We start from the raw sequence: 50,965 nt of genomic DNA, 5'->3' as shown, positions 1-50,965 counted from the left end.
TTCGACTGCGCCGGAAGTGGGGCGAATTATAGACGTCCAGGATTTGCCGTCAAGCCTTGATTTGGTTTTTCTATCAATTAGTTGAAGTTGATTAAAAAACCACCAAACCCATCTGTATCAATGCCTCTATATAGAAGAAACGATTCAGATAACTCCCGCGTCTTTTAATGCAGCGACGTTCGCCTCCCCCAACCCGAGCACACTCCTTAGCACCTGAGCCGTATGCTCCCCCAATAAAGGAGGCGCACTTCGGTATTCCACAGGCGTCTTGGATAAACGAATCGGGCTGGCAACCTGAGGCACCATTCCCGCCAATGCATGGGGTAACTCCATCGCCAATCCACGCGCCTTGACCTGCGGGTCGGCAAACACCTGGGCCAGGTCATTGATCGGCCCACAAGGTACGCCCACCCGCTCCAACAACGACACCCACTCAGCCGTCGTCTTGAAGACCGTAGCCTGACGAATCAACGGAATCAGCTCCGCGCGATTGGCCACCCGTGACTTATTGGTACAGAACCGCGGGTCATCCGCCCACTGCGGCTGCCCAGCCACCTCAGCAAACTTACGAAACTGCCCGTCATTCCCGACCGTAAGGATAAAGTCGCCATCGGCCGTGGGAAAATCCTGATAAGGCACGATATTCGGATGAGCATTACCAAGACGCTGTGGCGACACCCCCGTCGTCAGGTAATTCATGGCCTGGTTAGCCAGGCAAGCGACCTGCACATCGAGCAACGCCATATCGATATGCTGCCCACCACCGTCATGATCCCGGTGCGCCAACGCTGCCAGGATCGCCACGGTCGAATAAAGCCCCGTGAGAATGTCAGTCAAGGCCACCCCGACCTTCACCGGCCCAGCCCCGTCGTCGCCCTCAGGTCGACCGGTAAGGCTCATAAGCCCACCCAGCCCCTGAATCATGAAGTCATAACCTGCGCGAGCCGCATAGGGCCCTGTCTGACCGAACCCGGTGATCGAGCAATAGATCAGCTCCGGGTTGATCTCTTTCAGCGACTCATAGTCCAACCCATACGCCGCCAGTCCGCCCACCTTGAAGTTCTCGATCAAGACGTCCGACTTGGCAGCCAGGTCGCGAACCAGCTTTTGCCCCTCAGGCCGCGTGAAGTCGATGGTCACCGACTCCTTATTGCGATTCGCAGAGAGGTAATACGCCGCCTCACTGGTGTTCTCGCCATAGGCATCCTTAAGGAAGGGCGGCCCCCAGGCACGGGTGTCGTCGCCATTACCCGGCCGCTCGACCTTGATCACCTCAGCCCCAAGGTCCGCGAGTATCTGCCCGGCCCAGGGGCCCGCGAGCACTCGCGATAAATCCAGTACCCGCAGATGCGAAAGCGCGCCCATGCCCATGCTCCTATTAATAGAAGGCCTGAAGACCGGTTTGCGCGCGCCCAAGGATCAAGGCGTGCACGTCGTGGGTACCTTCATAGGTATTCACCACCTCCAGGTTGACCAGATGACGCGCCACACCAAACTCATCGGAAATACCGTTGCCGCCCAACATGTCCCGCGCCATACGAGCGATGTCCAGGGACTTGCCGCACGAGTTGCGCTTCATGATCGAGGTGATCTCGACCGCCGCCGTACCCTCGTCCTTCATCCGCCCCAGGCGCAGGCAGCCCTGCAGGGCCAGGGTGATTTCAGTCTGCATGTCGGCCAGCTTCTTCTGGATCAACTGGGTAGCCGCCAACGGGCGACCGAACTGCTTGCGATCAAGGGTGTATTGGCGCGCGGTATGCCAGCAGGCCTCGGCAGCACCCAGCGCGCCCCAGGAGATGCCGTAGCGTGCCGAGTTGAGGCAGGTGAAAGGTCCCTTCAACCCGCGCACATCCGGGAAGATGTTTTCTTCCGGCACAAACACGTTGTCCATGACGATCTCGCCGGTGATGGAAGCGCGCAGACCGACCTTGCCGTGAATCGCCGGAGCGCTCAGGCCTTTCCAGCCCTTCTCCAGGACAAACCCACGGATATCGCCCGCGTCGTCCTTGCCCCACACCACAAAGACATCGGCGATCGGGCTGTTGGTGATCCACATCTTGGCGCCGGTCAGGCTGTAGCCGCCCTCGACCTTGCGTGCGCGCGTAATCATCGCGCCCGGGTCTGAGCCGTGGTCAGGCTCTGTAAGACCGAAGCAGCCGATCCACTCGCCAGAGGCCAGCTTCGGCAGGTACTTCTGCTTTTGCGCCTCCGTGCCGAATTCATTGATCGGGACCATGACCAGTGACGATTGCACACTCATCATCGAACGGTAGCCCGAGTCGACGCGCTCCACTTCGCGCGCGATCAACCCGTAGCTGACGTAGTTCAAACCGCTGCCACCGTACTGCTCGGGGATCATCGCACCCAGCAGCCCGGTTTCACCCATTTCGCGGAAGATCGCAGGGTCGGTCTTTTCATGGCGGAAGGCTTCCAGCACGCGCGGCGCCAGCTTGTCCTGGGCGAATTGCTCAGCACTGTCACGCACCATGCGCTCTTCTTCGGTGAGCTGTTGATCCAGCAGCAGCGGATCGATCCAGTTGAAGCTTGCCTTGCCAGCCATGAATAAGTCCTCGTTCAGAAAGCAGAAGTCGTGCATGGAGCCTAGGCCGGGCGAGCGCAGAGGGCAAACGAGGTTTCCGCATAAGGTTGTGCTAATTTCTCACTTCGAGAAGATCAAGAAGGGCGCAGACGCGCTTTATCAGTGAGCACACGGTACATGCGCAGAAAAATTCCCAGCACCACGGCCCTTATCAGTTTTGAGTCGGCAGCCCGCCACGAGAGCTTTACCAAGGCGGCACACGAACTTTCCATCACCCAGGGCGCCATCTGCCGACAAATCGCCAGCCTGGAGGAGTTTTTGAGTGTCGAGCTGTTTCGGCGCTCTCGTCGCGGGGTCAAGCTGACGGAAGCCGGGCTGTCGTACAGCCGTCGTGTGGCCACCCAATTGGACGCGGTGGAGCGTGACACGCTGTCGGTTATGGGGCAGCAGGGCACCAACGTCATCGAGTTGGCCGTGGTCCCGACGTTTGGTACTCAGTGGCTGATACCGCGCCTAAAGGACTTCCAACGCCAGCACCCTGAAGTCACGGTCAACCTTACCAATCGCACGCGCCCCTTTCTGTTTGCCGACACTGAGTTCGACGCTGCAATCTACTTCGGCGACGCCGACTGGTCCGGTACCGAATCCCACCGGCTGATGGGAGAAAATCCTGTACCCGTGTGCAGCCCGCGCCTGCTGGGCCAGCGTCATTCGTTCAACCCTCAGGAGATCGCAGATCTGCCATTGCTGCAGCAAACCACCCGGCCTTATGCCTGGCGCCAGTGGTTCAACGCTCAACAATTGAACGTACCACGCGACATGACAGGCCCCCGTTACGAGCTATTCTCGATGTTGTCCCAGGCTGCCATGCATGACATGGGAATTGCGCTGATCCCACCTTTCCTTATCCAGCGAGAGTTGGAAGAGAAGCATCTGGTGGTTGCAAGCCCCAAAGCGCTGGACAGCTCAAAGGCTTATTACTTGATGATTCCCGAGAGAAAGGTCGAATCCGCCTCATTGCATGCATTCAGAGATTGGCTGATCGACCAGTCGAAACGCTACAACCCAAGCAAATAGGTACCAAAAGCGCTTTATTGACCTTGTAGTCAGATAAATTATGAACCTACAGATATACGTATATGTCGCCTTTTAGCAGACTGTACCTATCGGGTAAAAATAAGGCTCAAGGCCATGATTCTTATGGCTTGTAGCGACAGTCACCGGCCAATGCACGACCATTCACACCGGCGATGGTCAAACACAATAAAACCGCTTGAAGCCCTTTAAATACCTGTATTTAAAGAGGTTATTTCCAAGCATTGCGACAATCAGTCACAGGGTGACTTGTAGTTAATTTTTCGTCACCCGTCATAATCCCTTGAAGGCCGTAAAGTTCGCCTGCAAAATGCCGCGCCCCGCTGTCATTTAGGCGGGATCGTGCTGATCGGCCGCCCCAGTTGCGCCACCCACGGTGCACTGGCCTTTTTACAAAAAGATCAAAAGCAAAAAGATCATGCAGGAGATTTGACGTGCACATTGGTGTTCCTCTCGAAACCCAGACCGGTGAAACGCGGGTGGCTGCCACCCCGGAAACCATCAAGAAGCTGATCGGCCAGGGCCATAAGGTCACTGTACAAAGCGGCGCAGGCATCAAGGCCAGCGTTGTCGACAGTGCCTATGAAACGGCAGGCGCAACCATTGGCAGCGCCAGCGATGCGTTTGGCGCCGAGCTGATTCTCAAGGTGGTGGCGCCCAGCGACAGCGAGCTTGCGCTGATCAAAAGCGGCACTGTGTTGGTGGGCATGCTCAACCCGTTCAGCAACGAAACCATTGCCAAGCTGGCCGAACGCGGCATCACCGCCTTTGCGCTGGAAGCCGCGCCACGCACCTCGCGCGCCCAGAGCCTCGATGTGCTGTCGTCCCAAGCCAACATTGCCGGTTACAAAGCCGTATTGCTTGCCGCCCATCACTACCCGCGCTTTATGCCGATGCTGATGACGGCCGCCGGCACGGTGAAAGCTGCGCGTGTGCTGATTCTCGGTGCCGGCGTCGCAGGCCTGCAGGCGATTGCCATGGCGAAACGTCTGGGTGCCGTGATCGAAGCGTCTGACGTACGCCCAGCGGTGAAAGAGCAGATCGAATCCCTCGGCGCCAAGTTCGTCGACGTGCCCTACGAGACCGATGAAGAACGCGAATGCGCCGTCGGTGTTGGCGGCTACGCGCGCCCCATGCCTACCAGCTGGATGCAGCGCCAGGCCCTGGCCGTGCACGAACGCGCCAAGCAGGCCGACATCGTGATCACCACCGCGCTGATCCCGGGCCGCAAGGCACCGACCCTGCTCAGCGCCGAAACCGTCGCGCAGATGAAGCCCGGCTCGGTGGTCATCGACCTCGCTGCAGCCCAAGGTGGCAACTGCCCGCTGACCGTGGCCGATGAAACCATCGTGGAAAACGGCGTGATCATCTGCGGCCCGACCAACCTCGCCGGCGCAGTCGCCGCCGACGCGTCAGCCTTGTACGCACGCAACCTGCTGGACTTCCTGAAGCTGGTCTTCAACAAGGAAGGGCAGTTTGAACTCAACCTCGAAGACGACATCGTCGCCGCGTGCCTGATGTGCCGCGACGGCCAAGTCATCCGCAAAAACGCCTAAGCAGGGATTCAGACGATGGAAGAGCTTATCTCCCCCGGTATCTACAACCTGATCATCTTTGTGCTGGCGATCTATGTCGGTTACCACGTGGTCTGGAACGTTACACCCGCGCTGCACACCCCATTGATGGCGGTGACCAACGCGATTTCGGCGATTGTGATCGTCGGCGCCATGCTCGCTGCGGCACTCACCGTGACGCCACTGGGCAAGACCATGGGCACGCTGGCCGTGGCCCTGGCGGCGGTCAACGTGTTCGGCGGTTTCCTGGTGACGCGCAGGATGCTGGAGATGTTCAAGAAGAAAGCCCCGAAAGTAAAAGAAGAGGCGCCGAAGTAATGAGCATGAATCTGGTCACGACGCTCTACCTGATCGCGTCGATCTGCTTTATCCAGGCCCTCAAAGGCCTTTCGCACCCCACCACGTCGCGACGCGGCAACCTGTTCGGCATGCTCGGCATGGCGCTGGCGGTGCTTACCACCGTGGGCCTCATCTATAAGCTTGGTGCTGAGTTGGCGACTGCCGGCATCGGCTACGTGATCGTCGGCCTGCTGGTCGGCGGCACCGCCGGTTCGATCATGGCCAAGCGCGTGGAAATGACCAAGATGCCGGAGCTGGTGGCGTTCATGCACAGCATGATCGGCCTGGCTGCGGTATTCATCGCCATCGCGGCCGTGGTTGAGCCGCAATCCCTGGGCATCGTCAAACACCTGGGCGACGCGATCCCTGCGGGCAACCGCCTGGAACTGTTTCTCGGTGCCGCCATCGGTGCCATCACCTTCTCCGGTTCGGTGATTGCGTTCGGCAAGCTGTCGGGCAAGTACAAGTTCCGCCTGTTCCAGGGCGCACCGGTACAGTTCGGCGGCCAGCACAAACTCAACCTGGTGCTCGGCTTGCTGACCCTCGGCCTGGGCCTGGCCTTCATGTTCACCGGCAACCTCACGGCATTTGCCCTGATGTTGGCTTTGGCCTTTGTGCTGGGCGTGCTGATCATCATCCCGATTGGCGGCGCCGATATGCCGGTAGTGGTGTCGATGCTCAACAGCTACTCCGGCTGGGCCGCAGCGGGTATCGGCTTCTCGCTGAACAACTCGATGCTGATCATCGCCGGTTCGCTCGTAGGCTCCAGCGGCGCGATCCTGTCGTACATCATGTGCAAGGCGATGAATCGCTCCTTCTTTAATGTACTGCTCGGCGGTTTCGGCAATGCGCCGGATGCCGGGGCGGCGGCAGGCTCTAAAGAAGCACGCCCGGTCAAATCCGGCTCGGCTGATGACGCGACCTTCCTGCTGACCAACGCCGACACCGTGATTATCGTTCCCGGCTACGGCTTGGCAGTAGCGCGCGCACAACACGCGCTGAAAGAGCTGACAGAGAAGCTGACCCATCGTGGCGTGACCGTGAAGTACGCGATCCACCCCGTGGCAGGTCGCATGCCCGGCCATATGAACGTCCTACTAGCCGAGGCGGAAGTGCCCTACGACCAGGTGTTCGAGATGGAAGACATCAACTCGGAATTCGGCCAGGCCGATGTGGTACTGGTGCTCGGCGCCAATGACGTGGTCAACCCGGCCGCCAAGAATGATCCAAACTCGCCGATTGCCGGCATGCCGATCCTCGAAGCGTTCAAGGCCAAGACCATCATCGTCAACAAGCGCTCGATGGCCAGTGGTTATGCCGGTTTGGATAACGAATTGTTCTACCTGGACAAGACCATGATGGTCTTTGGTGACGCCAAGAAAGTCATCGAAGACATGGTCAAAGCCGTCGAATAACACTGCTACAGCGCAATACCCATAACCCCGGCCTCGCGTAGGCTGGGGTTTTTTATTACCGCATGAAACCCGACCAAAGGCTCTAAATCGCTGCTCGGCATTCGACCATGGTAGCGGGCCGAAACTTTTTGAAATCACTACACTGCCCACCTTGCTTCCGTAGCCTGAGATAACAATTCATGTACCGTGATCGTATCCGCTTGCCTTCGTTGTTGAACAAGGTCATGAGCGCGGCAGACGCCGCCGCACTGATCGAGGACGGCATGACCGTCGGCATGAGCGGCTTCACCCGTGCCGGTGAAGCCAAGGCCGTCCCCCACGCCCTGGCCGAACGCGCCAAGACTTCGCCGCTGAAAATCACCCTGATGACCGGCGCCAGCCTGGGCAATGACCTGGACAAGCAACTGACCGAAGCCGGCGTGCTGTCCCGCCGCATGCCATTCCAGGTCGACAGCACCCTGCGCAAGGCCATCAACGCCGGCGAAGTGATGTTTATCGACCAGCACCTGTCGGAAACCGTCGAGCAGTTGCGTAACAACCAGCTCAAGCTGCCGGACATCGCCGTGATCGAAGCCGTCGCGATCACAGAGCTTGGGCATATCGTGCCGACCACCTCCGTGGGTAACTCGGCCAGCTTTGCGATTTTTGCCAAGCAGGTGATCGTCGAGATCAACCTGGCGCACAACCCGAACCTGGAAGGGTTGCACGACATCTATATCCCGACTTACCGGCCAACCCGCACGCCGATCCCGCTGGTGAAAGTCGACGACCGCATCGGCAGTACTGCGATCCCGATCCCGCCGGAAAAGATTGTCGCTATCGTGATCACCAACCAGGCCGACTCGGCTTCCACCGTGACGCCGCCGGACGCCGACACCCAAGGCATCGCCAACCACCTGATCAACTTCCTCAAGCAGGAAGTGGACGCCGGGCGCATGACCAACAAGCTCGGCCCGCTACAGGCCGGGATCGGCAACATCGCCAACGCGGTGATGTGCGGCCTGATCGAATCGCCGTTCGAAGACCTGACCATGTATTCCGAAGTGTTGCAGGACTCGACCTTCGACCTGATCGACGCCGGCAAGCTGAGCTTCGCCTCGGGCAGTTCAATCACCTTGTCCGAGCGGCGCAACGCTGACGTGTTCGGCAACCTGGAGCATTACAAGGACAAGCTGGTGCTGCGCCCGCAGGAAATCTCCAACCACCCGGAAGTGGTGCGGCGGTTGGGCATCATCGGCATCAACACTGCGCTGGAGTTCGATATCTACGGCAACGTCAACTCCACCCACGTCTGCGGCACGCGGATGATGAACGGTATTGGTGGCTCCGGGGATTTTGCGCGCAACGCGCACCTGGCGATCTTCGTCACCAAGTCGATTGCCAAGGGCGGCGCGATTTCCAGCGTGGTGCCGATGGTCAGCCATGTGGACCACACCGAGCATGACGTCGACATCCTCGTGACCGAAGTGGGCTTGGCCGACTTGCGTGGCCTCGCACCGCGCGAGCGGGCACGGGTGATCATCGACAACTGTGTGCACCCAGCGTACCGCGACGCGTTGAACCGCTACTTCAACGAGGCCTGCGCCATCGGTGGGCATACCCCGCACATCCTGCGTGAAGCACTGAGTTGGCACATTAACCTGGAAGAAACCGGGCATATGCTCAAGGCTTGATTGATACAGATCCGAGCTGATGCAAATACAGTTTCATCAGCTCGGCCTTCCAGCGCTCACTTCTGTAAAAAACTGTACTGCTGTACCGGTCATTTCCTACCGAAATATCCTACGCGCCAAGCCGAAATTGCTTATTTCGCACCGCTTAAGTGCAGACAGGTACAGTTGCCCCAATTTCGTACAGTACAGCCCCTTTAAACAGTTAACTGGCCCCTCACAATACAGGTGAACTGTATCTAGAGAGTCTTGCGTCGGAGGAGGATCATTGGCATCAGTTAAACCACTACCTAATCCCGCCACAAGCGGAAGGATGTCATCATGGAACGTACACTCAGTTCCGAACTGTTCTTCGAAGAAAAAGCTGTAAACACCCAGGCTTCCATGCCTTTGCGCGTTCTCGCCAACCTGATGTTGTGGCAGCGCCGCATCTCCAGCCGCCACCAACTGGCTCGTCTGGATTCGCGTCTGCTGGCTGACGCCGGTATCAGCGAAGCTCAACGCTACGAAGAGCTGAGCAAGCCGTTCTGGCGCTAATTGGCGCTCGCTGGCCCTGACCCACCGGGTCCACCGCCAGCACTGATTTGTCAAAACAAAGCCCGCCCCGGGTATCCGGAGGCGGGCTTTGTTGTTTCCGGAGTTCGGGTTTTCAGCGAGTGAACAGTCGCCCTTTGTATCAACAGGTACAGTTTAAAAAATATAACAGTTAAGCAGTACAATTTAACCTTGGTGTATCTGTAACGGTCAAACCCGCTCGCCCAACATGGTGTTCCCAGACCTCATGAAAGGCGCTCGCCATGGATACGCCACTTCTCAGCCGATTATTGCGCCGCACACTCTCCCTGCTGGCCAAATGGGCACGCCGCGCTTACGAAAGACGCCAGCTCGCGCAGTTGGATCCGCGCGAACTGTCCGACCTCGGCATCAGCCACGGCGACCGGATAACGGAGTTGGCCAAACCGTTCTGGCGTGACTAGGCAGTCAAGAGGCTATCCGAACGGATAAGCGGCGGCTTAATATCCGACCACCACGTGGCGAACCGCGTAGAGCAGGCGTCTGAACCTCAATGGCTGACCTGCGCCGCCTTATTCGTTCATCTACAGGAGTCACCCCATGTCCCGTCTTCGCCTGCTCAGTGCCGCCGCTCTGCTGGCCTTGGCTGCCAATGCCAACGCGACCAGCTTCATCGTGACCACCGACTCTATCGTCGGCGCGCTGAAAGCCACTTCCGACGCCACCTCCGATGCCACTTCGTCCCTGCGCGACAATAAAGTCGTGCGCGCTGCGCGTGACGACGCCGCCAGCTTTGTCGCCAGCGAAGGCGCCATCCGTGGCGTGAAGCTCGAAAGCGCCCTGGCGCAGATCCGCCAGCAGGCCCCACAACTGAACACCGCCACCGACGCACAATTGGCCCAGGCGATCCTGGCGATCTGACACAGAATGTATCAGGGAGCGCCACCCGCTCCCTGACACCTTCACTGGCTCTCGCCCGGGCATTGCGCTAGCCTTGGCGCTCGTTTTCAGTTGTCGAGTCCCATGGCTTTTTCATACCGTCTGTTACTAGCCCCTGTGATGTTTTTCGCGGTCGGGTCGCCAATGGCTTTTGCCTTTGACCTGACCACCCAAAGCACCGTCGCGAGCGCGTACGCCACCAGCAAGGTGACCTCCGCGCCCTTCGACCGGAAAGTCATCGTTGCCGCCCAGGATGACGCCGCCGCGTTCATCGCAACGGACGGTGAATGGCGGGGGGCACGGTTGGAATCGGCACTGGATTACCTGCGCCGCAGCCAACCAAAACTTAGCGCCAGCGACCTTGAACTGGCGCAGGCAATTCTCGTCCAATAATCATCTTTGTATTTCCATCTTTGTATCTGGAGTTATTCCATGCGTAGCCCGCTGATCGCCGCCACCCTGGGCCTGCTGTTGTTGGCCGACGTTGCACAGGCGCACACCCTGGTAGCCACCAGTAACATCATTGTTCGCGCCTCTGGCCGCACCATTGATTTCACCTCGGACACCACCACCTCCATCCGCGACTCCAAGGTCGTGCGCGAAGCCCACGATGACGCCGCCAGTTTCGTCGCCACCAACGGCGAGATCCGTGGCGCTCAACTTGAAGCCGCCTTCGATACCCTGCGCACCCGCCTGCCGGAAGCGCGCGACGCCAGTGACCAGACCCTCGCCGAAGCTATCCTCGCTCTGTGAGGCGCCTCGCTGCCTGGCTCCTGGCCGGGACTGTTCTGCTCTGTGCGAGCGCAGCCCAGGCCAGCCTGCAACTGCGGCTCAAGTCTGATGGCTTGAGCCCGGCCGAACAGCAGGCCAGCCAGGCATTGCTTGATGAAGCGCTGCGCTCGCTGCCGCCGCGCTTTATCGAACAGCTGGACCGAACCATCGACGTCGGCTGGACCGACAAGATGCCCGAGAACGCCTATGGCCAGGCCTCTCTGGTGTCGGCGCTGGACCTCAACCGCAACCTGCTCGCCAGCCTGACCGACGGCAGCGCCGCCACCCAGAAAACCAATCGCCCCCACGGCACCGTGCGCCGGGAAATGCTCGCCACCGTGCTGCATGAACTGACCCACATCTATGACCGTGCGCGCCTGTGGCCCAAGGACGAGCGCGCGCTGATCAACCGCTGCAGCCGCCAGAACAACATCACCGGCCTGATCGGCCTGCCCGACCAGTGCCGTGGCCAGAACGACCGGCGCTTCACCCTCAGCGATGACCCGCGCCTGCTCGACCTCGCCGGCTGGCCGCAATATGTCGGCCGCCGTGGCGAACGCGAACAGCACAACCGCCAGATCGCGCGCAGCCCGGACATCTACGAAACCACCAGCCCGCTGGAGTTCGTGGCGGTCAACATGGAGTACTTCCTCCTCGACCCAAGCTACGCCTGCCGGCGTCCCGCGCTGTTCCGCTATTACAAGGAGCACTTCGGCTGGGCCCCGCCGGAGCAGGACACTTGCGAAAAGACCTACGCATTCCTCAACGCCGGTAATGATTTCGCCAAAACACCGCTGGGCCACGTCGACCCGGAGCGCGTCTACGAGATCGACTACCTGCTGGCCGAAGCCAACCAGAACCTGGTGAGCCGCTGGGGGCACAGCATGTTGCGCCTGGTGATCTGCGCGCCGGGCCGCCCCCGTGGCCCGGATTGCCGACTGGACCTGGACCAGCACCTGGTGTTGTCCTACCGCGCCTTTGTCGGTGACGTACAGCTGTCGAGCTGGGATGGCCTGGTGGGCAAATACCCATCACGCTTGTTTGTCCTGCCGCTGGCCCAGGTAATCGACGAATACACCAAGACCGAACTGCGCGGCCTGGCGTCGGTGCCGCTGAAACTCACGCGCCAAGAGATCAACGACACCGTCGAGCACGCCGCAGAAATGCACTGGAGCTACGACGGCAGCTACTTCTTCCTGTCCAACAACTGCGCCGTCGAAAGCCTCAAGCTGTTGCGCAGCGGCAGTGCCAACCCGCAACTGACCGGGCTGGACAACATCACCCCCAATGGTCTGCTCGAAGTGCTGCAAGCCCGCGGCCTCGCGGATACCAGCGTACTCAATGACAAACGCGAGGCCCTGCGCCTGGGTTACCACTTCGACTCGTTCCGCGAACGCTACCAGGCGATGTTCGACGTGCTGCGCAAACACCTGCCGATCAAACAGACCCAGGTCGAAGACTGGCTGGCCCTCAGCGCCGCAGAGCGCCGCCAATGGTTCGACCAGGCGGATCTGCGCACCAGCGCCGCGCTGTTGCTGCTGGAGCAGGCGAGCTTTCGCAAACAGTTGATGCTGGCCCAGGACGAAGTGAAGCAGCGCTACCTCGGGGCCCGCGAACTTAAAAACGGCGGCATGGAGAAAGCCAACGCTACCTTGCAGCAGATCCTCGCCAACAGTGGCTTCCTCAGCCGCCCGGCAGAACTGCTCGGCAGCGGCGGCTACGGCCTGCCGCAACCGTCGGAGTCCGAGCGCCTGGAATCGGAAAGCGCCGAGCGCCAGAAGCAGCTGCAATCGCTGACCGGCGAGCTGGATAAAGAGGTGAGGGCGCTGCTGGAGCCATCCCGCGCTGCTGAAATTGCGGCCTGCGAAGCCAACCTCAAGCAAGTCGGCGAGCATCTGCGCAAACTGCACAAAGCCGCCGGCGGCCTCGAACTGCCCTGAAATCCCCAGATTAAACACAGTTCAAATGCCTGAAGACCGTGCGTCTGCCCGCCATAACTGATTGGCCACCGAAAGCTGGCTGAAAGCTTCCCCGTCTAGGATCGCCCCCACTGCCGGCAACAGACCGGCCGTTTACAACAACAATGGTGATCCTGATGTCCGCTCCTACCCGCCTGTTCGCCCCAACTCCGCCCGTACGCCTCGTGCCTTTCGTTCTGCGCTGACCCCACCCGGTTCGCCATTCCCTAGCCGCGCTACGCCTGGAGTATTCCTATGCTGACTTTCCTTGGCTTTGCCATGGTCATCACGTTCATGTACCTGATCATGACCAAGCGCCTGTCCGCGCTGATCGCCTTGATCATCGTGCCGATCCTGTTCGCCCTGTTTGGTGGCTTTGCACCCGAGATCGGCCCGATGATGCTCGCGGGCATCACCAAGCTTGCGCCGACCGGCGTGATGCTGATGTTCGCCATCCTCTACTTTGCCCTGATGATCGACTCGGGCCTGTTCGACCCGGCCGTGCGCAAGATCCTCAAGATGGTCAAGGGTGACCCGCTGAAAGTGTCGGTCGGTACCGCCGTACTGGCGCTGGTGGTGTCCCTCGACGGCGACGGCGCTACCACCTACATGATCTGCGTGGCCGCCATGCTGCCGCTGTACCAGCGCATCGGCATGAGCCCGCGGATCATGGCCGGCCTGATCATCCTCGCCGGTGGCGTGATGAACATGACCCCTTGGGGTGGCCCGACCGCCCGCGCCGCCAGTGCGCTGCATGTGGACCCGTCGGACATCTTCGTACCGATGATCCCGGCCATGGCCGCCGGTGTGGTGGCGATCCTGGTGATCGCCTACATGTACGGCAAGCGCGAACGTGCGCGCCTTGGCGAACTGCACCTGCAAGGTGATGACGTCGATCACAGCGAAATCAGCGTGTCGCAGTTCCCCGATGCTCGCCGTCCAAAACTGATCTGGTTCAACGGTGCCCTGACCTTCGCCCTGATGTGCGCCCTGATCGCTGGCCTGCTGCCACTGCCGGTGCTGTTCATGGTGGCGTTCAGTATCGCGATGATCGTCAACTACCCATGCCTGCAAATGCAGAAAGACCGCATCGCCGCCCACTCCGGCAGCGTGCTCGCGGTCACCGGCCTGATTTTCGCCGCCGGTATCTTCACCGGGATCCTGTCGGGCACCGGCATGGTCGATGCCATGTCCAAAAGCCTGCTGACCGTCATCCCTGACGCGCTGGGCCCTTACCTGGCCGTGATCACCGCGCTGGTGAGCATGCCGTTCACCTTCTTCATGTCCAACGATGCGTTCTACTACGGCGTATTGCCGGTACTCGCCGAAGCCGCCAGCCACTACGGCATCAGCGCCGTGGAAATGGCCCGCGCGTCCATCGTCGGCCAGCCCGTGCACTTGCTCAGCCCGCTGGTACCTTCGACCTACCTGCTGGTGGCCCTGGCCGGTATCGAATTTGGCGATCACCAGCGCTTCACCCTGAAGTGGGCAGTGCTGGTGTGCCTGTGCATAATGGTCGCCGCTTTGCTGATGGGGATTTTTCCGCTGTTCAGCACTCTATAATCGTACCGACTCACCCACCGCGCGGCGCTGCAGCTTGCGCGGTTTAACACTTGCTCAAAGGAATACACATGGAATGGCTGACCAATCCGGAAATCTGGATTGCCTTCTTCACCCTGACGGCGCTCGAGATCGTCCTGGGCATCGATAACATCATCATGATTTCGATCCTGGTCAGCCGCATGCCCAAGCATATGCAGGCGCGTACCCGGATCTTCGGCCTCGCGCTGGCCATGGTCACGCGAATCCTGTTGCTGCTGTCGATCACCTGGGTCATGCAACTGACCGCCGACCTGTTCGTGGTCTTCGGCCAGGGCATTTCCGGTCGCGACCTGATCCTGTTTTTCGGTGGTCTGTTCCTACTGTGGAAAAGCTCCCAGGAGATGTACCACGCCCTCGAAGGTGAAGACGAAACCCACGACGAGCCAGGCGGCAAGGGCGGCAAGTTCATCTACACCATCATCCAGATCGCGATTATCGACATCGTGTTCTCGCTGGACTCGGTGATCACCGCCGTCGGCATGGTTTCGCATGTACCGGTCATGGTCGCCGCGATCGTCGTCGCCGTACTGGTGATGATGCTGGCAGCCGGCACCATCAGCGAATTCATCGACAAGCACCCGTCGCTGAAAATGCTGGCGCTGTCGTTCCTGCTGGTGGTCGGTACGGTACTGATCGCCGAATCGTTCGATGTGCACGTGCCAAAAGGCTACGTCTACTTCGCCATGGCGTTCTCGCTGGCGGTGGAAGCAGTGAACATCAAGATGCGTACTGCCATCGCGAAAAAGAAGAAACAGCAGGATCCTGTGAAACTGCGTAAAGACATTCCGGGTCAATAAGCCCGAGCCAGACAAAAAGGGGCTTTTATAAGCCCCTTTATTTCATCCATAAAAAGCTGATTTCATGACAGTTTTGTTTCAATCCCGACTTTAGCTATGCGATGCTGGCGCGGAGCCCATTCGCCAACTACAGCTTAACTACAAGACGTAGAACGGCACGCGGTAACTTTCCTACGCTCCTGCTGGAGCGCACCCACACGGGGGGCCGAGCATGCTGACCTTGCTCAATCTGCTTTCCGCCGTGACCCTGCTTATCTGGGGCACGCACATCGTCCGTACCGGCATCTTGCGGGTCTACGGCTCCAACTTGCGCCACGTCATCGGGCAGAACATGTCCAAGCGCTGGCTGGCGTTTGTCGCCGGCATCCTGGTGACCGCCATGGTGCAGAGCAGCAACGCGACGGCGATGCTGGTGACCTCATTCGTCGGCCAGGGCCTGATGGGCCTGATGCCCGCCCTGGCGACCATGCTCGGCGCCGACGTCGGTACTGCGCTGATGGCGCGGGTGCTGACTTTCGACTTGTCCTGGCTGTCACCGCTGCTGATCTTCCTCGGGGTGATCTTCTTCCTCTCGCGCAAACAGACGCGGGCAGGGCAGCTGGGTCGAGTGGGGATTGGCCTCGGGCTGATCATCCTGGCCTTGCAGTTGATCGTCGAAGCCGCCGGGCCGATCACCCATGCCCAGGGCGTGAAGGTGCTGTTCGCCTCGTTGACCGGTGACATCCTGCTCGACGCCCTGGTCGGCGCCTTGTTCGCAATGATTTCCTACTCCAGCCTGGCCGCGGTCCTACTCACGGCAACCCTGGCCGGCGCCGGCGTGATCGGCTTGCACGTGGCCATCGGCCTGGTGATCGGTGCCAACATCGGCAGTGGCGTGCTGGCCTTCCTCAGCACCAGCATGCAAAACGCCGCCGGGCGCCAGGTGGCACTGGGTAGCCTGCTCTACAAGCTGATCGGCCTGCTGCTGATCATTCCGGTGCTCGACCCCCTCGTACGCTGGATGGACGGTTTGGACTACAGCACCCAAGGCATGGTCATCACCTTCCACTTGCTCTACAACGTCAGCCGCTGCCTGATCCTGCTGCCCACCATTGGCCCGATGGCGCGCCTATGCGCCTGGTTGCTGCCGGAGCGCGAAGAGGTCAACGGCAAAGCCAAGCCGCGCCACCTGGACCTCGCCGCGTTGGCCACACCAAGCCTGGCACTGGCCAACGCCGCGCGCGAAACCCTGCGCCTGGGCGACCTGATCGACAACATGCTCACCGCCATGCAGGAAGTGCTGCGCGGCAAACAAACCGCCATCACCCAGGAAATGCGCAGTCTCAGCGATGACGTCGAGGCGCTCTACAGCGCGATCAAACTCTACCTGGCGCAAATGCCCCGCGAAGACCTCAGTGAACAGGACAGCCGCCGCTGGGCCGAAATCATCGAACTGTCGATCAACCTGAAACTCGCCGGTGACCTGATCGAACGCATGCTGCGCAAGGTCCAGCAGCAGAAAACCTCTCAGCGCCGGCAGTTTTCCGAGGTCGGCCTGGAAGAACTTTCCGGCCTGCACAGCCAGCTGATTTCGAACCTGCGCCTGGGCCTGTCGGTATTTCTCAGCGCTGACCCGGAAAGCGCGCGCCAATTACTGCGTGAGAAACGCCGCTTCCGCGCTCAGGAACGGCGCCTGGCCCATGCTCACGTGAGCCGCCTGCAACGCAAAATCGTACAGAGCCTGGAGACCAGTTCCCTGCACCTGGAGCTGATTGCCGACATGAAGCGCCTCAACTCGTTGTTTTGCAGCAGTGCTTATGTAGTCTTGGAAACGTCCGACACCGGCGCGCTCTGGGCCGAAGATATTGCCGACATCACGCACTCGCCCTGAACGGATGGTGGCCCGTGAAGTCAGTTAAAACTGACCTCACTCGCCAGGAAGCTTGTTATGCGTCGCCTGTTATTCGCTTGCCTGCTCATGGGCTCGGCCCACACCTTTGCCTTTGACCGCTTGCAAGTCGAGGGCTACACCTTGCCCAACGGCCTGCAATTGCTGCTCAAACCGGGCACCGAGCGCGGGCACGTGGCGATCCGCCTGGTGGTGGGCGTCGGCCTGGATGATTTTGGCTGCGAAGAAAAAGAGCTGCCGCACCTGCTCGAACACCTGCTGTTCAGTGGCATTGACGGCGGCGGCGAGGGTGAGCTGGAAGACCGCATGCAAGCCCTCGGCGGCGAGTGGAACGCCTACACCAGCAATGCCGACACCACGTTCGTGATCGAAGCGCCCGCGCAAAACCAGCGCAAGGTGCTCGACCTGCTGCTGGCGATCATCACCCGCACCGAGCTGACCGACGCCAATATCAACGCGGCCAAAAAGGTGGTCGAGCGCGAAGACGGCGGCCATTACTCACACCTGCAACGCCTGCTCGACCGCCAGGACCTGGGCCATACCGCGAGCAATCAACTGGCCGTCGAGCTGGGGCTCAAGTGCGCCGAGCGCGCCGAGGTCGATCACCTGACCCGCGAGCAGTTGGATAAGCTGCGCAAAAATTGGTACGCGCCCAACAACATGACCCTGATCATCGTCGGCGACCTCGACAAACTGCTGCCGGCGTATCTGGAGCGCACCTACGGCCAACTCGACCCGGTGGAGCCCACGGAACACCCGGCGCTGCCGGACATCCAGCGCGCCGCCGCCGGCCATCGCGAACTCATCCACGGCTGGGTCGGCGACAGCGCCAAGCTGCACTGGCTGTTCCCCGAGCCGATGCTGGACGCCCAGCATGATGAAACCTATGACCTGCTCAAGGACTACCTGGACTGGGCGCTGTACCGCCAACTCCGCCTGCAGCACGGTTTGTCCTACGGCCCCTGGAGCGAACGCGAAGTGCTCGGTGGCGTCGGTTTCCTCAGCCTGAATGCCGACCTGGAGCGGGAAAATCTCCCCGAAGCCGAACAGGTGCTGCAAGACCTCAAGGCGCAACTGCTCAAGGACGGCCTCGACCCGGCCGTGTTCGCCCGCCTGCAACAAGCCGCCATCGCCCGCCAGGCCTGGGCCGTGCAGGGCAACAGTGCGCTGGCCGACTATTACTGGAGCGCTGCGGGCGACTACAACAACGGCCACTTCAGCGACCCGGCCAAACGCATCAAGGCGGTCAAACTGGAGCAGGCCAACGCGGCCATGCGCCAGGTGTTCAAGCAACCGGGCTACTGGCGAATCGAGAAACCGCTGCTCAGCTACGACATGCTGAGCTGGATCGGCGGCGCGCTACTCGGCTTGATCGCCATTGTATTGATCGGCGTGCGCGGTTATCGCAAACGGATCGCGCAATGACGCACCGAACACCGGGCTAAGACGTTATTCTATTTGGGATTTTTCCTACCAAGACTGCGAACCGCCGAATGCAAAACCTGACCCGCTTAATCACCCGCATTCTCGAACTGATGAAGCGCTACCCAGGGGTGATTGCGCTCGGCGGTTTCATCTCGGGTGTGTGCAGCTTCATCCTGGTGGACCGCCAGCAAGGCATGGCCAGCTGGATCGCCGTGATCATGCTGGTGAGCTGGCTGTGGTTGATGCTGGAAAACAGCTTTACGCAGTTGTTCACCAAAGTGTTCAAACGGGAAATCCCCGAACCGCTGCTGCGCTACGCGACCCAGATGATCCACCAGGAAAGTCTGTTTTTTGTGTTGCCGTTCTTTTTCGTCACAACGGCATGGAACAGTGGCCAATCGGTATTTACCGGCCTGCTCGGTGCCGCCGCGCTGGTGTCGATCACCGACCCGCTCTACTACAAATGGCTGGCGCCCAAGCGCTCGCTGTTTCTGGCCCTGCACACACTGACCCTGTTCGCCGCGTTGCTCACCGCGCTGCCAATCATCCTGCACCTGACCACCGCCGAAAGTTACAAACTCGCCCTCGGCGTGGCCATGGCCCTGTCGATTCCAAGCTTGGCGGTGAGCATGCCGCTGCGTAGCCTCAAAGGCTGGGCGATGCTGCTGGGGGTCACGGCCGCCATAGGCTGCGCCGGCTGGTTCCTGCGCAGTTGGGTGCCACCGGCCACCCTGTGGATGACCGAAGTGGCCATCAGCACCCAGCTGCAAGACCGCACGCCGGGCGATGACCTCAAGGAAGTCAACGCCGGCCAATTGCGCAGCACCGGGCTCTACGCCTACACCGCAATCAACGCGCCGCGCGGGCTGGATGAGCGCATCTACCACGTGTGGAAATTCAACGGCAAAGAGGTCGACCGCATCGCCCTGGATATCCACGGCGGGCGCAAAGAGGGCTATCGCGCCTGGACCCACAAACAGAACTTCCCGGCCGACGCCGTGGGCCGCTGGCAGGTGCGGGTGTTGACCGAAGACGGGCAAGTGATCGGCGTGCTGCGCTTCAAAGTGACGGACACAGCACAAACGGACAATCCAAAGTAGGCCGTATCGTGCTATTACGTAGGAATTGTGGATAGCCAGACAAGCTCGGAGCTTATGACCAGTAGCAACACGGCCGGCGCCGCCCAACTCGATACGTCCTCCACCCCTCCGTTGCTCAGGATTACGGGGGACTGGACGCTTGCCCACTACGCTAGCCTGAAGAAGCTGTCGGGCAAACTCGATGGCCAATACGACGCCGGCGCGCGCATCGACCTCAATGGCCTCGGCGCACTGGATACCGCCGGCGCCTCGCTGCTGGTGGAGCTGCTGGGTCCAACCCGCATCGAGCAATCCGCCGAGCAGACCGATTGCAGCTTGTCTGCCGCTGACCGCGCGCTGCTCAAGACCGTCTACCGCTCCCTGAATGATTTTTGCGTCCCGGAAAAAGCCCCGGAAGAGGCCGCCGGCATCCAGGTGCTCGCCCGCATCGGGCGTGCGGTGGACACGGTCTGGCAAGACAGCAAGCAGCTGCTGGGCTTTATCGGCCTGATCCTCGAAACCTTCGCCCGCGGCATCTTGCGCCCCAAGCGCTGGCGCCTGACGCCGATGGTCGCGCATCTGGAACAGGTCGGCCTCGACGCCGCGCCCATTGTGGCGTTGCTGACCTTTCTGGTGGGCGCGGTGGTGGCCTTCCTCGGCGCCACAGTGCTCAAGAGCTTCGGCGCGACGATTTTCACCGTGGACCTGGTGGCGTTCTCTTTCCTGCGTGAATTCGGCGTTTTGCTCACCGCGATCCTCATCGCCGGCCGCACCGCCAGTGCCTTCACTGCACAAATCGGCTCGATGAAGGCCAACGAAGAAATCGACGCCATCCGCACCCTAGGCCTGGACCCGATGGAGCTGCTGGTGCTGCCGCGCGTGCTGGCCCTGCTGGTGGCGCTGCCGATGCTGACCTTCCTGGCGATGCTCTCGGGGATTGTCGGCGGCGGCGTGGTGTGTGCCGTGGCGCTGGATATCTCGCCGGCGATGTTTCTTTCGCTGCTGCAATCGGACATCGGCGTGCAGCATTTCCTGGTCGGCATGGTGAAAGCGCCGGTTTTCGCCTTCCTGATTGCCGCCATCGGCTGCCTGGAAGGCTTCAAGGTCAGTGGCAGCGCCGAATCGGTCGGCGCCCACACCACCTCCAGCGTGGTGCAATCGATCTTTGTGGTCATCGTGCTGGATGCGGTCGCAGCGCTGTTCTTTATGGAGATGGGCTGGTGAGTCGCTTACACCGTGCACCCGCCGAGGCGGTGATCGAGGTGCGGGGTCTGTGCAATCGCTTTGGTAAACAGAGCGTGCATGAAAACCTCGACCTGGATTTGTACAAAGGCGAGATCCTCGCCGTGGTCGGCGGCTCCGGCAGCGGCAAGTCGGTGCTGTTGCGCAGCATCGTCGGCCTACGCCGGCCCAGCGAAGGTGAGGTGCGGGTGTTCGGCAAAAACCTGCCGAACCTGTCCGAGCATGAACGCTCGCTGGTGGAACGGCGCTTCGGTGTGCTGTTCCAGAAGGGCGCGCTGTTTTCCTCGCTGACCGTGACCGAGAACGTCGCGCTGCCGCTGATCGAGCACGCTGGCCTCAGCCGCCGCGACGCCGAGCACCTGGCCGCGGTCAAACTGGCCCTGGCCGGGCTGCCGCTGTCGGCGGCCGACAAGTACCCGGCGTCGCTGTCCGGCGGCATGATCAAGCGCGCCGCCCTGGCCCGCGCGCTGGCCCTGGACCCGGATATCCTGTTTCTCGACGAGCCCACCGCCGGCCTCGACCCGATTGGCGCGGCGCAATTCGACCAACTGATCCTGACCCTGCGCGATGCGCTGGGCCTGAGCGTGTTCCTGGTGACCCATGACCTGGACACGCTGTACACCATCACCGACCGCGTGGCGGTGCTGGCGCAGAAGAAAGTGCTGGTGGCCGATGCCATCGATGTCGTTTCGGAAACCGACGACGCGTGGATTCACGAATATTTCCACGGCCCCCGGGGCCGCGCGGCATTGGATGCCGCTCAATCGCTCAACGAGGTATGACATGGAAACCCGAGCCCATCATGTGATGATCGGTCTGTTCAGCGTAATCGTGGTGGTCGGAGCGATGCTGTTTGGCCTATGGCTGGCCAAATCCAGCGTCGACAGCGCCTTTCAGGATTATGAGGTGATCTTCAACGAGGCGGTCAGCGGCCTGTCCCAGGGCAGTTCGGTGCAGTACAGCGGGATCAAGGTGGGCGATGTGATCAGCCTGAGCCTGGACCCCAAGGACCCGCGCCGCGTACTGGCGCGAATCCGCCTGGCCGGGCAGACGCCGATCAAGGAAGACACCCAGGCCAAGCTGGCGTTGACCGGCATCACCGGTACGTCGATCATCCAGCTCAGCGGCGGTACTCCGCAAAGCCCGGAACTCAAGGGCAAGGACGGCAACCTGCCGCAGATCATCGCCTCGCCATCGCCGATTGCGCGGCTGCTGAACAACAGCAACGACCTGATGACCGGCATCAACCTGCTGCTGCATAACGCCAACCACATGTTCTCTTCGGAGAACGTCGACCGCCTGAGCAAGACCCTGGACAACCTGCAACAAACCACCGGCGCCATCGCCGACCAGCGCGGCGACATCAAAGTGGTGATGCAGCAACTGATGCAAGTGAGCAAACAGGCGAGCGCCGCCCTCGAGCAAACCACCACACTGATGCGCAACGCCAACGGCCTGCTCAACGACCAAGGCAAACAGGCCTTCGGCAGCGCGGAGCAGGCGATGAAATCCCTCGAACAAAGCACCGCGACCATTAATACCTTGCTGACCAACAACAAGGACTCGGTGAACAGCGGCATGCAGGGCCTCAACGAACTGGCGCCGGCGGTGCGTGAACTGCGCGAAACCCTGGGTTCGCTGCGCGCCATCTCCCGCCGCCTGGAAGCCAACCCCAGCGGTTACCTGCTGGGCAGCGACAAGAACAAGGAGTTCACGCCATGAAGCGTGCTTACCAAATGATCGCCCCTGTGGCCCTGGCCCTGATCAGCGCCTGCTCGATCCTGCCCAAGGCCGACCCTTCGGACGTGTATCGCCTGGCGTCGGCCCAGCCTGCCGGCCAAGGCGCATCGGTGGCCTGGTCGCTGCGCGTGAATAAACCGCAAACCAGCGAGTTTCTAGACAGCCCGCGCATTGCCGTGGTGCCCAATGGAGATCTGATCAGCAGTTACGCCAACTCACGCTGGAGCGACCCGGCGCCGGTGCTGCTGCGCAACCGCTTCATGGATGGCTTCCAGCGTGATGGCCGGGTGACGCTGCTGAGCACCGATGAAACCAACCTGCAGGCCGACTATGAGCTGGGCGGGCAGTTGCAGGCGTTTCAGAGTGAGTACCACGGCAATGCGGTGGAGGTGGTGATTCGCCTGGATGCGCGGTTGGTGCGCGGGAGCGATCAGCGGATTGTGGCTAGCCGGCGGTTTGAAGTACATCAGCCGGTGAACGATGCCAAGGTGCCGGCGGTGGTGGCGGCTTTTGGGCAGGCTGGGGATCAGTTGAACAGGCAGGTGGTGGATTGGGTGGTGCAGCAGGGCAACACAGCGCCGAAACGCTGAGGGCCTCATCGGGGGGCTTTCCCCGATAGCTATTTAAGCCTCAACCAAAGAACCAGTAGCACACCGCAATAGCCGCCACCACACCCGCCAACTCCGCCAGCAACGCACACCCAACCGCATGCCGCGCGCGCTGGATACCCACCGAGCCGAAGTACACCGCCAGCACATAGAAGGTGGTCTCGGTACTGCCCTGAATCGTCGCCGCCACCAACGCCGGGAAGCTGTCCACGCCTTGGGTCTGCATGGTTTCGATCAGCATCGCCCGTGCAGCGCTGCCGGAAAACGGCTTGACCATCGCGGTCGGCAAGGCGTCGACAAAGCGCGTGTCCAGGCCGGTCCAGGCGACCACATGGCGAATCCCTTCCAGGCCGAAGTCCAACGCCCCGGAGGCACGCAACACGCCTACGGCGCACAGCATCGCCACCAGGTAAGGCAGCAGGTTCTTCGCCACATCGAAGCCTTCTTTGGCCCCTTCGACAAACGCCTCGTACACCTTGACCTTGCGCAGCGCGCCGATCACCAGGAACAGCATTATCAGGCCAAACAGCGTGAGGTTGCCCAGGATCGACGACAACCCGGCCAGCGCCGTGGCCGACAGGGTCGCTAGCAGTGCCATGAAGCCGCCCAGCACCAACGCACCCGGAATCAGATAGGCCAACACCACCGGGTCCCACAGCCGCAGACGCTGCATCACCGCCACCGACAGCAGGCCCACCAGGGTCGACGCACTGGTCGCCAGCAGGATCGGCAAGAACACCAATGTCGGGTCAGGCGCGCCTTGCTGGGCGCGGTACATGAAGATGGTCACCGGCAGCAGCGTGAGCGAGGACGCGTTAAGCACCAGGAACAGGATCTGCGCATTGCTCGCGGTGTTGGGGATGGGGTTGAGTTCCTGCAGCGCCTTCATGGCTTTTAAACCGATGGGCGTCGCGGCGTTGTCCAGGCCCAGGCCGTTGGCGGCGAAGTTGAGGGTGATCAAGCCGATGGCAGGGTGGCCGGGCGGCACTTCCGGCATCAGGCGCAGAAACAGCGGACCGAGCGCCTTGGCCAGCCAGTCGACGATGCCGGCTTTTTCGGCGATGCGCAAAAAGCCCAGCCACAAGGTCAGGGTGCCGAACAACAGCACCATCACTTCCACCGACAGTTTGGCCATGGCGAAAATGCTTTCCACCATCGCCGCGAAAATCCCGGCGTTGCCGCCCACCAGCCATTGCATCAGTGCTGACACCATTGCCACGACAAAGAAGCCAAGCCACAGGCCATTGAGCATCAGTTAAATCCCCCGAAAGATGGGGCGAATGATAGCGGGGCTGGCAGAAACGACAAACCCCGGATTTTCCGGGGTTTGTGTAGGAACAGGCGACTGATCAGCCGCGACTGGTCTCACCCACCGGCATCACTTGCTTGGTGCGCCAGTGTGGCAGGGAATTCCAGTAGCGCTCGCCCTTGGCGTCGTCGTACATGCCTTCCCAGCGCGAGATGACCAACACGGCCAGGGCGTTGCCGATCACGTTCAATGCGGTACGCGCCATGTCCATGATGCGGTCGACACCGGCGATGAACGCCAGGCCTTCCAGCGGGATGCCAACGCTGCCCAGGGTAGCCAGCAGCACCACGAAGGACACGCCCGGCACACCGGCGATGCCTTTGGAGGTGACCATGAGGGTCAGCACCAGCATCAGTTGCTGGCCGATCGACAGGTCGATGCCATACAGCTGGGCGATAAAGATCGCCGCGATGCTCTGGTACAGGGTCGAGCCGTCGAGGTTGAACGAGTAACCGGTCGGCACCACGAAGCTGCAGATCGCCTTCGGCGCGCCGTAGGCTTCCATCTTCTCGATCACGCGCGGCAGCACGGTTTCGGAGCTGGCGGTGGAGTAGGCGAGTACCAGCTCATCCTTGAAGATGCGGATCAGCTTGAGGATCGAGAAGCCGAACAGGCGGGCAATCAGGCCCAGCACCGCGAAGGCGAAGAACAGAATTGCGACGTAAACCAGGATCACCAGCTTGGCCAGCGGCAGCAGGGAGGCGAAGCCGAAGTTGGCGACGGTCACCGCGATCAGGGCAAATACACCGATAGGGGCGTACTTCATGATCATGTGGGTGACTTTGAACATGCTCTCGGACACGCCCTGGAACATGGTTACCAGCGGCTCACGCAGTTCCGGCTTGAGGCTCGAAAGGCCCAGGCCGAACAGCACGGAGAAGAAGATGATTGGCAGCATTTCGCCACGCGCGACAGCCGCGAAGATGTTCGACGGAATCAGGTTGAGGATGGTTTCGATGAACGCATGCTCATGCTGCACTTCGGCGGCGGTGGCCTGGTACTTGGAGATGTCGACGGTACCCAGGGTACTCATGTCGATCCCGGCGCCCGGGTGGAACAGGTTGGCCAGCAACAGGCCGACCACAATGGCGATGGTGGTGACGATTTCGAAGTAAAGGATAGTTTTGACACCGATACGCCCAAGCTTTTTCGCGTCACCGACACCGGCAATGCCGACGATCAGCGAGGAAATCACAATCGGGATCACGATCATTTTGATCAGGCGGATAAAGATATCGCCCGCTGGCTGCAACACATTGCTGATCCACCAGGCTTTTTCAGCACTGAAATGGTTGAGCACTGCACCGATTGCGATCCCCAGCACCAAACCGATGAGGATCTGCCAGGCGAGGCTTAGCTTTGCCTTCTTCATGTCATTACCCTTACTTCAAGTGGACGTATGGCAAATGCGCCAGCTGCAACGCTCGAGAGCGAAAAAGTGTGTGCATCAGCCTCCATGGAAGGTCACCGCAGCTTGGCCGAAATGGCTTACTGGCAGGCGAAAAAAGGCGCAACTATTCCGATGCAAGGGAGCGACGTCTAATGCCGTAAACGCCTACCCTATGCCGAATCGGCATGAGCTTATTCCATAATAACTGTCCGAACGGTCAGTTCAAATGCGACAAATTGTCCGGTGAATATGCCGTGAACCTGCCAATTCAGGCTCGCTCAGAGATTCAGGACGACTTTGACCGGTTGGCAGAAATGCCCAGCAATTCATGTGGATGACGCGAGAAATATCCGATGGTAATGACAAAACTTTCTCGATAGATGGTTGCCCGGAAACACCAGGTAACGGTTGGTCACCAGCGAAAAAGAAATTCTCGGCTACGGGAGGTATGAGAGAGATGAGGAAAGGAGATGAGAGGCGGGATGAGCAACATAAGCCCGTCGCAAGTTCAGCAAGCTCGAAGGCTTGTGAACCTGCGTCGCAGCTTTTCGCCTGACCCGGCCCTTGCGCAGGCACTCCCTGTACCCGTAGGTCACGCCGATCCCGATTGATCAGAGCAACCCGGCCCCCTGGTCATGCACCGCCCTCTGCGAGCGGTACAGACAGGAAGAAGCGAGGGGCTTCTTCCTATGTACGCTGGCCCTGTAGACGACAGACGCGCCGTACAGAACCTAGTACCAATTCGGATCTTTCTTCAGCTGCTCCATCAGCAGCTTCTGCATGCCTTCATCCGGCTTACCGATAAAGCGGTAATCGGCGTGTCGCGTAGGGGACTTGTCAGACGGTAAACCGGCCGGCACTTCCACCAACATGGCGTAGGCATCTTCCTTGTCGAGGCTGAAGGCGACGATCAGGCGCTTGTTCAGGCACGTGTCTGCGGTTTCACAGAGCGGCCCCACCAGGTACTTGTCGCCATCTTCTTCCACGGCATTCATTTGTTCGGCCGTGCCGGACAGGTTCATCACCCATTCCGGCAGGCGCTCTTCTTTCTTCACCACGCCTTGCCAGGTTTCGCGGTACTGCGGGTCCGCGCTGAGCAATTCGTTGGCCCGCGATTGGCCGTCATTGGCGGCCATCGCCAGGCCGCTGCCGCCCAAGAGCAGGGCGGCAACAATGGCTTTAAAGGAAGTGGTCATGTTCAGCCTCGGCCGCGACGACCAAAGAAGAACGACGCAATGAACATCACCAGGAAGACCACAAACAGAATCTTGGCGATACCCGTGGCGGTGCCCGCGATACCACCGAAGCCCAGGACTGCAGCCACAATGGCGATGATCAGAAATGTGATTGCCCAACTCAACATGGTGATTCTCCTTACGCTTCTATAAGAGGTAACAGCGGTAGTGCCGTACGGACGCTCGATACAAGCGACCGCTTTTGTTGCCTAGAACACCCAACGTTCCTGGGTTGGCAGCTCGCCCAGCGTCGAATCCTGGTCGGCCACTCGCAATTGCGGTGCGGTTACGTCGGCAGTTACAGCCCGGCTCTGAATCGAGCTGAAATGGGTTTGCGTGATTGCCGGACGTTCAAATTGCGGGACTTGCTGCTGACCCTGCTGCCAATGCTGCAACTGTTGGCCGCCAATCAACGTGACCATCAACGCCAGGCTGGCAAACAGACCTTGCTGGAGGCGCAGTGGCGATACACACAGTTGGTTGAGGCTTTGGCGAGTCATGCTGCTTGTCTCCCGCATTCTGATTATTCGTTGGGAGAACTATTGCAGAGCGCATGCCAGCTTTTTTACAAAATAAAACTCAATAAAATCAGTAGCTTATAGATATGCGTTAGGCGAACCGTCTAGCATCCTGCACGATGCCCCCCTACACGCCGTGCGAAATGCACGATGGTCAGTGGTCGGGTCAATGGATACAAAGCGAAGATGGCGTTGCCGAAGTGGCAAGACGGCATGAAAACGCCATCAGGTAGGGCTTTGCAGGACGGCATACAGATACCTGCACGACGCTGCCTTTTATCGATCAGAATAAACCATGCAACTTGCCCGATTATTCCGGGACTAAGCAAAGATCACTCACAGTTACAGTTAAGGAGCGCGGGACAGATGGAATCAGCCAAGGAACTTCAAGGCCGCATTCTCTTAGTGGATGACGAATCCGCAATTCTGCGCACCTTCCGTTATTGCCTGGAAGATGAAGGCTACACCGTCGCCACCGCCAACAGCGCCGCACAGGCCGACGCGCTGATGCAGCGCCAAGTGTTCGACCTGTGCTTCCTCGACCTGCGCCTGGGCGAAGACGATGGCCTGGTGGTATTGGCCCAGATGCGCATTCAGGCACCCTGGATGCGCGTGGTCATAGTGACCGCTCATTCGGCTGTGGACACCGCCGTGGATGCCATCCAGGCCGGCGCCGCCGACTACCTGGTAAAACCCTGCAGCCCCGACCAACTGCGCCTGGCCACCGCCAAGCAGCTGGAAGTGCGCCAACTCTCCGCGCGCCTGGAAGCCTTGGAAGGCGCGGTTCGCCAACCCAAGGACGGCCTCGACTCCCACAGCCCGTCGATGATGGTGGTGCTGGAAACCGCGCGCCAAGTGGCCAATACCGACGCCAACATCCTGATCCTGGGCGAGTCCGGCACCGGTAAAGGCGAGCTGGCCCGGGCTATTCACGGTTGGAGCAAGCGGTCGAAGAAGTCGTGCGTCACCATCAACTGCCCGTCGCTGACTGCAGAACTGATGGAAAGCGAACTGTTCGGTCATAGCCGTGGTGCGTTTACCGGCGCCAGTGAGAGCACTTTGGGCCGCGTCAACCAGGCCGACGGCGGCACGCTGTTTCTCGACGAGATCGGCGATTTTCCCCTCACACTGCAGCCAAAGTTGCTGCGGTTTATCCAGGACAAGGAATACGAGCGCGTGGGCGACCCCGTCACCCGCCGCGCCGATGTACGCATCCTGGCGGCCACCAACCTGAACCTGGAAGACATGGTGCGCGACGGCCGCTTCCGTGAAGACCTGCTCTACCGCCTGAACGTGATCACCTTGCACCTGCCGCCCCTGCGCGAGCGCAGCGAAGACATCCTGACCCTGGCCGACCGCTTCCTGGCGCGCTTCGTCAAGGAATACGCGCGGCCGGCGCGGGGTTTCAGCGATGACGCCCGCGAAGCGCTGCTGAACTATCGCTGGCCGGGCAATATTCGCGAGCTGCGTAACGTGGTGGAACGCGCGAGCATTATCTGCCCCCAGGAAAAAGTCGAAATCAGCCACCTGGGCATGGCCGAGCAGCCGACCAACAACGCGCCGCGGATCGGCGCAGCACTGAGCCTGGACGAGCTGGAAAAAGCCCATATCGGCGCCGTGCTGGCCACCAGCGATACCCTGGACCAGGCGGCTCGCACGCTTGGCATCGACGCGTCGACCCTGTATCGCAAACGCAAACAGTACAACCTGTGAGCTGCACCCTATGAAGTTAGCGATGAAACTGCGCACTCGTCTGTTCCTGAGTATCTCAGCGCTGATCACCGTCGCCCTGCTGGGTTTGATCCTGGGCCTGGTGAGCGTCATGCAGATGGCCAAGACCCAGGAGTCCCTGATTCGCAGCAACTTCATCACCCTGGACCTGGGCCTCAAACTGCGTCAGAGCCTGGGCGACCAGTTGATCATGATGCTGGAGGAGCGCCCGGACCCCGAGGCGTTGCAAGCCTCGAAGCAACGCTATTTCGAGCTGTTGGACCAAGGCATCGCTCATGAACAGAGCGACGGGCATGGCACAGGGTTCAGCGAGGCCCGCGGTCAATACCAGAACCTGCTGGAGGCGTTCGACGAGTCCCAACTGACGGTGCCGCCACCTGGCACCAAGGAAAAACTTACCGACACTTTCAATGTGCTGCGCAATGGCCTGATCAGCGAGCATAAGCAGGCACTTGAGAACATCAGCAACAGCGAACACAAGTCCCGCGAACGCGCGCTGCTGATCGCCGGCCTGCTGGGGCTGGTAGGCCTTGCGGTGTTGATCATCGGCTTTGTTACGGCTCATGGCATCGCCCGGCGTTTCGGCGGGCCGATCGAAGCGCTGGCCAAAGCAGCGGACAAGATCGGCCAGGGCGATTTCGAGGTGACGCTGCCGATTTCTTCGGCGGCGGAGATGAACCTGCTGACCCGCCGCTTCGGCCTGATGGCCGAGGCCGTGCGCCAACATCAGGCAACCAACGTTGATGAGTTGCTGGCCGGTCAGCAACGCCTGCAAGCCGTGCTCGACAGCATCGATGACGGCCTGCTGATGATCGACCGCCAGGGTCGCCTGGAGCACCTCAACCCCGTCGCGCAGCGCCAGCTGGGCTGGGACGAAGAACGCCTGGGCCAAGGCCTGGGTGAGGCGCTGGTGCGCCCCGAGCTGGATGAACAGCTGCAACTGGTGCTGCGTGGCGGCAACCTGGAGCGGGCGCCGGACGATCTGGAAGTGGAAGTCGAAGGTGAACTGCGCCTGCTGACCTACAGCTTGACGCCCGTAAGCCATACCCAGGGGCATATTCTTGGTGCAGTGATGGTGTTGCATGACGTGACCGAACAACGCGCCTTCGAGCGGGTACGCAGCGAGTTCGTGTTGCGCGCCTCCCATGAGCTGCGCACACCGGTCACCGGTATGCATATGGCATTCGGATTGTTCCGCGAGCGTGCGAAGTTTCCCGCCGAATCCCGTGAAGCCGACCTGCTGGACACCGTGAATGAAGAAATGCAGCGGCTGATGCAGTTGATCAACGACCTGCTCAATTTCTCGCGTTACCAGAACGGCCTACAGAAACTGACCCTGGGGCCGTGCGACGTCACCGATCTGCTCGAACATGCGCGGGCGCGCTTCGTGGAACCGGCCAACGCGCAAAACATCGAGTTGCTGGTAGAAGCACAATCCGACCTGCCGCGGCTGTACGCCGACCAGGCGCAATTGGAACGGGTGCTCGACAACCTGCTGGGCAACGCCCTGCGTCATACCGCCGACGGCGGGCAGATTCGCCTGCAGGCGCGTCGCCATGGCGAACGGGTGATTATCAGCGTCGAGGACAACGGCGAAGGCATCGCCTACGGGCAGCAGGGGCGAATCTTCGAACCCTTCGTGCAAGTGGGGCGCAAGAAAGGCGGGGCCGGCCTGGGGCTGGCGCTGTGCAAGGAGATCGTGCAATTGCACGGCGGCCGCATGGGCGTGTATTCGCGACCCGGGCAGGGCACTCAGTTCTACATGGCGTTGCCGCTTTAGCGGCGGTTCAACGCCCGCAGGATCGCGGCACTTTCCGCATCCGGCGTGCCATCAAATAGTGACGCCCGGAAATGCATCTGGAACGCCGCAAGCACGTGCCGCGTCGCCACATCCAACTCTCCGGTCTGCGGTGTCTGGTAACCCAGGTGCGCCAGCTCTTCCTGGAACCAGGTAATGCTCGGCAGCTCGGCGGCGTATTGCACCTGGAGACGCGCGACCGCCTGGGCGTCCGGCCACACGCCCAAACCTTCGTCGGCCAGGCGCTTCCAAGGGAACAACGGGCCCGGGTCGAGCTTGCGCAACGGCGCGATGTCGCTGTGGCCAATGATGTTCTTGGGGTCGATGCCATTGCGCTTGCTGATGTCCTTGAGCAATACCACCAGGGATTTCACCTGCGCCTCCGAGTACGGATACCACAGGCGGCCGGTCGGTGTGTCCTTGTAGCCGGGGTTAACAATCTCGATACCAATGGAGCTGGAGTTGAGCCAGGTACGTCCCATCCATTCGCTTTCCCCGGCGTGCCAGGCGCGCTTGCTCTCATCGACCAGCTTGTAGATGGTGCCCGAGGCGTCGTCGCCAATCAGGTAATGACTGCTGACCTGGCCATGGGTGAGCAGCGCCAGGGAGCGTTCCAGGTTGGTCGAGGTGTAATGGACGACGACAAACTGCACCCGGTTATCGTAATTGACCGAAGGATGGCTGGTGTCCAGGCGCGGGCCACTGGCGCAGCCCGCGAGAAGAAGAAACACAAAGGCGAAGTACAAGGATTTCATGGCAGAAGGCATTACGCTGAAGACGATAATGCAACAGTGTAACGTACCGTTTCGACCCCGGCGGTCAAATTACAAAATGGAACATTTTTTACGCCGCCTGCACCTGGTTGCGCCCTGCGGCCTTGGCCCGATATAACGCCGCATCTGCGCGCTTAAGCGCCAAGTCACTGCGCTCGCCAGGCTGGAACTGCGCCACGCCCATGGAAACCGTGATCGTCACCGGCTCACCCTTGAAGTGAAACGGGCACGCTTCAATCGCCGTGCGCAGCGCGTCGCCCGCCGCCAGGGCCTCCGTCAGGGATGAGTTGGGCATCAACAGCACAAATTCTTCACCACCAAAGCGCGCGATAAAGTCGTTCGGCCGCAGGCGCTTGCGCAGCACGTTGGCGATGATTTTCAACACCTTGTCGCCGGCGAGGTGGCCGTAGCCATCATTGATGCGCTTGAAGTGGTCCAGGTCCAGCATCGCCAGCGACAGGCTGTTGCCGCGCTGGTGCCAGAGGTTGACCTCCTGGTCGAGGCGCTCGCTCCAGGCCGCGCGATTGGGCAGGCCGGTCAGCGGGTCGATCAGGGCTTTCTGGCGTTGCACCTCGAGGTGTTCGCGATAGCCCTGGGCCTCTTGCTCCATATGGGCGACGCGCTCGGCCAGGCCTTTCAGGCGCGCGGCCACTTCCTGCTCGCGCTGGTCACGCTGGTGCTGGTGCTCGTCCATGGTGCCGAGCAAGCCTTCGAGATGGCTCTCCAGCACATGCTTGAGGCTGTCCAGATCGGCGGCTTCCTGCACGCTGCTTTGCAGGCCATCGACCTGTTCGCGGATCTGCGTGTCCAGCTCCCGCGCCGCTGAGCTGCTGTCGGCGTGGCCGTCGCTGGCGACCTGCAAGTGCCCCTGGAAGGCTTCGAGGCGTTCGTTGAGCTGCTTGAGATAGGCCTCGAACTCATGCTGGCCGCTGTCGGTGATCGCCAGCATCAGCACCGCCAGATCATCGAGGATCGGCAGCAGCTCATACCAATTCAAGCCATGGGCCACGCGCTCGCGCATAGCTTCGGCCTGAGGGCGGTGGCGCTCGGGCAGGGACAGCTCTTCCAGCAGGCCGAGCAGGGTGTCTTCGATGTGCTTGGCCACGGAGCTGTAGGACGGCTCCGGCGAATCCGGCAGGGAGTAGGGGCCGTCCGATTGCAGCTCGTCCGGGTCGGACTCCTCGGTTTCCAGCACCGGCGGGAGCGACAGACTGCCGATAACCGTCTCATCGGGCGCTTCGACCTGAACCGGTGGCGTTTCGATAAAGGCGGCGAGGGCGCTTTCGGCAGCAGGCTCCTCTACCTGAGGTTCGGGCACCTTGGGCTCGACAGGCGCGACCGACACTTCAACGGGCGCCGCTTGCGCCGGGGCTTCGTAGACAAACGTCTCGCCGGCGGCCTCTGCAGGCCTGGCTGGCACTGCGGGCTCGGGCTGCGGCGCAACCGGCTCCTGTGCCTGCGGCGCAAAGGCGCGCAAGGCCTGGGTGAGTTCCTGGGATTGCTCGGGTTCCTGGGGCTCGGCCGCCGGCTTGGGCACGACAGGTGCAGCAGATGCAGCAGATGCAGCAGATGCAGGCTCACCAGCTACCGTCTCGTTCGCAACGTCCTTGGTACCAAACAGACGTTGCAACAAGCCCGGTCCAGGGCGCGGGGTTTCTCCGTCCGGCTCGAGGTTATCCAGGGCCTGGCCTTGCAGGCCGCTCAATTCGCTGAGCAGCAGCGGGATCTCACGGGCCTGACTGACGCGTCCGTCCAGTTGCTTGGCAAAGGTTTTCAGCGGGCGCGCAACCTCACGCGGCAACGGTAGCTTTTGCAGCTGGGTTACCAGCGAGGTCAACGCGGTGCTGATCTGCTCTACCCGGGTTTCGCGGCGCTGCTCGGAATCGAGCACGGCTTTTTCCAGGCGCGGCAGCAAGGCGGCGAGGGCTGCGTCCATGTCGTCCGTGCGGACCACATCGCGCATTTCCTTCATGCATTGGTCGACCGCGCGGTCGGTCCCTTCAGCCGCCAGCGTGCTGCGCACCAGCCCTCGGCGCAGCAGGTCGAGGCGGGCGGCCCAGCGGCGTTCGAGCTTTTCTTGTTGCTCGATGCTTTTAAGGTATTTTTCTTTCCAGCGCTGGGCGTCGTCGCTCATGCAAGGGGTCCGCGAGGGCCTGGGCTCAACGCGGGCAATGCATCAGCCGTGAGCGAACCCGGCAGACGAATCTCTACCGCGACCGGCAGGTGATCGGAAATGGGCTGCGCCAGCACCTGCACACTTTCCAGCGTGAGGGTTGGACTGAGCAGGATATGGTCAAGACAGCGCTGCGGGCGCCAGCTGGGAAACGTGGCTTCGACTTGCGGCGCCAGTAGCCCAAGGTCCCGCAACGGCGAATTCAGTAGCAGGTCGTTGGCATGGGTGTTCATGTCACCCATCAACACCTGGTGTTTGTAATTGCCGATCAGCTCGCGGATATAGGCCAGTTGCATGGTGCGGGTGCGCGCACCCAGCGCCAGGTGCATCATCACTACCACCAAGGCCTCAGGGCCTTCGCCAAAGCGTACGAGGATCGCCCCCCGACCCTTGGGGCCGGGCAATGGGTGATCTTCGATGACGGAGGGCTTCAAGCGGCTGAGCACACCGTTGCTGTGCTGCGCCAGGCGCCCGAGGTTGCGATTGAGCTGCTGGTACCAGTAGGGGAACGCGCCGAGCTGGGCCAGGTGTTCCACCTGATTGATATAGCCGGAGCGCAGGCTGCCGCCGTCGGCTTCCTGCAGGGCGACCAGGTCGAAGTCATTCAACAGGTCGCCGATTTTCTGCAGGTTGCCGGCCCGCCCGTTGTGGGGCAGCAAGTGCTGCCAACCACGGGTGAGGTAGTGCCGGTATTTCTCGGTACTGTTGCCCACCTGGATATTGAAGCTGAGCAGGCGCAGACGGTTGTCTGCCGGCAGGCCCGTGGATTCCAGGTGATGTTCGTTGACCTGCGGGTCATGCAGGCCAACGACGCGTTCGGTACCCCAGCGGCGCATGGCGGGCCCCTTACTTGGCTGCGCGCTCTTTGGCGATCAGCTGGTCGGCAACGTTGAGGGTCGCTTCAGGACCACCGGTGCTGCCCAGGTCGAAACGGTATTTGCCGTTGACGATCATGGTCGGTACGCCTTGCACACCATACTTCTGCGCGAGTTCCTTGGCCTGTTTGATCTGGCCCTGGATGGCGAAGGAGTTGAAGGTGGCCAGGAACTTGTCCTTGTCGACACCCTGGGTGGCAACGAAGTCAGCCATTTCGTCCGGCTTGGTCAGGCGCTTGCCTTGTTTTTGGATCGCGTCGAATACCGCGTTGTGAACCTTGTGCTCCACGCCCATGGCTTCCAGGGTCAGGAACAGCTGGCCGTGGGCATCCCAAGGGCCGCCGAACATGGCCGGGATGCGCTTGAAGTTGACGTCGGACGGGAGTTTCTCAACCCATGGGTTGATAGTCGGTTCAAAAGCGTAGCAATGCGGGCAGCCATACCAGAACAGCTCCACCACTTCGATCTTGCCGGGTACCGACACGGGTACAGGGTTGGCCAATTCAACGTAGGTTTTACCGGCTTCAAGCGGCACGTCGGCAGCTTGTGCGGTCATGCCGAAGAGGCTGGCAGTGACGAGAGCGGCGCTGAGGATCAGATTACGCATGCTTTACTCCTGGACAAATAAAGTCGCCTCACGCGACCTTTAGGTGTGACAGGTCTACGCGGGCATGAGTTCGTTAGTGTAACGGCACCGGCCACAAAAAAGGGCGGCCTAAGCCACCCTTTTTATGCTTGCATCACGGGATTAATCGAGTGTTAACGTTGCCTGCACCTCAGTGCAGGCCCTGGATGTAACTGGAGACCGCCGCAATGTCTTCATCACTCAGCTTGCGGGCGATAGTGCGCATGATCGCCGCGTCGCCATCGTTGGCTCGCCCCGCCTCTTCCTTGCGGAAATCGGTCAGCTGCTTGGCGATGTAGGTCGCGTGCTGGCCACTCAGATGCGGGAAGCCGGCGGCGGCTATGCCCGCGCCATTGGGCGAATGGCAGCCGATGCAGGAAGGCAGACCTTTTTCCAGGTCGCCGCCGCGGAACAGTTTCTCACCACGGGCCACCAGTTTCGGATCAGCAGCTCCCACACTGCCTTTCTGGCTGGCAAAATACGCCGCGATGTCTGCCAGGTCCTGGTCGCTGAGGTTGGTCAGCAAGCCGGTCATTTCCAGTACCGTGCGTTTGCCGTCCTTGATGTCGTGCATCTGCTTGGTCAGGTAACGTTCACCCTGGCCCGCCAGTTTGGGGAAGTTCGGTGCCGGGCTGTTACCGTCCGGTCCGTGGCAAGCACCACATACGGCGGCTTTCGCCTGACCCGCTGTAGCGTCGCCTGCAGCATGGGCAACACCGGTGATGCCCAAGGTCAACAGCAGACTCACGATCAGTTTGTTCATCAGCTAATCCAACTACGGCTAAGGGTTTAAGAGTTATCTACCGGGTTTACTCACCATCAACTCGTTGATGGCCTGGTAATCCTCAGTACTGCAGTCCATGCACAAACCACGCGGCGGCATTGCCTTGAAACCCTGGGTCACGTGTTGCATCAGTGTGGCCACGTAAACTCGGTTGTACAGCGCTCCCGTATCCTGTGTAGCCTGAGCGCCGAAAAGCCGGGCCAGGACACCAAAAGCGCGCAACCTTCAGGTCATACATCGACCTTTTCAGGGTTTGAGAGCGTTTTGCGTTCTAATGCGCAATAAAGGTCTTTCGCTCCCGTGAACTTCATCCTTCGCTGGGACAAAGCACACACAAAATCTGCGGCATTATATACTGGCGCTACTGAAACGGAAACGACACCGCTTGCCGCACCCTTTCTCGGCACCGCCCACATCGGAAATCTCATGCAACTCAAGAATCCCATCCTCGGCCTGTGCCAACAGTCCACCTTCATGCTCAGCGCCGCCAAAGTTGACCAATGCCCCGATGACGAAGGCTTTGAAGTCGCCTTTGCCGGCCGTTCCAACGCCGGTAAGTCCAGCGCGCTGAACACCCTGACCCACGCCAGCCTGGCGCGCACCTCGAAAACCCCGGGCCGCACGCAACTGCTCAATTTCTTCAAGCTAGACGATGATCGGCGTCTGGTCGACCTGCCGGGCTACGGTTATGCAAAAGTACCTATCCCGTTGAAGCTCCACTGGCAGCGTCACCTGGAGGCTTACCTGGGTGGCCGCGAGAGTTTGAAGGGTTTGATTCTGATGATGGACATCCGCCATCCGATGACCGACTTCGACCTGTTGATGCTCGACTGGGCCGTCGCCAGCGGCATGCCCATGCATATCCTGCTGACCAAGGCCGACAAGCTCACCTACGGCGCAGCCAAGAACACCCTGCTCAAGGTGCAGTCTGAAATCCGTAAGGGTTGGGGCGATGCAATCACCATCCAGCTGTTCTCGGCGCCCAAGCGCATGGGCCTGGAAGACGCTTACACCGTACTGGCGGGCTGGATGGAATTGGCGGACAAGGGCGCGGAAATCGCCGAGTAACTTTTCTGCGGGCAAAAAAAACCCCGGACTTCTTATGGGGAGGGGAAGTTCGGGGTTCAAGTTCCGGACCGCTAGGGCGGGGTCCAGATATCTGCCAACACTTAACACAACATAGGAGCATTGAAGGGCTTCACCACCCATTCAGTAACTCTGAGTAGCACTTCACGGGTTAAGTTCCGGCACGCTAAAAAAACTATTGGAAATAACTCACGGCAATTTCCGCACTAAAGCACTCTGCCACCACGCAAGGTGATGGCAAAGGCCCCGTAATCAGTGCGCTTCGTCCCAGTTATCGCCCACGCCCACGTCCACCACCAGGGGCACATCCAGCTCAGCGGCCGCACTCATGTGCTCGCGAATCTTCTCGCTGACGACCTCAATCAGATCCTCACGCACCTCAAGCACCAGTTCATCGTGCACCTGCAAGATGACCTTGGCATCCAGGCCCGACTCGGTCAGCCAGTTATCCACCCGCACCATGGCCTTCTTGATGATATCCGCCGCCGTGCCTTGCATCGGCGCGTTGATCGCGGTGCGTTCTGCAGCCGCGCGCTCCTGGGGTTTGTTGGAGTTGATATCCGGCAAATACAGGCGGCGACCGAAGAAGGTTTCGACATAACCCTGGTCCGCCGCTTGGCCACGGGTGCGCTCCATGTACTCACGCACGCCAGGGTAGCGGGCGAAGTACACGTCGATATAAGCCTTGGCAGTCTTGGTATCGACGCCAATGTCCTTGCCGAGCTTTTGCGCGCCCATGCCGTAGATCAGGCCAAAGTTGATCGCCTTGGCGCTGCGGCGCTGATTGGACGTCACCTCAGCCAACTCAACCTTGAACACTTCAGCCGCCGTGGCGGTGTGTACGTCGAGGTCGTTGCGGAAGGCATTCATCAGCCCCTCGTCCTTGGACAAGTGCGCCATGATCCGCAGCTCGATCTGCGAATAGTCCGCCGCCAGCAATTTGTAGCCCTTGGGCGCCACGAAGGCCTGACGAATCCGCCGACCTTCGGCAGTGCGCACCGGAATGTTCTGCAGGTTCGGATCACTGGACGACAAGCGCCCGGTCGCCGCCACCGCCTGATGATAGGAGGTATGAACACGCCCGGTGCGCGGGTTGATCTGCTCCGGCAGGCGGTCGGTGTAGGTGCTTTTGAGCTTGCTCATGCTGCGGTACTGCATCAGCACCTTGGGCAGCGGGTAATCATCTTCGGCCAGCTTGGCCAATACTTCTTCGGCGGTCGACGCCTGGCCTTTGCCCGTCTTCTTCAATACCGGCAAGCCGAGTTTTTCGTAGAGGATCGCGCCGAGTTGCTTGGGCGAACCCAGGTTGAATTCCTCACCGGCGATTTCGAAGGCCTGGCGTTCCAGCTCGACCATCTTGTTGCCCAGCTCGATGCTCTGCACGCCAAGCAACTGCGCATCCACCAAAGCGCCCTGGCGTTCGATACGCGCCAGCACCGGCACCAACGGGATCTCGATGTCTGTCAGCACACTGGCCAGGCTCGGGATGGCTGCAAGCTGCGCAAACAAGGCCTGATGCAGGCGCAGGGTCACGTCGGCATCTTCCGCCGCATAGGGCCCGGCCTGTTCGAGCGGGATCTGGTCGAAGGTCAGCTGCTTGGCGCCTTTGCCGGCGATGTCCTGGAAGCTGACGGTGTCGTAGTCCAGGTACTTCTTGGCCAGGCTGTCCATGTCATGGCGGGTCGCCGTGGAGTTCAACACGTAGGACTCCAGCATCGTGTCGAACGCGATGCCGCGTACGGTGATGCCATTGGCCGGGTCGCCACCGATGGCGCAATTGGCCAGGATGTTCATGTCGAACTTGGCGTGCTGGCCCACCTTGAGCTTGGCCGGGTCTTCGAGCAGCGGCTTCAACGCCAGCAATACGGTGTCGCGGTCCAACTGCTGCGGCGCGCCGATGTAGGAATGGGTCAGCGGGATGTAGGCCGCTTCATGGGGCTGCACAGCGAAGGAAACCCCGACCAACTGCGCCTGCTGCGCATCGATGCCGGTGGTTTCGGTGTCGAACGCGAACAGCTTCGCGTCGCTGAGCTTCTTCAACCAGGCGTCGAATGTCGCCTGATCAAGGATCGTGGTGTAGGACGCTTCCACCGACGCCGCAACCTCAACGACTTCATCAACAACCGGCGCCGCCTTGAGTTCGACACGCTTGGCATCCCGCTGAATCTCATCGATCCAGCTCTTGAACTCCAGCAGCGTGTACAGCTCCAGCAGCTTTTCGCGGTCCGGCTCGATCAGGTGCAGGTCGTCCAGGCCAATGTCCAATGGCACATCGATTTTGATCGTCGCCAATTGGTAGGACAGGAACGCCATTTCCTTATGTTCTTCAAGCTTGGCCGGCAGCGTCTTGGCGCCGCGAATCGGCAGGGTTGGCACGATATCCAACTGCTCATACAGCTCTTTGAGGCCGCCATTCACGCCCACCAGCAAACCGGAAGCGGTCTTCGGACCAATGCCCGGAACGCCCGGAATGTTGTCGGACGAATCGCCCATCAACGCCAGATAGTCGATGATCTGCTCGGGAGCGACGCCAAATTTCTCCTTTACGCCCTCAATGTCCATCGCGCTACCGGTCATGGTGTTGACCAAGGTAATGTGCCCGTCGACCAGCTGCGCCATGTCCTTGTCACCGGTAGAAATCACCACCGGGCGGTCGGCGGCCGCGCTGCTGCGGGCCAGAGTGCCGATCACGTCATCGGCCTCGACGCCTTCGACGCACAGCAACGGGAAGCCCAGGGCGATCACGCTCTGGTGCAGCGGCTCGATCTGCACGCGCATGTCATCGGGCATGCTTGGGCGGTTGGCCTTGTATTCGGCGTACATGTCATCGCGAAAGGTCCCACCCTTGGCGTCGAATACCACGGCAAACGGGCTGTCCGGGTACTGCTTGCGCAGGCTTTTGAGCATGTTCAACACGCCCTTGACCGCACCGGTCGGCAGGCCTTTGGAGGTGGTCAGCGGTGGCAGCGCGTGGAAGGCGCGGTACAGGTAAGACGAACCGTCCACCAGGACGAGGGGCGCTTGGCTCATGAGCAGGATCAACCTTTTCGGCGGGTCAGGCGCTAGAATAGCCGGACCAATGAAAACAAAGGGACAAGGTTATCATGCGTACATTCAATCGCCTGCTGTTGACTGGCCTGATTGCACTCGCTCCGATGGCTGCCATGGCGGCCGACAGCGCGCCTTCAGGCGACCCGGAAGTGACCATTCGCACGGAAGGCGACAAAACTATCCAGGAATACCGCCAAAACGGTTTCCTGTATGCAATCAAGGTCACCCCCAAGGGTGCACCGCCGTATTTCCTGGTGCGCGCGGACGGAACCGATGCGAACTTCATCCGCTCTGACCAGCCGGATATGCTGATCCCGTCATGGAAGATCTTCGAATGGAAATGATTTCTTAACTTAAATTGGCGCCGTGTACCGCGGCGCCCGTACTGGCAGTTTTAACCATGTCTGTGTTCACCCCCCTGGCTCGGCCCGAGCTGGAAACCTTTCTCGCCCCTTACGGGCTCGGCCGCCTGCTTGATTTCCAGGGGATTGCTGCCGGCAGCGAAAACACCAATTTCTTTATCAGCCTGGAACAGGGCGAATTCGTCCTGACCCTGGTTGAGCGCGGCCCCGTCGCCGAAATGCCGTTTTTCATCGAACTACTCGACGTGCTCCACGACGCCGACCTGCCGGTGCCTTACGCCCTGCGCACCACCGACGGCGTGGCTTTGCGCGAGCTCAAAGGCAAGCCGGCGCTGCTGCAACCGCGCCTGGCCGGCAAGCACATCAAGGACGCCAACGCGCAACATTGCGCCCAGGTTGGCGACCTGCTCGGCCACCTGCACCTGGCCACTCAAGGCGAGAAAGTGCTGGAGCGCAAGACCGATCGCGGGCTGGACTGGATGCTCACCGAGGGCGCGCAGCTGATTTCGCACCTCAACCACGCCCAGCAGCGCCTGCTTCAGGATGCGTTGGCCGAGATCGAAGCCCACAAGGCCGATATCCTCGCCCTGCCACGCGCCAATGTGCATGCCGACCTGTTCCGCGACAACGCGATGTTCGAAGGCACGCACCTGACTGGCCTGATCGACTTCTATAACGCCTGCTCCGGCCCGATGCTGTACGACGTGGCAATCGCCTTGAACGACTGGTGCTCGGACGCGCAGGGCGTGATTGATGGGCAACGCGCCCGTGCGCTGCTGGGTGCCTACGCAGGGTTGCGGCCGTTTACCGCGAAGGAAGCTGAGCTGTGGCCGACCATGTTGCGCGTGGCGTGTGTGCGGTTTTGGTTGTCACGCCTGATCGCAGCCGAGTCGTTTGCCGGGCAGGATGTGTTGATTCATGACCCGGCGGAGTTTGAGCAGCGCCTGGCGCAACGCCAGCAGGCCACGGTCCACCTGCCGTTCGCGCTCTAAAAACTGCTGGGTAAACATGTGGGAGGGGGCTTGCCCCCGATGGCAGTCTGTCAGTAAGTACACCTGTGGCTGACACACCGCTATCGGGGGCAAGCCCCCTCCCACATTTGATCTTTGTTTAGGCTTAGAGCGACTCCAGGCACCCGGCCAGGTCATTCCCCAACTTATCCAGCACCTGCTCGTAACCCTGCGCCGTGGCCGGGGTGTAGCCGCCCAGTGCATCCAGCTCTGCCAATTTCACCGGCAACCCAGCCACCAGGGTTTCAGCCAGACGCGGACGCAAAGGTGGTTCACTGAACACACAAGTCTTGCCCACTTCCTGCAAACGCGTGCGCATCGCCGCTACATGCTGGGCGCCTGGTTGCACTTCCGCGGCCACACTGAACACCCCGGCGTGCTTGAGGCCGTAGGTGTCTTCGAAGTAATCAAAGGCTTCGTGGAACACGAAGTAAGGCTTGTCGCCAATCCCCGCCATGCGTTTTTTCAGGCGTGCATCCAGCGCATCCAAACGTTCATCGAAGGCTTTCACGTTGCTCTGATAACGCTCGGCATTCACCGGGTCGGCGGCGCTGAGGTCAGCGGCCATGCGCGCAGCGATCACGCGGGCGTTGACCGTCGACAACCACAAATGCGCATCCAGGCTGCCTGGGCGGTGATCGTGATCATGCTCGTCGGCATCGTCGGCGTGGGAGTGGCTATCTTCGGCGAAACGACGCAGTTTCATGCCGGGAAGGTCCTGCACCGCCACCGTTGGCAACCTCCGCCCCTTGAGCACGCGCGGCAGGAAGCTTTCCATGTCCGGGCCAATCCAATACAGCAGGTCCACCGACTGCACGCGCCGTACGTCGGATGGGCGCAACGCATAGTTATGCGGCGACGCGCCCGGCGGCAACAACACCTCTGGAACAGCCACACCGTCCTGCACAGCGGCGGCAATCAGCTGCAACGGTTTGATGCTCGTCAGCACCTTGACCTCAGCCTGAGCGGCGCCAGCGATGAACAAACTGGTGACAAATACGACAAAAACGGGAAAAAGTCGGGACACGATGACCACTCAATGACGTAGGAACGGGTAACATAATAACGTCTCTATCAAATGTCTGTCGCCGCTCATGCCTAAAACACCGCTTGCCAGCCGTCCCCACGACCACTCTCACTGCGTGCATACCGCGCTGTCCGAGGCCGACACCCTGTGTGCGCAGAAGGGCTTGCGCCTGACTGCCCTGCGCCGCCGCGTGCTGGAACTGGTGTGGCAGAGCCACAAGCCGCTGGGCGCCTACGACATCCTTGGCGTACTCAGCGAGCAGGACGGCCGCCGCGCCGCGCCGCCTACCGTGTACCGCGCGCTGGATTTCCTGCTGGAAAACGGCCTGGTACACCGCATCGCCTCGCTCAATGCCTTCGTCGGCTGCAACCACCCGGAGCACGCGCATCAGGGCCAGTTCCTGATCTGCCGCGACTGCCACGCCGCCATCGAGCTTGAACAAAAAAGCATCAGCGACGCGATTATCAAAAGCGCTGCCGACGTCGGCTTCACGGTCGAAGGGCAAACGGTCGAAGTGGTCGGCCTGTGCTCGGGCTGCCAGGGGGCTTGATGAGCAACGCGTTAATCCGCCTGGAACAGGTCGGGGTCACGTTCGCCGGGCAAAACGTGCTGGATAACATCGCGCTGAGCGTGGAGCCGGGCCAGATCGTCACCCTGATCGGCCCCAACGGCGCCGGCAAGACTACCCTGGTGCGCGCAGTCCTCGGCCTGCTCAAGCCCGACACCGGCAGCGTGTGGCGCAAGCCCAAGCTGCGTGTCGGGTACATGCCGCAAAAATTGCATGTGGACCCGACGCTGCCCTTGTCCGTACTGCGCTTCCTGCGCCTGGTGCCCGGTGTAGACCGCGCCCGCGCTCAGGCTGCGCTCAAGGAAGTGGGCGCCGAACAGGTGATCGACAGCCCGGTACAGAGCATCTCCGGCGGCGAAATGCAGCGTGTGCTGCTGGCCAGGGCCCTGTTGCGCGAGCCCGAGCTGCTGGTGCTGGATGAACCGGTGCAAGGCGTTGACGTGGCCGGCCAGGCCGAGCTGTACAGCCTGATCACGCGCCTGCGCGACCGCCATGGCTGCGGCGTGCTGATGGTCTCCCACGACCTGCACTTGGTGATGAGTACCACCGACCAGGTGGTGTGCCTCAACCGCCACGTGTGCTGCTCCGGCCACCCGGAACAGGTCAGCGGCGACCCGGCGTTTGTCGAGCTGTTCGGCAAGAACGCGCAGAGCCTGGCGGTTTACCACCACCATCACGACCACGCCCATGATTTGCACGGCGCGGTGGTCGACGACCCTTCCGCTCCCCATACCCACGTCCATGGAGATAGCTGCAAGCATGGCTGATTTTCTGCTCTACGCCCTGCTGGCAGGCTTGGCTTTGGCACTGGTGGCGGGCCCATTGGGCTCGTTCGTGGTCTGGCGGCGCATGGCCTATTTTGGCGACACCTTGTCCCACGCCGCGCTGCTCGGCGTGGCCATGGGCTTTCTGCTGGATGTGAGCCCGACCATCGCCGTGACCGTCGGCTGCCTGCTGCTCGCGGTGCTACTGGTGACCCTGCAACAGCGCCAGCCGCTGGCTTCCGACACGCTGCTGGGCATCCTCGCGCCGAGCACCTTGTCCCTGGGCCTGGTGGTGCTGAGCTTCATGCATGAAGTGCGCATCGACCTGATGGCCTACCTGTTCGGCGACCTGCTGGCGATCAGCCCGACTGACCTGGCCTGGATCCTCGGCGGCAGCGCGGCCGTGCTGGTGTTGCTGGTGACCCTGTGGCGCCCGCTGCTGGCAATCACCGTGCACGAAGAGCTGGCCACGGTCGAAGGCCTGCCGGTGCCGGCCCTGCGCATGGCACTGATGCTGTTGATCGCGGTAGTGATCGCTGTTGCGATGAAGATTGTCGGCGTATTGTTGATCACGTCGCTGCTGATCATTCCCGCCGCCGCCGCCCAGCGCCATGCCCGCTCACCGGAGCAAATGGCCATTGGCGCCAGCCTGCTGGGGATGCTCGCAGTGTGCGGGGGCCTGGCGTTGTCCTGGTTCAAGGACACGCCGGCCGGGCCGTCGATTGTGGTCACGGCGGCCGCCCTGTTTCTGCTGAGTTTTGTCCTGCCCCGTCGAGGGGTGTAGACTTGCTCGCTTTTTGCGCAAATAGAGAGTCGCAGGAATGAAGCCGTTCAACTCCCGTTATCTGCTCCTTGCCGCATTTTCCCTGCTGCTGGGCGCCTGTCAAAGCACACCGCCCGCCGCCCCCGAGGCCCCGGACGCACGCGCTGCGGCCATCGCGCAGCTGGAACAAAACCTGGCCAGCAGTGAACTGGCCACCGCCGAGGACCAGCTTGCCGCGTTGCAAGCCCAGTCGCCCAACGACCCGACGCTGGAGCCGTACCAGCGCCAGCTGGCCGAAGCCTACCTGCAGCGCAGCCAGATCGTGTTGCAAAAAGGCGACGTCAACGCCGCCGCCACCGCCCTGAGCCGCGCCCGCGCGCTGATGCCCAAGGCCCCGGCGCTCACCGGCGGCGTCAACAGCGCCATCAGCCATGCGCGCAAAGCCGAGCTGGATCAAGCCGAGGCCGCGCTGAAAGCCGCTGAAGCCAAGCCCGCCGCCAAGGTTATCGACCCGTCCGCGCCCAGCACCACCGTGGCGCTGAACCTCACGGATATCGAGGAACTGCGCCATCAGCTGGATGCGATCGCCACCGACGTGGTGAATTACCAGTGCGACGTGAGCATCCAGGCCCCGCGCACCGAGGATTACCCGTGGCTGGCCACGTTGCTGACCAAACGGGTGAAGCGAATTGATTCGGGGTATGACCTGAAGATTCACCGGCAGATTTTGAAACATATTCCGGCGCAGGTTGTTTTAATTCCGCGCAAGGCGGACTAAAAGCATCGGGGGCAAGTCGACGATTCGACTTGCCCCCGATAGCGGTTTAACAAACAGCAAATGACTTAAGCCGGAATCGCCTTGGCCTTCGCCTCCCGATCCCAAACCCGATGCTGGGCAATCGCCGCAAAAAACGCCTTGAACGCCTTCGCATCCGTCCCCACGATCAACCCCGCATCCGCCTCAAGCTTGAGCTGATCCAGCAACGGTTTCACCTCACTGGCCACCGCAATCGCCTTGAGGTGCTTGTACGCCTCCAACACGTAATGCAGCGCCACGCCGTCACCGCTCAGTGCCTTCACGGACTCTTTCCCGCCAGGGATAAACACCGCGTCGAACGCCACCGACGGCAAACCTTCCATCGATGCATCCACCGCCAGGCTCTTGCCATCGGCCGTGGTCACCGGTGCAGACGTCGGCCCCAGCAACTTGGCATGCGCGCCTTCGGCCTCCAGGGCCTTCTTCAACGCCGCAATCGCCGCCCCATCCACACCATTGGCCGCGAGGATCGCCACCTTGCGCGTCTTGATATCGCCCGACAGCAGGTTGGCCTGGCTCAAGGCCGGGGAACGCGACAGCGAAGACTCGCGCTCCGGCACCGTGCCTTTCTTCGGCACCGGCAAGCCCAGGTTCTGCGCCACACGTTTGGCCAGCTCCAGATCGATGTTGGCCAGGATCTCGTTTACCTGGCGCGCGCGAATGAATTCACGCTCCACCTTGCCAAGCTCAAAACTGTAGGCCGCGATGATGTGCTCTTGCTCATGCTTGCTCATGCTGCGGAAGAACAGGCGCGCCTGGGAGAAGTGATCACCGAACGACTCACTGCGCTCGCGCACCTTATGGGCGTCGATGCGTTCGTGATACGACTCGAAGCCGCCATCCTGGGCCGCCGGCGGGGTTTCTTTGGGCCAGCCGCCATCAATGGAATTCGGCTCGTAGGCCGCGCGGCCTTTATCGACAGTGATGCGGTGCATCGCATCGCGCTGGCCGTTATGAAACGGCGCCACCGGCCGGTTGATCGGCAACTCATGAAAATTCGGCCCACCCAGTCGGCTGATCTGCGTATCGGTGTAGGAAAACAGCCGACCTTGCAGCAGCGGGTCATTGGAGAAGTCGATACCCGGCACGATATGGCCCGGGCAAAACGCCACCTGCTCGACCTCCGCAAAGAAGTTGTCCGGGTTGCGGTTGAGCACCATCTTGCCCAGCGGCGTGATCGGCACCAGCTCTTCGGGGATCAGCTTGGTGGGGTCGAGGATGTCGAAGTCAAAGGCATGTTCCTTGTCTTCCGGGATCACCTGTACGCCCAATTCCCACTCAGGGTAGTCGCCGCTCTCGATGGACTCCCACAAGTCACGACGATGGTAGTCGGTATCTTTACCGGCAAGCTTTTGCGCTTCGTCCCACACCAGGGAGCAGGTGCCGACCGTAGGGCGCCAGTGGAATTTGACGAAATTGGACACGCCCTTCGCATTGATGAACCGGAAGGTGTGCACGCCAAAACCCTGCATCGACCGTAGGCTTTTTGGAATCGCGCGGTCAGACATGGCCCAGATCACCATGTGTGCCGACTCCGGCTGCAGCGAGACAAAATCCCAGAACGTATCGTGGGCCGAGCCACCGGTAGGAATCTCGTTGTGCGGTTCAGGTTTTACCGCGTGGACAAAGTCGGGAAACTTGATCGCATCCTGAATGAAAAACACCGGCATGTTGTTGCCCACCAGGTCGAAGTTGCCTTCCTCGGTGAAAAACTTCACGGCAAAACCGCGCACATCACGCACGGTATCGCCGGAGCCGCGTGGGCCCTGCACGGTGGAAAAACGCAGGAATACCGGGGTTTTGTGCCCAGGGTCGCGTAGGAAGCCGGCCTTGGTCAGCTCGGAATGGTTTTCATAAGACTGAAAGTAACCATGGGCGCCAGTGCCGCGGGCATGCACGATGCGCTCGGGGATTCGCTCATGGTCAAAATGCGTGATTTTTTCACGCATGATGAAATCTTCGAGCAGCGAGGGGCCGCGAGCGCCCACCTTCAAGCTGTTCTGGTTGTCGGAAATTTTTACGCCCTGGTTGGTACGCAGGGCCTGGCCGGTAGCGTCGGAGCGGAAAGCTTCCAGATCCTGAAGCTTGGCGTTGGTGTTGCCACGGTCCAGGGTATCGGTGCCCGCGAGTTCACTCTTAGGCGGGGTCGCTGGCTTCTTGGTACTCATCAGTCAAAACTCCTTATTCAAAGTGGCCAGAGCGGTCCCCGGCTCGCTTGAGCAAAACCCCAGGCACGGCACCTGGGAAATCGAGTTGCTTAAGTAGTGACTGATGGGGTTTTGGGCCGTTCCTTTTTTATGACCTTTGATCGCGTTATTGCCAAATCGCTGGATGAATGCGAAATAAATGCTAAGAAACGCTATACGGACAGGCTAAAATGCGCGCCCGGCTAACCGCTGATCCCTTTTCCATGCGCCCCACAAGGTTCGCTACGTGATCGAGTTTCATAACGTCCATAAAACCTACCGCGTCGCCGGTAAGGAAATCCCCGCGCTGCACCCCACCAGCCTGCGCGTCGAGAACGGCCAGGTGTTTGGCCTGATCGGCCACTCCGGTGCGGGAAAAAGTACTCTGCTGCGTCTGATCAATCGCCTGGAACAGCCAAGCGGCGGTCAGATCAATGTCGACGGTGAGGAAGTCACCGCGCTGGACGCCAACGGCCTGCGCCGTTTCCGTCAGCAGGTCGGGATGATTTTCCAGCACTTCAATCTGCTGGCGTCCAAGACCGTCGCCGACAACGTGGCGCTGCCGCTGACCCTGGCCGGCGAACTGTCGCGCAAGGAAATCGACCAACGCGTGGCTGAATTGCTCGCCCGTGTCGGCCTGTCGGACCACGCCAAGAAGTACCCGGCGCAGTTGTCCGGTGGCCAGAAACAGCGCGTCGGCATCGCCCGCGCCTTGGCGACCAAGCCAAAAATCCTGCTGTGCGACGAAGCCACCAGCGCCCTCGACCCGCAAACCACCGCCTCGGTGCTGCAGCTGCTGGCCGAGATCAACCGCGAGTTGAAGCTGACCATCGTGCTCATCACCCATGAAATGGACGTGATCCGCCGCGTCTGCGACCAGGTGGCCGTGATGGATGCCGGCGTGATCGTCGAGCAAGGTTCGGTGGCCGAGGTGTTCCTGCACCCCAAGCACCCGACCACCAAGCGTTTTGTGCAGGAATCCGAGCAAGTCGACGAAGGCGAACAGCGTGATGACTTCGCCCACGTACCGGGCCGCATCGTGCGTCTGACGTTCCAGGGCGAAGCGACCTACGCGCCGCTGCTGGGTACCGTCGCCCGTGAAACGGGTGTGGACTACAGCATCCTTGCCGGTCGTATCGACCGCATCAAAGACATCCCCTACGGGCAACTGACCCTCGCCGTCACCGGCGGCGACATGGAAGCCGCGTTTGCGCGCTTCACCGCCGCTGACGTCCACATGGAGGTCCTGCGCTAATGGAAGTCCTGTTGAGTTTCTTCGCCAATATCGACTGGTCCGAAATCTGGCTGGCCACCGGCGACACCATGACCATGCTGTTCGGTTCGCTGTTCTTCACCGTGGTGCTGGGCCTGCCGCTGGGCGTGCTGCTGTTTTTGACCAGCCCGCGTCAACTGTTTGAACAGAAGGGCCTGTACGCGCTGCTGTCGCTGATCGTGAACATCCTGCGTTCGCTGCCGTTCATCATCCTGTTGATTGTGATGATCCCGTTCACCGTACTCATCACCGGCACGTCGCTGGGGGTGGCCGGCGCGATCCCGCCACTGGTTGTGGGTGCAACACCGTTCTTTGCGCGCCTGGTGGAAACCGCCTTGCGTGAAGTGGACCGCGGCATCATCGAAGCCACCCAGTCCATGGGCGCCAGCACGCGTCAGATCATTACCAACGCGCTGTTGCCCGAAGCCCGCCCTGGCATTTTCGCGGCGATTACGGTGACGGCGATTACACTGGTTTCCTACACGGCCATGGCCGGTGTGGTGGGTGCCGGTGGCTTGGGTGACCTGGCGATCCGTTTCGGTTACCAGCGCTTCCAGACCGATGTGATGGTGGTCACCGTGGTGATGCTGTTGATCCTGGTGCAAATTCTGCAAACCGTCGGCGACAAGCTGGTGGTGCACTTTTCTCGAAAATAACGGCCATGGCCGGCCACACGCCGGCCCATGCCCGAACAAGGAGCTTGTTGGATGAAAAAACTACTGGTTGCTTTCGCCGCCGTTGCCGCGTTTTCCGCCCACGCCGAAACCATCACGGTTGCCGCGTCGCCGGTGCCGCACGCGGAAATCCTCGAATTCGTGAAGCCTGCACTCGCCAAAGAAGGCGTGGACCTGCAGGTCAAAGTCTTCACCGACTACGTGCAGCCCAACGTACAAGTGGCTGAAAAACGCCTGGACGCCAACTTCTTCCAGCACCAGCCGTACCTGGATGAGTTCAACAAAGCCAAGGGCACTCACCTGGTGAGCGTCGGCGCGGTGCACCTGGAACCCCTGGGCGCTTACTCCAGCAAGTACAAGAAGCTGGACGAGCTGCCAAGCGGCGCCAACGTGGTGATCCCTAACGACGCCACCAACGGCGGCCGTGCGCTGCTGCTGCTGGCCAAGCACAACCTGATCACCCTGAAGGACCCGACCAACATCCTGTCGACCATCAAGGACATCACCGCCAACCCGAAAAACCTGAAGTTCCGTGAGCTGGAAGCCGCCACCCTGCCGCGCGTGCTGACCCAGGTTGACCTGGCGCTGATCAACACCAACTACGCCCTGGAAGCCAAGCTGGACCCGTCCAAGGACGCCCTGGTGATCGAAGGCAACGACTCGCCTTACGTGAACATCCTGGTGACCCGCGAAGACAACAAGGATTCGGACGCAGTGAAGAAGCTGGTAGCAGCCCTGCACACACCGGAAGTGAAAGCGTTCATCCTCGAGAAGTACAAAGGCGCGATTCTGCCGGCGTTCTGATCTGACTCGATCTGCGACACGCCAGAGATCAAAAATGTGGGAGGGGGCTTGCCCCCGATAGCGGAGTGTCAGTCACTGCATCTGGTGACTGAGCCACTGCCATCGGGGTGTAGAACCGTAGACATCGTTTACATCTGAAACCGGGGACATCGTTTACACATTTGAGGCCTGGACG

48 protein-coding genes are annotated in these 50,965 nt (G+C 60.8%); 32 read left to right on the top strand and 16 right to left on the bottom strand.

Going from position 1 to position 50,965, the window contains the following annotated elements:
* Positions 1 to 144: 144 nt before the first annotated feature.
* A complete protein-coding gene (locus tag AC0IYH_RS27885; protein WP_471837244.1) occupies positions 145 to 1,365 on the bottom strand; it encodes a CaiB/BaiF CoA transferase family protein in 1,221 nt (406 codons plus the stop codon).
* Between the two features lie 13 nt (positions 1,366 to 1,378).
* Complete coding sequence (locus AC0IYH_RS27880) at positions 1,379 to 2,560, bottom strand: acyl-CoA dehydrogenase (RefSeq protein WP_116627195.1); 1,182 nt, start codon at positions 2,558 to 2,560, stop codon at positions 1,379 to 1,381.
* A 156-nt stretch (positions 2,561 to 2,716) separates the two neighbouring features.
* Here AC0IYH_RS27880 and AC0IYH_RS27875 point away from each other — a divergent pair, with 156 nt between their 5' ends.
* From AC0IYH_RS27875 to AC0IYH_RS27780, 20 genes are all read left to right on the top strand, one after another.
* Positions 2,717 to 3,616 (top strand): LysR family transcriptional regulator, encoded by a 900-nt coding sequence (locus AC0IYH_RS27875; RefSeq protein WP_471837243.1) that lies wholly within the window; start codon positions 2,717 to 2,719, stop codon positions 3,614 to 3,616.
* Between the two features lie 452 nt (positions 3,617 to 4,068).
* Positions 4,069 to 5,190, top strand: a complete 1,122-nt coding sequence (locus tag AC0IYH_RS27870) for a Re/Si-specific NAD(P)(+) transhydrogenase subunit alpha (RefSeq protein WP_471837242.1) — start codon at positions 4,069 to 4,071, stop codon at positions 5,188 to 5,190.
* Positions 5,191 to 5,205: 15 nt separating this feature from the next.
* The gene (locus AC0IYH_RS27865) at positions 5,206 to 5,526 is read left to right on the top strand and encodes an NAD(P) transhydrogenase subunit alpha part 2 (protein ID WP_003187417.1); all 321 of its coding nucleotides are present in this window, start codon (positions 5,206 to 5,208) and stop codon (positions 5,524 to 5,526) included.
* Positions 5,526 to 6,962 carry an NAD(P)(+) transhydrogenase (Re/Si-specific) subunit beta gene (locus AC0IYH_RS27860; RefSeq protein WP_017736001.1) on the top strand — a complete coding sequence of 479 codons (1,437 nt, stop codon included), beginning with the start codon at positions 5,526 to 5,528 and terminating at the stop codon, positions 6,960 to 6,962. Before AC0IYH_RS27865 ends, AC0IYH_RS27860 begins: the two co-directional genes overlap by 1 nt.
* 179 nt (positions 6,963 to 7,141) lie before the next feature.
* On the top strand, positions 7,142 to 8,635 hold the full coding sequence (locus AC0IYH_RS27855; RefSeq protein ID WP_122774286.1) for an acetyl-CoA hydrolase/transferase family protein: 1,494 nt from the start codon (positions 7,142 to 7,144) through the stop codon (positions 8,633 to 8,635).
* A gap of 318 nt (positions 8,636 to 8,953) precedes the next feature.
* Complete coding sequence (locus AC0IYH_RS27850) at positions 8,954 to 9,169, top strand: DUF1127 domain-containing protein (protein WP_032885015.1); 216 nt, start codon at positions 8,954 to 8,956, stop codon at positions 9,167 to 9,169.
* Between the two features lie 260 nt (positions 9,170 to 9,429).
* The gene (locus tag AC0IYH_RS27845) at positions 9,430 to 9,609 is read left to right on the top strand and encodes a YjiS-like domain-containing protein (protein ID WP_122774288.1); all 180 of its coding nucleotides are present in this window, start codon (positions 9,430 to 9,432) and stop codon (positions 9,607 to 9,609) included.
* Positions 9,610 to 9,745: 136 nt separating this feature from the next.
* Positions 9,746 to 10,066, top strand: coding sequence for a DUF2388 domain-containing protein (locus AC0IYH_RS27840; RefSeq protein WP_028618671.1), 321 nt, complete (start codon positions 9,746 to 9,748; stop codon positions 10,064 to 10,066).
* Between the two features lie 102 nt (positions 10,067 to 10,168).
* A complete protein-coding gene (locus AC0IYH_RS27835) occupies positions 10,169 to 10,477 on the top strand; it encodes a DUF2388 domain-containing protein (RefSeq protein ID WP_116627189.1) in 309 nt (102 codons plus the stop codon).
* A gap of 39 nt (positions 10,478 to 10,516) precedes the next feature.
* Positions 10,517 to 10,837, top strand: coding sequence for a DUF2388 domain-containing protein (locus AC0IYH_RS27830; protein ID WP_027608008.1), 321 nt, complete (start codon positions 10,517 to 10,519; stop codon positions 10,835 to 10,837).
* A complete protein-coding gene (locus tag AC0IYH_RS27825) occupies positions 10,834 to 12,795 on the top strand; it encodes a DUF7844 domain-containing protein (protein WP_471837238.1) in 1,962 nt (653 codons plus the stop codon). The genes AC0IYH_RS27830 and AC0IYH_RS27825 overlap by 4 nt, the downstream gene beginning before the upstream one ends.
* Positions 12,796 to 13,068: 273 nt before the next feature.
* A complete protein-coding gene (locus AC0IYH_RS27820; RefSeq protein WP_116627187.1) occupies positions 13,069 to 14,376 on the top strand; it encodes a CitMHS family transporter in 1,308 nt (435 codons plus the stop codon).
* A 68-nt stretch (positions 14,377 to 14,444) separates the two neighbouring features.
* Positions 14,445 to 15,212 carry a TerC family protein gene (locus tag AC0IYH_RS27815; RefSeq protein WP_017139071.1) on the top strand — a complete coding sequence of 256 codons (768 nt, stop codon included), beginning with the start codon at positions 14,445 to 14,447 and terminating at the stop codon, positions 15,210 to 15,212.
* Positions 15,213 to 15,423: 211 nt separating this feature from the next.
* On the top strand, positions 15,424 to 17,082 hold the full coding sequence (locus AC0IYH_RS27810) for a Na/Pi cotransporter family protein (RefSeq protein ID WP_122774291.1): 1,659 nt from the start codon (positions 15,424 to 15,426) through the stop codon (positions 17,080 to 17,082).
* A 57-nt stretch (positions 17,083 to 17,139) separates the two neighbouring features.
* Positions 17,140 to 18,525 (top strand): M16 family metallopeptidase, encoded by a 1,386-nt coding sequence (locus AC0IYH_RS27805; protein ID WP_471837235.1) that lies wholly within the window; start codon positions 17,140 to 17,142, stop codon positions 18,523 to 18,525.
* A gap of 68 nt (positions 18,526 to 18,593) precedes the next feature.
* The gene (locus AC0IYH_RS27800) at positions 18,594 to 19,625 is read left to right on the top strand and encodes a DUF5924 family protein (protein WP_116627184.1); all 1,032 of its coding nucleotides are present in this window, start codon (positions 18,594 to 18,596) and stop codon (positions 19,623 to 19,625) included.
* 54 nt (positions 19,626 to 19,679) lie between these two features.
* The gene (locus tag AC0IYH_RS27795) at positions 19,680 to 20,828 is read left to right on the top strand and encodes an MlaE family ABC transporter permease (protein ID WP_116627183.1); all 1,149 of its coding nucleotides are present in this window, start codon (positions 19,680 to 19,682) and stop codon (positions 20,826 to 20,828) included.
* A complete protein-coding gene (locus tag AC0IYH_RS27790) occupies positions 20,825 to 21,628 on the top strand; it encodes an ABC transporter ATP-binding protein (protein ID WP_116627182.1) in 804 nt (267 codons plus the stop codon). The genes AC0IYH_RS27795 and AC0IYH_RS27790 overlap by 4 nt, the downstream gene beginning before the upstream one ends.
* 1 nt (position 21,629) lies before the next feature.
* Positions 21,630 to 22,568 (top strand): MlaD family protein, encoded by a 939-nt coding sequence (locus AC0IYH_RS27785; RefSeq protein ID WP_101265194.1) that lies wholly within the window; start codon positions 21,630 to 21,632, stop codon positions 22,566 to 22,568.
* Positions 22,565 to 23,176: an ABC-type transport auxiliary lipoprotein family protein gene (locus AC0IYH_RS27780; protein ID WP_116627181.1), complete on the top strand. Its 612-nt coding sequence runs from the start codon at positions 22,565 to 22,567 to the stop codon at positions 23,174 to 23,176. Before AC0IYH_RS27785 ends, AC0IYH_RS27780 begins: the two co-directional genes overlap by 4 nt.
* Positions 23,177 to 23,216: 40 nt before the next feature.
* Here the strand turns inward: AC0IYH_RS27780 and AC0IYH_RS27775 are convergent, their stop codons facing one another.
* From AC0IYH_RS27775 to AC0IYH_RS27755, 5 genes are all read right to left on the bottom strand, one after another.
* Positions 23,217 to 24,446, bottom strand: coding sequence for a spore maturation protein (locus AC0IYH_RS27775; RefSeq protein WP_116627180.1), 1,230 nt, complete (start codon positions 24,444 to 24,446; stop codon positions 23,217 to 23,219).
* 97 nt (positions 24,447 to 24,543) lie between these two features.
* Complete coding sequence (gltP, locus tag AC0IYH_RS27770) at positions 24,544 to 25,875, bottom strand: glutamate/aspartate:proton symporter GltP (RefSeq protein WP_116627179.1); 1,332 nt, start codon at positions 25,873 to 25,875, stop codon at positions 24,544 to 24,546.
* Between the two features lie 749 nt (positions 25,876 to 26,624).
* Positions 26,625 to 27,089 (bottom strand): inhibitor of vertebrate lysozyme family protein, encoded by a 465-nt coding sequence (locus AC0IYH_RS27765; RefSeq protein ID WP_116627178.1) that lies wholly within the window; start codon positions 27,087 to 27,089, stop codon positions 26,625 to 26,627.
* A gap of 2 nt (positions 27,090 to 27,091) precedes the next feature.
* On the bottom strand, positions 27,092 to 27,256 hold the full coding sequence (locus AC0IYH_RS27760; RefSeq protein WP_003170804.1) for a DUF1328 domain-containing protein: 165 nt from the start codon (positions 27,254 to 27,256) through the stop codon (positions 27,092 to 27,094).
* 81 nt (positions 27,257 to 27,337) lie between these two features.
* Positions 27,338 to 27,628, bottom strand: coding sequence for a hypothetical protein (locus AC0IYH_RS27755; protein WP_116627177.1), 291 nt, complete (start codon positions 27,626 to 27,628; stop codon positions 27,338 to 27,340).
* Between the two features lie 384 nt (positions 27,629 to 28,012).
* Here AC0IYH_RS27755 and algB point away from each other — a divergent pair, with 384 nt between their 5' ends.
* Both algB and AC0IYH_RS27745 read left to right on the top strand, forming a co-directional pair.
* The gene (algB, locus tag AC0IYH_RS27750; RefSeq protein ID WP_116627176.1) at positions 28,013 to 29,359 is read left to right on the top strand and encodes a sigma-54-dependent response regulator transcription factor AlgB; all 1,347 of its coding nucleotides are present in this window, start codon (positions 28,013 to 28,015) and stop codon (positions 29,357 to 29,359) included.
* 10 nt (positions 29,360 to 29,369) lie between these two features.
* Positions 29,370 to 31,157 (top strand): ATP-binding protein, encoded by a 1,788-nt coding sequence (locus AC0IYH_RS27745; protein WP_116627175.1) that lies wholly within the window; start codon positions 29,370 to 29,372, stop codon positions 31,155 to 31,157.
* Here AC0IYH_RS27745 and AC0IYH_RS27740 read toward each other — a convergent pair.
* The 6 genes from AC0IYH_RS27740 to AC0IYH_RS27715 all read right to left on the bottom strand — a co-directional run bounded on the left by AC0IYH_RS27740 (position 31,154) and on the right by AC0IYH_RS27715 (position 36,627).
* On the bottom strand, positions 31,154 to 31,930 hold the full coding sequence (locus AC0IYH_RS27740; RefSeq protein ID WP_471837230.1) for an N-acetylmuramoyl-L-alanine amidase: 777 nt from the start codon (positions 31,928 to 31,930) through the stop codon (positions 31,154 to 31,156). The genes AC0IYH_RS27745 and AC0IYH_RS27740 overlap by 4 nt on opposite strands.
* 88 nt (positions 31,931 to 32,018) lie before the next feature.
* Complete coding sequence (locus AC0IYH_RS27735; RefSeq protein ID WP_471837228.1) at positions 32,019 to 34,082, bottom strand: diguanylate cyclase; 2,064 nt, start codon at positions 34,080 to 34,082, stop codon at positions 32,019 to 32,021.
* A complete protein-coding gene (locus tag AC0IYH_RS27730; RefSeq protein WP_116627172.1) occupies positions 34,079 to 34,957 on the bottom strand; it encodes an endonuclease/exonuclease/phosphatase family protein in 879 nt (292 codons plus the stop codon). Before AC0IYH_RS27730 ends, AC0IYH_RS27735 begins: the two co-directional genes overlap by 4 nt.
* Positions 34,958 to 34,967: 10 nt before the next feature.
* A complete protein-coding gene (dsbA, locus tag AC0IYH_RS27725; protein ID WP_116627171.1) occupies positions 34,968 to 35,603 on the bottom strand; it encodes a thiol:disulfide interchange protein DsbA in 636 nt (211 codons plus the stop codon).
* A gap of 169 nt (positions 35,604 to 35,772) precedes the next feature.
* Complete coding sequence (locus tag AC0IYH_RS27720) at positions 35,773 to 36,384, bottom strand: c-type cytochrome (protein WP_017734687.1); 612 nt, start codon at positions 36,382 to 36,384, stop codon at positions 35,773 to 35,775.
* A 33-nt stretch (positions 36,385 to 36,417) separates the two neighbouring features.
* The gene (locus AC0IYH_RS27715; RefSeq protein ID WP_471837225.1) at positions 36,418 to 36,627 is read right to left on the bottom strand and encodes a cytochrome; all 210 of its coding nucleotides are present in this window, start codon (positions 36,625 to 36,627) and stop codon (positions 36,418 to 36,420) included.
* A gap of 204 nt (positions 36,628 to 36,831) precedes the next feature.
* Here AC0IYH_RS27715 and yihA point away from each other — a divergent pair, with 204 nt between their 5' ends.
* Positions 36,832 to 37,473, top strand: a complete 642-nt coding sequence (yihA, locus tag AC0IYH_RS27710; RefSeq protein WP_042943980.1) for a ribosome biogenesis GTP-binding protein YihA/YsxC — start codon at positions 36,832 to 36,834, stop codon at positions 37,471 to 37,473.
* Positions 37,474 to 37,743: 270 nt separating this feature from the next.
* On the opposite strand, the gene polA is transcribed toward yihA, so the two are convergent.
* Positions 37,744 to 40,521: a DNA polymerase I gene (gene polA, locus AC0IYH_RS27705; protein ID WP_471837223.1), complete on the bottom strand. Its 2,778-nt coding sequence runs from the start codon at positions 40,519 to 40,521 to the stop codon at positions 37,744 to 37,746.
* A 74-nt stretch (positions 40,522 to 40,595) separates the two neighbouring features.
* Here polA and AC0IYH_RS27700 point away from each other — a divergent pair, with 74 nt between their 5' ends.
* Both AC0IYH_RS27700 and AC0IYH_RS27695 read left to right on the top strand, forming a co-directional pair.
* On the top strand, positions 40,596 to 40,886 hold the full coding sequence (locus AC0IYH_RS27700) for a DUF2782 domain-containing protein (protein ID WP_101265162.1): 291 nt from the start codon (positions 40,596 to 40,598) through the stop codon (positions 40,884 to 40,886).
* A gap of 56 nt (positions 40,887 to 40,942) precedes the next feature.
* On the top strand, positions 40,943 to 41,896 hold the full coding sequence (locus AC0IYH_RS27695) for a homoserine kinase (RefSeq protein ID WP_122774304.1): 954 nt from the start codon (positions 40,943 to 40,945) through the stop codon (positions 41,894 to 41,896).
* 124 nt (positions 41,897 to 42,020) lie between these two features.
* On the opposite strand, the gene AC0IYH_RS27690 is transcribed toward AC0IYH_RS27695, so the two are convergent.
* On the bottom strand, positions 42,021 to 42,950 hold the full coding sequence (locus tag AC0IYH_RS27690) for a zinc ABC transporter substrate-binding protein (RefSeq protein WP_471837220.1): 930 nt from the start codon (positions 42,948 to 42,950) through the stop codon (positions 42,021 to 42,023).
* 58 nt (positions 42,951 to 43,008) lie between these two features.
* Between AC0IYH_RS27690 and zur the strand changes: the two genes are divergently transcribed.
* The 4 genes from zur to AC0IYH_RS27670 are packed head-to-tail and all read left to right on the top strand — an operon-like array spanning position 43,009 to position 45,814.
* Positions 43,009 to 43,491: a zinc uptake transcriptional repressor Zur gene (gene zur / locus AC0IYH_RS27685; RefSeq protein WP_116627167.1), complete on the top strand. Its 483-nt coding sequence runs from the start codon at positions 43,009 to 43,011 to the stop codon at positions 43,489 to 43,491.
* A complete protein-coding gene (gene znuC / locus AC0IYH_RS27680) occupies positions 43,491 to 44,276 on the top strand; it encodes a zinc ABC transporter ATP-binding protein ZnuC (protein WP_116627166.1) in 786 nt (261 codons plus the stop codon). Before zur ends, znuC begins: the two co-directional genes overlap by 1 nt.
* Positions 44,269 to 45,057 (top strand): zinc ABC transporter permease subunit ZnuB, encoded by a 789-nt coding sequence (gene znuB / locus AC0IYH_RS27675; RefSeq protein WP_057006185.1) that lies wholly within the window; start codon positions 44,269 to 44,271, stop codon positions 45,055 to 45,057. The genes znuC and znuB overlap by 8 nt, the downstream gene beginning before the upstream one ends.
* A 37-nt stretch (positions 45,058 to 45,094) precedes the next feature.
* Positions 45,095 to 45,814 (top strand): PA5502 family lipoprotein, encoded by a 720-nt coding sequence (locus AC0IYH_RS27670; protein WP_471837217.1) that lies wholly within the window; start codon positions 45,095 to 45,097, stop codon positions 45,812 to 45,814.
* Positions 45,815 to 45,879: 65 nt separating this feature from the next.
* Here AC0IYH_RS27670 and katE read toward each other — a convergent pair whose 3' ends face one another.
* On the bottom strand, positions 45,880 to 48,021 hold the full coding sequence (gene katE / locus AC0IYH_RS27665) for a catalase HPII (RefSeq protein ID WP_116627164.1): 2,142 nt from the start codon (positions 48,019 to 48,021) through the stop codon (positions 45,880 to 45,882).
* A gap of 265 nt (positions 48,022 to 48,286) precedes the next feature.
* Here katE and AC0IYH_RS27660 point away from each other — a divergent pair, with 265 nt between their 5' ends.
* From AC0IYH_RS27660 to AC0IYH_RS27650, 3 genes are read left to right on the top strand one after another with little or no spacing between them, the layout of a single operon-like run.
* On the top strand, positions 48,287 to 49,294 hold the full coding sequence (locus AC0IYH_RS27660) for a methionine ABC transporter ATP-binding protein (protein WP_116627163.1): 1,008 nt from the start codon (positions 48,287 to 48,289) through the stop codon (positions 49,292 to 49,294).
* Positions 49,294 to 49,968: a methionine ABC transporter permease gene (locus tag AC0IYH_RS27655; protein ID WP_099488106.1), complete on the top strand. Its 675-nt coding sequence runs from the start codon at positions 49,294 to 49,296 to the stop codon at positions 49,966 to 49,968. The genes AC0IYH_RS27660 and AC0IYH_RS27655 overlap by 1 nt, the downstream gene beginning before the upstream one ends.
* Before the next feature lie 51 nt (positions 49,969 to 50,019).
* Entirely contained in the window at positions 50,020 to 50,790 is a 771-nt protein-coding gene (locus AC0IYH_RS27650; RefSeq protein ID WP_122774310.1) for a MetQ/NlpA family ABC transporter substrate-binding protein, read from the top strand.
* Positions 50,791 to 50,965 lie beyond the last annotated feature (175 nt).

The organism is Pseudomonas sp. AC463 (assembly GCF_979253585.1).
Note: the sequence above shows the minus strand (reverse complement) of the source record. Positions and strands in the feature narration are given on the sequence as shown.

What these genes read in the sequence shown, in the direction of transcription:
- AC0IYH_RS27885 (WP_471837244.1), bottom strand. Translation starts at nt 1,365, where the DNA reads ATGGGCGCGCTTTCGCATCTGCGGGTACTGGATTTATCGCGAGTGCTC.
- AC0IYH_RS27880 (WP_116627195.1), bottom strand. Translation starts at nt 2,560, where the DNA reads ATGGCTGGCAAGGCAAGCTTCAACTGGATCGATCCGCTGCTGCTGGAT.
- AC0IYH_RS27875 (WP_471837243.1), top strand. Translation starts at nt 2,717, where the DNA reads ATGCGCAGAAAAATTCCCAGCACCACGGCCCTTATCAGTTTTGAGTCG.
- AC0IYH_RS27865 (WP_003187417.1), top strand. Translation starts at nt 5,206, where the DNA reads ATGGAAGAGCTTATCTCCCCCGGTATCTACAACCTGATCATCTTTGTG.
- AC0IYH_RS27860 (WP_017736001.1), top strand. Translation starts at nt 5,526, where the DNA reads ATGAGCATGAATCTGGTCACGACGCTCTACCTGATCGCGTCGATCTGC.
- AC0IYH_RS27855 (WP_122774286.1), top strand. Translation starts at nt 7,142, where the DNA reads ATGTACCGTGATCGTATCCGCTTGCCTTCGTTGTTGAACAAGGTCATG.
- AC0IYH_RS27850 (WP_032885015.1), top strand. Translation starts at nt 8,954, where the DNA reads ATGGAACGTACACTCAGTTCCGAACTGTTCTTCGAAGAAAAAGCTGTA.
- AC0IYH_RS27845 (WP_122774288.1), top strand. Translation starts at nt 9,430, where the DNA reads ATGGATACGCCACTTCTCAGCCGATTATTGCGCCGCACACTCTCCCTG.
- AC0IYH_RS27840 (WP_028618671.1), top strand. Translation starts at nt 9,746, where the DNA reads ATGTCCCGTCTTCGCCTGCTCAGTGCCGCCGCTCTGCTGGCCTTGGCT.
- AC0IYH_RS27835 (WP_116627189.1), top strand. Translation starts at nt 10,169, where the DNA reads ATGGCTTTTTCATACCGTCTGTTACTAGCCCCTGTGATGTTTTTCGCG.
- AC0IYH_RS27830 (WP_027608008.1), top strand. Translation starts at nt 10,517, where the DNA reads ATGCGTAGCCCGCTGATCGCCGCCACCCTGGGCCTGCTGTTGTTGGCC.
- AC0IYH_RS27820 (WP_116627187.1), top strand. Translation starts at nt 13,069, where the DNA reads ATGCTGACTTTCCTTGGCTTTGCCATGGTCATCACGTTCATGTACCTG.
- AC0IYH_RS27815 (WP_017139071.1), top strand. Translation starts at nt 14,445, where the DNA reads ATGGAATGGCTGACCAATCCGGAAATCTGGATTGCCTTCTTCACCCTG.
- AC0IYH_RS27810 (WP_122774291.1), top strand. Translation starts at nt 15,424, where the DNA reads ATGCTGACCTTGCTCAATCTGCTTTCCGCCGTGACCCTGCTTATCTGG.
- AC0IYH_RS27805 (WP_471837235.1), top strand. Translation starts at nt 17,140, where the DNA reads ATGCGTCGCCTGTTATTCGCTTGCCTGCTCATGGGCTCGGCCCACACC.
- AC0IYH_RS27800 (WP_116627184.1), top strand. Translation starts at nt 18,594, where the DNA reads ATGCAAAACCTGACCCGCTTAATCACCCGCATTCTCGAACTGATGAAG.
- AC0IYH_RS27795 (WP_116627183.1), top strand. Translation starts at nt 19,680, where the DNA reads ATGACCAGTAGCAACACGGCCGGCGCCGCCCAACTCGATACGTCCTCC.
- AC0IYH_RS27785 (WP_101265194.1), top strand. Translation starts at nt 21,630, where the DNA reads ATGGAAACCCGAGCCCATCATGTGATGATCGGTCTGTTCAGCGTAATC.
- AC0IYH_RS27780 (WP_116627181.1), top strand. Translation starts at nt 22,565, where the DNA reads ATGAAGCGTGCTTACCAAATGATCGCCCCTGTGGCCCTGGCCCTGATC.
- AC0IYH_RS27775 (WP_116627180.1), bottom strand. Translation starts at nt 24,446, where the DNA reads ATGCTCAATGGCCTGTGGCTTGGCTTCTTTGTCGTGGCAATGGTGTCA.
- gltP (WP_116627179.1), bottom strand. Translation starts at nt 25,875, where the DNA reads ATGAAGAAGGCAAAGCTAAGCCTCGCCTGGCAGATCCTCATCGGTTTG.
- AC0IYH_RS27765 (WP_116627178.1), bottom strand. Translation starts at nt 27,089, where the DNA reads ATGACCACTTCCTTTAAAGCCATTGTTGCCGCCCTGCTCTTGGGCGGC.
- AC0IYH_RS27760 (WP_003170804.1), bottom strand. Translation starts at nt 27,256, where the DNA reads ATGTTGAGTTGGGCAATCACATTTCTGATCATCGCCATTGTGGCTGCA.
- AC0IYH_RS27755 (WP_116627177.1), bottom strand. Translation starts at nt 27,628, where the DNA reads ATGACTCGCCAAAGCCTCAACCAACTGTGTGTATCGCCACTGCGCCTC.
- algB (WP_116627176.1), top strand. Translation starts at nt 28,013, where the DNA reads ATGGAATCAGCCAAGGAACTTCAAGGCCGCATTCTCTTAGTGGATGAC.
- AC0IYH_RS27745 (WP_116627175.1), top strand. Translation starts at nt 29,370, where the DNA reads ATGAAGTTAGCGATGAAACTGCGCACTCGTCTGTTCCTGAGTATCTCA.
- AC0IYH_RS27740 (WP_471837230.1), bottom strand. Translation starts at nt 31,930, where the DNA reads ATGAAATCCTTGTACTTCGCCTTTGTGTTTCTTCTTCTCGCGGGCTGC.
- AC0IYH_RS27735 (WP_471837228.1), bottom strand. Translation starts at nt 34,082, where the DNA reads ATGAGCGACGACGCCCAGCGCTGGAAAGAAAAATACCTTAAAAGCATC.
- AC0IYH_RS27730 (WP_116627172.1), bottom strand. Translation starts at nt 34,957, where the DNA reads ATGCGCCGCTGGGGTACCGAACGCGTCGTTGGCCTGCATGACCCGCAG.
- dsbA (WP_116627171.1), bottom strand. Translation starts at nt 35,603, where the DNA reads ATGCGTAATCTGATCCTCAGCGCCGCTCTCGTCACTGCCAGCCTCTTC.
- AC0IYH_RS27720 (WP_017734687.1), bottom strand. Translation starts at nt 36,384, where the DNA reads ATGAACAAACTGATCGTGAGTCTGCTGTTGACCTTGGGCATCACCGGT.
- yihA (WP_042943980.1), top strand. Translation starts at nt 36,832, where the DNA reads ATGCAACTCAAGAATCCCATCCTCGGCCTGTGCCAACAGTCCACCTTC.
- polA (WP_471837223.1), bottom strand. Translation starts at nt 40,521, where the DNA reads ATGAGCCAAGCGCCCCTCGTCCTGGTGGACGGTTCGTCTTACCTGTAC.
- AC0IYH_RS27700 (WP_101265162.1), top strand. Translation starts at nt 40,596, where the DNA reads ATGCGTACATTCAATCGCCTGCTGTTGACTGGCCTGATTGCACTCGCT.
- AC0IYH_RS27695 (WP_122774304.1), top strand. Translation starts at nt 40,943, where the DNA reads ATGTCTGTGTTCACCCCCCTGGCTCGGCCCGAGCTGGAAACCTTTCTC.
- zur (WP_116627167.1), top strand. Translation starts at nt 43,009, where the DNA reads ATGCCTAAAACACCGCTTGCCAGCCGTCCCCACGACCACTCTCACTGC.
- znuC (WP_116627166.1), top strand. Translation starts at nt 43,491, where the DNA reads ATGAGCAACGCGTTAATCCGCCTGGAACAGGTCGGGGTCACGTTCGCC.
- znuB (WP_057006185.1), top strand. Translation starts at nt 44,269, where the DNA reads ATGGCTGATTTTCTGCTCTACGCCCTGCTGGCAGGCTTGGCTTTGGCA.
- AC0IYH_RS27670 (WP_471837217.1), top strand. Translation starts at nt 45,095, where the DNA reads ATGAAGCCGTTCAACTCCCGTTATCTGCTCCTTGCCGCATTTTCCCTG.
- katE (WP_116627164.1), bottom strand. Translation starts at nt 48,021, where the DNA reads ATGAGTACCAAGAAGCCAGCGACCCCGCCTAAGAGTGAACTCGCGGGC.
- AC0IYH_RS27655 (WP_099488106.1), top strand. Translation starts at nt 49,294, where the DNA reads ATGGAAGTCCTGTTGAGTTTCTTCGCCAATATCGACTGGTCCGAAATC.
- AC0IYH_RS27650 (WP_122774310.1), top strand. Translation starts at nt 50,020, where the DNA reads ATGAAAAAACTACTGGTTGCTTTCGCCGCCGTTGCCGCGTTTTCCGCC.